The following is a 56,233-nucleotide window of genomic DNA, read 5'->3' as shown; positions in this document are numbered from 1 at the left end:
CTGGAGGACCGAACCCACGTCTGTTGAAAAAGACGGGGATGACCTGTGGCTAGGGGTGAAAGGCCAATCAAACTCGGATATAGCTGGTTCTCCGCGAAAACTATTTAGGTAGTGCGTCACGTGATTACCCCTGGGGGTAGAGCACTGGATGGGCTAGGGGGCCTCACCGGCTTACCAAACCTAACCAAACTCCGAATACCAGGGAGTACAGCGTGGCAGACAGACTGCGGGTGCTAAGGTCCGTAGTCGAGAGGGAAACAGCCCAGACCACCAGCTAAGGTCCCCAAGTTGCGGCTAAGTGGGAAAGGATGTAGGACGGCCATGACAACCAGGAGGTTGGCTTAGAAGCAGCCATCCTTTAAAGAAAGCGTAACAGCTCACTGGTCTAGATAAGCTGTCCCGCGCCGAAGATGTAACGGGGCTAAAGCCGTACACCGAAGCTGTGGATGCACCGTATGGTGCGTGGTAGCGGAGCGTTCCGTAGGCCTGTGAAGGGTGACCCGTGAGGGCGCCTGGAGGTATCGGAAGTGAGAATGCTGACATGAGTAGCGACAAACAGAGTGAGAAACTCTGTCGCCGAAAGCCCAAGGGTTCCTGCGCAAGGCTAATCCGCGCAGGGTGAGTCGGCCCCTAAGACGAGGGCGAAAGCCGTAGTCGATGGGAAGCAGGTTAATATTCCTGCACCTGTGGGAAGTGACGGATGATGTAAGTTGTCGGGGCTTATTGGATTGTTCCCGGCAGCGAAGTTGTTCCAGGAAATAACTCCCACGTACAGACCGTACCCGAAACCGACACAGGTGGGCTGGTAGAGTATACCAAGGCGCTTGAGAGAACGATACTGAAGGAACTCGGCAAATTACCCCCGTAACTTCGGGAGAAGGGGGCCCCGTTCCTGGGCAACCAGGGGCGGGGGGCACAGACCAGGGGGTGGCGACTGTTTACTAAAAACACAGGGCTCTGCGAAGCCGCAAGGCGACGTATAGGGTCTGACGCCTGCCCGGTGCCGGAAGGTTAAGAGGAGGGGTTCACGCTCTGAATCGAAGCCCCGGTAAACGGCGGCCGTAACTATAACGGTCCTAAGGTAGCGAAATTCCTTGTCGGGTAAGTTCCGACCCGCACGAATGGCGTAACGACTTCCCCACTGTCTCCAGTATCGACTCAGCGAAATTGAATTCTCCGTGAAGATGCGGAGTTCCCGCGGTCAGACGGAAAGACCCCGTGCACCTTTACTACAGCTTTGCAGTGGCACTAGGGACTGAATGTGTAGGATAGGTGGGAGCCTATGAAGCCGCGGCGCCAGCCGAGGTGGAGGCAACCTTGAAATACCACCCTTTTGGTTCTTGGTGTCTAACCGCGCTCCGTGATCCGGAGCCGGGACCCTGCATGGCGGGTAGTTTGACTGGGGCGGTCGCCTCCCAAAGAGTAACGGAGGCGCGCGATGGTGGGCTCAAACCGGTCGGAAATCGGTTGTCGAGTGCAATGGCATAAGCCCGCCTGACTGCGAGACTGACAAGTCGAGCAGAGACGAAAGTCGGCCATAGTGATCCGGTGGTCCCGAGTGGAAGGGCCATCGCTCAACGGATAAAAGGTACGCCGGGGATAACAGGCTGATAACCCCCAAGAGTCCATATCGACGGGGTTGTTTGGCACCTCGATGTCGGCTCATCACATCCTGGGGCTGGAGCAGGTCCCAAGGGTTCGGCTGTTCGCCGATTAAAGTGGTACGTGAGCTGGGTTTAGAACGTCGTGAGACAGTTCGGTCCCTATCTGCCGTGGGTGTAGGAGACTTGAGAGGATCTGTCCTCAGTACGAGAGGACCGGGATGGACGGACCTCTGGTGCACCAGTTGTGACGCCAGTCGCATCGCTGGGTAGCTATGTCCGGAAGGGATAACCGCTGAAAGCATCTAAGCGGGAAACCTCCCTCAAAACCAGGTCTCCCTTGAGAGCCGTGGAAGACCACCACGTCGATAGGCCGGGTGTGTAAGCGCAGCAATGCGCTGAGCTGACCGGTACTAATCGCTCGATCGGCTCGAAAGATCCCCGCCGCGCCCAGAACCGGGCCCGCGGCCCACGAAGCTTGCACACACATCATCAAATCAGACGATCTCGCGCTCAGAGCTTCCGGAAGCACAACTTCCGGACTGTCCCTCCGTGCGGTTTCATGACCTGGTGGCTATGGCGGACGTGAACCACCCGATCCCATCCCGAACTCGGCCGTGAAACCGTCCTGCGCCGATGGTACTTCGTCTTAAGACGCGGGAGAGTAGGTCGCTGCCAGGTCTTGTAACCGCATGGATGGACAGACAACGCTCACCACAACAAAGCGCGATCTCATCTCAATCCACACTGCCAACCGCCTACGCCCTGACGCGGGGTGGAGCAGCCCGGTAGCTCGTCAGGCTCATAACCTGAAGGTCGCAGGTTCAAATCCTGCCCCCGCAACCAAGTTTCAAGCAAACGCCGCCCCGGCCTCTCGCCGCGGGCGGCGTTGCTGCGTTCGGGGCCCCCTCAAAAACAGGGGGGCCAGCGGGGCCGGATGTCATTGGGCAGGGGCCCGGCGATCTTCTTTCCTGTCCCGTTCCGTCCTCGTCCCGAAACGGGAAAGGGGGCACCACCGCGGTTGCGAATGCGTCTCAGCTGTGGAAGACTGTGCCCCAGCCGTGTCGAAGGCCCGGTTCGGGGCTCCGGCAGATCTGGATGATCGAAGAAGGCCGTCCGCATGTTCGAGCCGCTGTGCTCCATGATGACCGGATCCCCGGCCATTACCGTCATGACCGCTGCACCGCTTGTGCCGACCCTTGATGGGCGCTCGGTGCCGAACGGCATGGCCGAAGCGCCGTAAGATTACCGACGGTTCCGCCGGGCCGCTTGCGGCCCTGGCCGGTGCGCTGGCGCCGATTTTCCATCCGATCCCATCCGTTTCCTGCCCGGTCCGATGTCGGCTGCTCCCTTTGCTGAGCGGCCGGCCGACCGCTCCGTGCCCTTGCCCTGCCTGACCGGGCAAGGGCACGGGGCCGGGCAGGGGACGCAGAGAAGGCAATTCCATGCTCGCACCCTTTCTGATCATGCTGCGCGAGGGGCTGGAGGCGGCCCTGATCGTGGGCATCATCGCCGGCTATCTGCGCCAGACCGGCCGGCGCGACCAGTTGCCTGCGGTCTGGGTGGGGATCTTCCTTGCCGCCGCCATGGCGCTGTTCACGGGCGCCGCCCTGCAGATGGTCAGCGCCGGCTTTCCGCAGAAGGCACAGGAGCTGTTCGAGGCCGTGGTCGGCATCGCTGCCGTGGTCGTGCTGGTGGCGATGGTGTTCTGGATGCGCCGGGCGGCGAAATCGATCCGCCGCGAGCTGCATGCCGGCATCGATCAGGCGCTGGCGGCAGAGGGTGGCCGTGCGGCCGGCTGGGCGCTGATCGGCATGGTGTTCTTCGCGGTGGCGCGGGAAGGGCTGGAATCGGTGTTCTTCCTGCTGGCGATCTTTCAGCAGAGCCGGGATGCTGCAGCGCCTCTGGGCGCGCTTGCCGGGATTGCGGTGTCGGCGGGGATCGGCTGGGCGATCTATCGCGGCGGGCTGCGGCTGAACCTGGCACGTTTCTTCCGCTGGACCGGGGTCGTCATCCTGTTCGTGGCGGCGGGGCTGCTGGCCGGCGCGCTGAAGGCCCTGCACGAGGCGGGGCTGTGGAACGGGCTGCAGGGCGTGGTCTACGATCTGGGCCGGGTGCTGCCGGAATCGGGGGCCGTGGGTACGGTGCTGTCGGGGCTGCTCGGCTATCGCGAGGCACCGACTTTGGGGGAGGTGCTGGTCTATGCGGCCTTCCTGGCGGTGACGCTGATCCTGTTCCTGAGGCCGGCCGCCCCCGTGGCTGCGGCACGCCCGGTCGCGCGGGAGGGGTGAGATGAGCGGACCCGAAACCTCTCGTGCCATGCAGCTGGCGGTGGCGGGTGCCGCCGTGCTCGCCCTCGCCGGTGGTGCTGCCTTCTGGTATGCGACCGAGCAGAGCCGGCAGGCGGGTCCTGATCGGGCCGCCGATCAGGTGGTCACCGTCACCGGCGGACGCTGCGATCCCCAGACCATCACCCTGCCCGGTGGCCGGCGCAGTTTCGAGATCGTGAATGCCTCGGACCGGCCGATCGAATGGGAGATCCTGGACGGGGTGATGGTGGTGGCCGAGCGCGAGAACATCGTGCCGGGCTTCCACCAGATGCTGACCGTGCAGCTCACCCCCGGCGATTACGAGATCACCTGCGGGCTGTTGTCCAGCCCGCGCGGGGTGCTGCATGTGACGGCCTCGGACGAGGCGGCGGCTGCGGCGTCGGAGGTGACGCTGCGGCAGTTCCTGGGCCCGCTCGCCGAATACCGGGTCTATCTGGTGATGCAGGGCCGGGCGGCGGTGAAGGCCGCGACGGCACTGCGCGATGCCATCGCGGCCGGTGACCTGGATGCGGCGCGCCGGGCCTGGATGGCCGCGCGGCTGCCCTGGCGCCGGATCGAGCCGCTCGCCTATCGCATTGCCGATTTGCAGGCGGTGATCGATCCGCAGGCGGCCTATCTGGCCGGGCGCGAGGCCGACCCCGGCTTCATCGGCTATCACCGCATCGAATACGGGCTCTTCACCCGGGGCAGTATCGAGGGGCTGCTGCCGGTCGCCGATCGACTGGTCGCGGATCTTGAAACCCTGAACCAGCGGCTGAAGACCACCGAGGTGACGCCGGCCCTGCTGCTGGTCCTGCCGGCCGACATGACCGGCCGGATCGTGGAGACCCGGCCGGGTGCCGCCGAGGGAGCCTTTGCCGACCAGGATCTGGACGAGCGTCATCTGGCTGAGCTTGAAGCCAGCCTCGACGGGATCGCCAAGCTGACCGGCCTGCTGGGGCAGATCGTCTCGGTTGCCGATCCCGCGCTGGAGGCGGAGCTGACCGCCGCACTCGACCGGGTGGCGGGCGATCTCGCCCGCCTGCGCAAGGCCGATGCCACGCCTGCCGCGGCAGACGAGGGACGCGCTGCCCTGACCCGTGATCTGGCCGGGCTGAAGACGACGCTGGGCAAGCTGCCCCCCGTGATCGGGATGAGTTGAGATGACTGCAGAATTGAAGCAGAAGGCCGGACCCAGCCGGCGCAGCCTGTTGATGGGGCTTGGGGTGGGCGCTGCCGCGGGCGCGCTGATCCGTCCGGCACGGCCGGCCGCCGCGGCGGTCTCCGCGCCCCGGGTGGATGACGCCCCCCGCGCCCATCCGGGCAGCATGCAGGGGCGGGTGCCGTTCTACGGCGCCCGTCAGGCGGGGATCACCACCCCGCGCCCGGCCAACGGCATCATCGCCGCCTTCGACGTGGTCGCCATGTCGCTGGACGATCTGGAGCGGATGCTGAAGGCGTTGAGCGCGCGGGCGGCCTTTCTGACCGCGGGCGGGCCGGTTGCAGACCGCGATCCGAAATTGCCGCCGGCGGATTCGGGCATTCTGGGGCCGGTGGTCACGCCGGATGATCTGACCATCACCATCGGGCTTGGTGCCTCGCTGTTCGCGCGGCCCTGGCTGGCGGGCCTGGCGCCCGCGAAGCTGACGCGGATGGTGGAATTCCCCAATGACGCGCTGGACCCGGACCTCTGCCACGGCGATCTGTCCATCCAGTTCTGCGCCAACACCCAGGACACCAATATCCACGCGCTGCGCGACATCGTGAAAAACCTGTCCGCCTTTCTGGTGCTGCGCTGGATGGTCGAAGGCTCGGTGCCGCCGGTCGCCGCCGCCGCCGACGGATCGACGCCCAGCGCCCGCAACTTCCTGGGCTTCCGTGACGGCTCGGCCAATCCGGCCTCGGGGGATGCCGCGCTGATGGACCGGGTGGTCTGGACCAGTGCCGCCGGCGAGCCCGGCTGGGCGCGGGGCGGCAGCTATCAGGCGGTGCGGATCATCCGCAACATGGTCGAGCGCTGGGACCGCACGCCGCTTGCCGAACAGGAGCGGATCTTCGGCCGCAACAAGGTGACGGGCGCGCCGCTGGATGGCGGGCCGGGGGCGACGGAGCATGACGTGCCCGATTATGCCGCCGATCCGGAGGGAGCGAAGACCCGGCTCGATTCGCATATCCGCCTTGCCAATCCGCGCACGCCGGCCAGCGCCGCCAATCTGATCCTGCGGCGGCCGTTCAACTATTCGCGCGGCGTGATGAAGAACGGTCAGCTCGATCAGGGGCTGATCTTCATTTGCTATCAGTCGGATCTTGAACAGGGCTTCATCACCGTCCAGACGCGGCTGAACGGTGAACCGCTGGAGGAATACATCAAGCCGATCGGTGGCGGGTATTTCTTCGTGCCGCCCGGTGCCACGGGTGAGGACGACTATGTCGGATCATCGCTGATCCAGGCCGCCCGGCAGGCCTGATCGCCCTGTCGAGTCACATCCCTTCAGACAGATGCAGGAGGCAGCATGGCTGCAAAGCTCTTCACCACCGGTGCTCTTGTGCTCGGCCTTGCCGCGGTGGGGGCGCCGGCCGCGCTGGCGGCGGACCCGTCGCTCGATCTCGTCGGCCCGCTCTCGGAGTACAAGATCTATGTCGCCGAGAACACCGACCAGCTCGTGACCGACACCGAAGCCCTGGTGGCTGCGATCAAGGCCGGCGATCTCGACAGGGCCAAGGCGCTGTTCGCGCCCACCCGTACCAGCTATGAGAAGATCGAGCCGATCGCCGAGCTGTTCGCCGATCTCGACGGGTCGATCGACGCTCGCGCCGACGACTACGAGAAGGGCGAAAAGGACGAGACCTTCACCGGCTTCCACCGGATCGAATACGGGCTTTGGGAAACCGGCAGCACCCGCGGCCTGGAGGGCTATGCCGACCGGCTGCTGGCGGATGTGAAAGACCTGAACAACCGGATCAACGCGCTGACCTTTCCGCCGGAGGTGGTGGTCGGCGGGGCCGCGGCGTTGATGGAAGAGGTGGCCGCGACCAAGATTTCGGGCGAGGAAGACCGCTACAGCCATACCGATCTCTGGGATTTCGACGCCAATTTCGCCGGCTCGAAAGAGATCTACGACCTGCTGCGGCCGCTGATCGCCGACAAGGATTTCGTAGCGCGCGTCGACGGCAATTTCGCCGATGCCGGCAAGGTGCTGGAGAAGTACCGAATGTCGGGTGGCGGCTTCGTCTCGTATGAGAAGCTGACCGATGCTGACCGGCGGATCCTGGCCGCAAAGGTGAACACGCTGGCCGAAGACCTGTCGACGCTGCGCGGCAAGCTGGGCCTCGCCTGACCTCACGGACGGGCATCTCTGGCGGCCCGGCGCATCCTGGTCTACACTCCGCGCCGGGCCTGCGGGCCCCCATAAAGAACCAGCCGCCGCGCCTGTGGCCGATCCGTTCCGCCCCCAGCCCGTCGCCCGGGGATCCTGGCCCGGACCTTTGTCGCTGCCGGTTTATCCTGTGTGCGGGGGCGTGTCGCCTCCACCGACGCTGCATCGATCCGGCCGCCCGATGGCGGGCCGGGTGTGGATGCACGTCCGCGACACGAAGGCATCGGAGCCCATGGATCTACCGGCCCTGTTCCGCCGGCATGCGACGGATATCGGATCATCCCTGCGCGCCCGCGGCGTTTCGGCGGATGTTGCCGCCGACATCACCCAGGACGTGTTCGTGAAGCTGCTTGCGGGCGGTGGCGGCACGACGGTGCTGCACAATCCGCGCGCCTATCTGAAACGCATCGCGCTCAACCTTCTGGTCGACCGGCACCGGCGTGAGCCGGGGGCGGCCCTGGTCGAGCTGTCGCCCGCTCTGCTGGACGAGATCGCCGACGAGGCACCGGATGCCGAGCGTGCCGCCGCGGCCCGCCAGCGGCTGGCGGTGGTGGAAGCCGCCCTTGCCGAACTGCCGCCGCGCACAAGGCGCGCCTTCGAACAGCACCGGCTGGGCGAGCGCAGCCTGGCCGAAATCGCCGCCGAGCTGGAGGTGTCGACCGCCCGGGTCTGGGCGATGGTGCGCGATGCCTATGGCCATGTGAAACGCCGGCTGGACGAGCACGCAGAATGACGACGGCGCCGCCTGATCGCGAAACGCTCTGGCAGGAGGCTTTCGACCTTCTGATCCGCCGCCAGAACGCCCCCGACAACCCGGTGACCCTGCGGCTGATCGCCGAATGGCGGGGGCGGAGCCCGGTTCATGACGGCATCTGGCGCGAGGCGCTGGAGCTGCATGCGCTGACCGGCCGGGCCGTGGGGGCGGCCGGCCGGATCCCGCAGCCTCCCGCTCGCCGGATCGGGCGGCGCGCCGTTCTGGCCGGCGGTGTGGCAATGGCGGCCGGGGTGGCGGGGCTTGCCCTGGTTCCGCGGTTGACCGCCGGGACACGGACGGATGTGGCCGCGATCCGAAGGATCGACCTGCCCGGCGGCGGCCAGGCCACGATCGGGCCGCTGACCGCCGTCACTCTGACGGCCGCACCGGGGGCCGCTCTGCGCGAAGGTCTGGCCTGTTTTGAGCCGGCGGGGACGGCCCCCTTCACCGTGACCACGGGCGGCCTGACCCTGCGGAGTGTGGCTGGGCCCGCGCGCTTCGATCTGGCCGTCGAGGGCGCGCTCAGCGTGGTGAGCGTGGGCGAGGGGCGGGTGCAGATCGGGGGCGCGGGCACCCCGCTTGCTTGTACCGCCGGCGATCGCCTGATGATCGACGGCGGCACAGGCACGGTGACCCGGGGGCGGCTCGCCCCGGGGCAGTTCGCGGCCTGGCGCACGGGACGACTGGTGGTGGAGGGGGAGCCGGTCGCGGCGGTGCTCGCCCGCATCGCCCGCTGGTATGACGGCCGGATCGTGCTGCTGGATGACGATCTGGGCGCGATGCCGATCAGCGGCGTCTATACCGCGACCGACCCGGAGGCGGCGGCGCGGGCGGTGATCCGCCCCTATGGCGGGCGGCTGCGCCGGATCGGCCCCTGGGCCATGGTGATCGACCGGGCGTGAGGGCGCGCCCATATTGCGATTGAAAATAATTCGCAAAGAAGGGGTTCAAATCCGGCGCCGGACTCCGTCTGGGCAGACAGGAGGGTGCGGTGCAATGGCATGCAAGCCAGGCCTGCGCCCGATCTGCTGCACAGAGGATCGGACGGACGTGATGATGGCTGGTCTTGGAGGACGGGGACGGCGGCTGCGCCGGGCCCTGATGATGTCGGTTGCGGTGGTGGCGGTGGCGGGTGGCCAGCTGCCCGGCCAGCCGGGCATTGCGGTTGCCCGCGCGGCGGAGCGCGGCTATGCCGTGCCTGCCGGCCCGCTTGCTCAGGCATTGCAGGTTTTCGGCCAGCAATCTGGGCTGCAGATCTCGTACATCCCCTCTCTGGCCGCCGGCCGGACCAGCCCGGGTGTCACGGGCGAGATGGATGCGATCCAGGCGCTGGTGGCGCTGCTGGAGGGCACCGGCGTCGATTTCCGCACGGGAGAGGGCGGCCTGGTCACCCTGGTGCCGGCGGCCGATCAGGGCCAGGGACAGGAGAGCCGGGCGCAGAGGCTGGACCCGGTGGTGGTGATCAGCGCGCTGACCGATGTCCGCACCATCGCGACATCGACGGTGGATCGGGAGACGATCGAGCGGCTCCAGGCCAGTTCGGTGCCGGAACTGCTCAATGACCTGCCGGGTGTCGATCTGGTCGGCTCGGCCAGGCCCGACGGGCATTCGCTCAACATCTGGGGGTTTGGCGATCAGGAGGATGTGGCGATCACGCTCGACGGTGCCGACAAGAGCTTCGAGAAATATCGCCAGGGCACGGTGTTCATCGAGCCGGAGCTGGTCAAGGAGATCACCGTCGACAAAGGCTCGTTCTCACCCCGCGGCTATGGCGCTTTCGGCGGCACGGTGGCGCTGACCACAAAATCCGCCTCGGACATGCTGCTGCCGGGGGAGAATACCGGCGGCTTCCTGAAGCTCGGCTATGGCGTCAACGGCAAGGAATGGAGCCGGACCACCGCGCTTTTCGGCCGTGACGACGACAGCGGCGCCGAACTGCTGGTCTCGGCCACCCGGCGCGACAACGACAAGTACCGAACGGCCGACGGGCAGAAGCTCAACCTGTCGGAAGGCGAATTGCTGAGCGGCCATTTCAAGGGCAGCGTCGCGCGCGAGGATCATTTCCTGGAACTGAGCGGCGCCATGTCGACCAGCGACGTGCTCGGCCCCTTCGCCGCCAAGACCGGTCAGATCGTGCCGTCGGATTATCAGATCGATCGCTACGGTTTCGAACAGGCGCTGGCCCGGCTGACCGTGCGGCGCCAGACCGACGACCGCTCGCTGTCGGGCAAATATGTCTACGACCCGGCCGATCCGCTGGTCCGCACCACCGTGCAGCTGTCGTGGTCCGAGACGAAACAGCACGATAAGCGCCAGGTCGAGGACATCTATGTCAACCTGGGCCTTGGCGGCAATGAAAGCTGGCTGTCTTACGAGAACTACGGCGCCGAGATTTATAACGAGAGCCGCTTTACGGTCGGCGGCGTGGATACGACACTCAACATCGGCGTCCAGGTGAAGCACCAGGACCGTGACAGCATGGCCTATTCCTGGACGGACCGGAACGATCCCGACCGCAATTACGGCCATCTTCAGCCCTATAACATTCCGGCCGGCACCCAGACGATCTATGCCGGCTGGATGGAATATGAGGTCGATTTCGGCAACGGGCTGACCGTCACGCCCGGCCTGCGCTACGACCATATCCGCACCGACGGCGTGCCCAATGCCGCGGCCGATTACCGCGACCCCGCCAAGGGGCACGACTATTCGGCGGTGGTGCACAAGGGCTTTTCGCCGACGCTGAACGCGCTCTATCAGGTGAACGACAATCTCGCGCTGTTCGGCGGGCTCGCCTACAAGCTGCGCGCACCGCTGGTCGACGAGATCTACGAGGTCGGCACCAACCGGTCCTCCGCGCGCCAGCTGGAGGCCGAGCGTGCTTTCGAAAAGCGGATAGGCGCGGTGCTGACCTTCGGCGATGTCCTGGAGCCGAAGGACAAGGTGCTGACCCGGGTCCAGATCTATCGCAACGACGTGTCGGACAACATCATGCGGGTGTTCGGCTCGCCCAATGTCGGCCGCTACCCCGATCGGGTGCCGAGCCATCACAATCTGCGCGGCTTTTATACCCAGGGCGTGGAGCTGGAAGCCTTCTACGACAGCCCGCTCTACATCGCCGGCTTGAGCCTCGCCTATGCCGAAGGCGAGCATGAGGGATCGGTGCGCGACATCTATGGCGCCGATCAGCCGGTCTACGACATCGCGCCGTTCAAGCTGGTCGCCCAGTTCGGTCGCAAGATCCCGGAATACGACCTGCTGGTCGGCTGGAAGGGGCTGTTCGTCGCCGGCCAGGACGACATCCCGGATGATGCGCTGATCCCCTATAGCCCCTATCCGGCCAGCGCCGGCTATGGTGTCCACGACGTCTATGTCAGCTGGACGCCGCGCGATGGCCTGTTCGGCGGGGCGACCGCACGGCTGACGGTGCAGAACCTGTTCGACAAGGACTACAAGGCCTATTTCAACGGCTTCTCGGCCAAGGGGCGCAGCGTGAAGGCGGCGGTGGCCTACACCTTCTGATCCGCCAGCCGGGCCGAGACCCGGCGGACGGTCAGCACCAGTACCGGGCAGATCAGGCCGCAATAGCACCCCATGCCGGCGATCAGCCAGGGCAGGGGAATCCCGGCATCGACCAGCAGCCCGGCAAGGCCTGGGCCGGCGGCGGCGGCCAGCACCATGGCCGCCACCACCACCCCCCGCACGGCGCCCAGATGGCGGGTGCCGTAGACCTCGGGCCAGAGGCTGCCGAAAAGGGTGAGCGAGATGCCGTCGGTGATGCCGTAGAGCAGCATGAAGGCGAAGGCAGACCAGGGCGCATCGACGACGGCCAGGACAAGGCAGGCGGCACCGAAGGGCAGCAGATAGACCGGCAGCAGGCGCCGCGCGCCGGCCCGGTCGATCAGATGGCCCGACAGCAGGACATTGCCGATCGCGATCACGGCATAAAGGGTGAAGGCCGAGGCGAAGACCTCGGGCGCCCAGCCGCGGGCGGCGGCAAGGCTGGTCTGGTGGAAGAAGATGGTGTTGCTGATGAAGGCGGGCGGCAGCATGCCGGCCAGCAGCAGATAGAAACAGGGATCGCGCAGCACCTCGGCCCGCGACCAGTGGCGGATCGGGGGCGCCGCCGCGGCCGGATCCGCCGCCGCCGGCTGCCGGTCGCGGGCGGCAAGCCGGGCCAGCACCGGCCAGAGCAGCAGAACAAGGCCGGCCGCGACGATCCAGCCGAGGCGCCAGCCGATGGCGCCCGCCAGCACCACCTGACCCAGCGGCAGCAGCGCCTGACCGGTGTTGAGGCCAAGCGCTGCAATCGAGACCGCGCGGCCGCGCCCGGCCGCGAACCAGCGGCCGATGGTGGTATAGGCCAGATGCACCATCATCCCCTGCCCGCAGAAGCGGAGCAGCAGCAGGCCCGGGATCAGCTGGAGAAGGTGAGTTGCCGTGCCGGTCAGCACGGCACCGGCCGCGAAGGCGGGCAGGGTGAAGGCCAGCACGCGCGTCACCGGCATCCGGTCGACCAGCCCGCCGGTCAGCGCCAGCAGCAGGGCACCGCCCAGGGTGACGGCGGTGTAGATCAGCCCGAAATCGCCCGCCGAGAGGCTGAACGCCGCCCGGATGTCGTTCCCCGACAGCGCCACGAAAAAGGTCTGCCCGAAGGACGAGGCGAACATCGCGAGATAGCCGGTCGCATACCAGCGGGCATCGGCGCGAAGCGGGGCCAGGATCGGCGGAAGGTTCGGGGCGAGGTTCGGCGGAAGGGGCACGCGGCTGGGTCCGGGGCGGCGGCAGGGACGGGAACCCGCAGCCTGCACCATCCCTGCGACAAAGGCGATGGGTGATCCGTCAGCCGTCAGCCGCCGGTTGCGCGGTTCTCCTGCGCCCAGCCGCGTGGCGCGCGGCCGTGGACGCGCTTGAAGGCCGTGCTGAAGGCGCTTTCCGAGGCATAACCCAGCCGTTCGGCCAGGGCACCGATCGTGGTGCCGCCCCGGCGCAGCGCCGCCCGGGCCAGGCGCATCCGCCAGTGGAGAAGATGGTCGATCGGCGTGGTGCCGGTCGCCTCGGCGAAGCGCCGGGCAAAGCCCGATCGCGACATGGCGGCAAGCCGCGCCAGCTCTGCCACCGTCCAGTCGCGGCCGGGAGCGGCATGCATGGCGGCAAGGGCCGCCCCGATCTTCGGATCTGCAAGCGCCGCGAGCAGCCAGCCTCCCTCTTCCGTCGCGCGGCCGGCATGGGCGCGCAGCATGTCGATCAGCAGCACCTCGGCCAGGCGCCGGGCCACAAGATCCACCCCCAGATCCCCGGCCAGAAGTTCGGCTTCCAGCCGTGCCAGGGTCGCCCGCACCCCGGCCGCGCGGGGATCGGCCATGTCGATCTTAAGGAAGGGCGGCAGGATCCCGTGCAGCAGCTCGCCATCCGGGCGATCGATGGTGAAGCTGCCGCCGATCAGCACCACTTCGTCCCCGCCGCAGGTGACGCTGCCGCGCGCGGCGGCGGCGAACAGCGCCGATCCGTCCGCCGGCGGCAGCTCCGGATCGCTCGCGACCGTATAGCCGGGGGGAAGGGCCAGCAGGAAGGCATCGCCCGCCTGCAACTGCACCGGTTCGCCGCCATCGAGGGTCAGCCAGCATCGGCCGCGCAGTACGGCGTTGAACTTGACCAGCGGGCGGGGCCGGAAGGCCAGCGACCAGTCGCCGCCGGCTTCCAGCCGCACGAAAGCGGCCCCGCGCACGTCGAGCAGGCCGAGGATGCCGGAGAGGGGGTCGGTCGACATTGGACGATCTCGCCGAAACTCTGGATCCTGTCTCATAGCAACACCGAAAGCTGCCGGCTAGCGTCTCGGAAGCTGATCGATGACGGAGGCGATGCGATGACGGAGGCGATGCGATGACGGATGGGATCGAGGGCAAGGTGGTGGTGGTGACCGGTGCCGGCAGCGGCATCGGCGCGGCGACGGCCCGCCGGCTGGCGGCAGGCGGCGCGAAGCTGGTGCTGGCCGGGCGGGGGGCCGCGCGGCTGGAACAGGTGGCCGCGTCGATTGCCGCCGATGGCGGCACGGTCGTCTGGATGGCGGCGGATGTCGCGACGCGCGCCGGGCCGGCGGGTCTGGTCGATCTGGCGCAGGAACGTTTCGGGCGGCTGGACGTGCTGGTCTCCAATGCCGGTGTCGCGCCGATCGGTCCCTTCGACGATCTGGCGGTCGACGACTGGGACCGGATGATCGACATCAATCTGCGCGGTGTGCTCTATGGCATCGCGGCGGCACTGCCGGTGTTCCGCCGCCAGACATCCGGCCATTTCGTGACGGTGATCTCCACCGCCGGGCTGCGCATCGTGCCGGGCATGGGGGTCTATGCGGCAACCAAGAACGCGGTCCGCACGGTAATGGAGGGGCTGCGCCAGGAATCGCGCGGTGATTTCCGCGTCACCGGCATTTCGCCCGGCTTCGTGCGCACCGATCTTGCGGCATCGATGTCCGATCCCGGCGTGATGGCGGGCATGCAGGCCCGGATGGCGGAGATCGGCCTGGATGCCGATGCCGTCGCCCGCAGCATCGCCTTCGCGATCGCCGAGCCCGACGGGGTCGATATCGGCGATCTGGTGATCCGGCCGACCGTTCAGGACTGAGCCCATGACCCGTCCGGGTCATGGTGCCGGCCCGCACGCCCTTCCAGACTGAGCCCGGTTGCAATGATCGGACGGAGGGCGCGGAGCCATGCGGGTCATCATCGTGGGCGGGGGCATTGCCGGGTTGGGTGCGGCCTGGCGGTTGAGGGCCGAGGGGCACCAGGTGGTGCTGCTTGAAAAGGCGGCCGAGCCGGGCGGGCGCTGCCGGTCGGTGTTCTGGCAGGGCGCCTGGGTTCCGACCGGGGCCTTCGCCTTTCTGGGCGCCGAGACCAATCTCGCCGATCTGTCGCGTGAACTGGGGCTGCATGCACCGGAAGACCTGCTGGACCTGACGGCCGCCCATCGCTGGAACGTACTGATCCGCCGCCGCGAGGTGGCGGATTTCGGCGCCTTCGACATGATGAGCGCCGCCCGGCATCCGGCGATCCCCTTTGCCGAGAAGGCCCGGCTGTTGGTGGCCCTGCCGCAGCTGGCCCGGCGGATGCTGGCGGCCGATCCGCGCGACCTGACCAGCGTGGTGGCCCTGGACGACGTCAATGCCTGCGAGCATTTCCGGCGTCTCTCACCTGCCTTCGTCGACTATTTCCTCGAACCCTGCATGGGCATGTTCTGCGGCTATGGCGCTGAGGATTTCTCCCTGGCCTGGACGGCCTGGAGTTCGGCCGGGCGGCTGTCCTGGGCCGGCAACCATATGTGGAGCTATCGCGAGCGTGGCGTCGGCCGGTTGACCTGGGCGTTGGGCCGGGCCTTTGCGGCCGATCCCGGCACCGACTATCGCACCGGCTGCACCGTGCACGAGGTGCGCCATGATGCGGACGGCGTGCAGGTTGCGTACAGCCGGGCGGACGAGGCGCCGGAGGTCATCCGCGCCGATGCCGTGATCATGGCGGTGCCCGGCCATCTGGTCTCCGGGCTGATGCCGGATCTGGATGCCGGGCGGCGCGGCTTCTTCGAGGCGATCGACTATGCCGGCCACCACATCGTCTATTACCTGCTGGACCGGCCCAAGGGCGATCTGCTCGACACCTATGTTCTGCCGGCGGCCGACGGCTTCCATCGCACCGGCAATATGCGCTTCACCGATCGCGGCGACGGCACCACCCTGGCGCATGCCCAGTGGAAGGATGCCGGCTGCCGGCAGCATGCCGATGCCACCGATGACGACCTGATCGCGATCACCTGGGGCGATATGGTCGAGGCGGTGCCGGGGCTGGCCGGCACGCGGCTGATCGATGCCTTCGTTTCGCGCCAGCCGGCCGCGATCTGCAAGCGGCCCAAGGGCTTCGTGACCCGGCTCAAGGCCTTCCGGGATCTGGGACCGCTGCCGCGGGTGGCGTTCTGCGGCGACTATCTGACCAACAGCACCGTCGGCCAGGCCCACTGGTCGGGGCTGCAGGCGGCGGCGGAGATCATGGCGCGCGGCTGAGCATCCAGGCGGAGAGGGTGGTGCGGTTGGCGACGCCTGCCTTCCTGAAGATCGCCCGCAGATGGTTTTTCACCGTCTCCGGGCTGAGGCCGAGCTGGCGGGCGATCATCTTGTTGGTGGCGCCATCCGCCACCAGCCGGGCGATTTCGGCCTCTCGTGCGGTGAATGGCTGTGCGGCGGCGGGCATGCGGCGATGGGCCAGCGCATGGCTCATCTCCAGCGCCGGCACCAGGGCTGTGGCGAGGTTGCGGTCTTCGATCGAGAAGTCGGGGGCGTCCTGGTTGCGCACCAGGCTGAGCGCCCCGGCGATCCGTCCGCCGCGGCGGATGGCGAGGGTCAGCACATGGCGCGCGCCCGTGGGCCGGAGCAGGGTTTCGAAATAGGGCGCACGTTCCAGCGCGCGTCCGGGCACCAGATCCGACAGGCGGATGACCGGCGCCGTACCGGGGCGGCAGCCATCCAGCCAGGCGCGGATGGGATCCTGTGCGAGGACCTGCCGGCGATAGGTCTGCGCGCACCAGCCGGGCCAGGCGATGAACCGGCTCTCTCCACCATCGGCGTCCCGCAGGGACAGCACCGCGCGCGGGGCATCGAACAGAGCTGCCAGCGACCGCGTGCCGGCGGTCGCAAAACCCTGGGGATCATCGGCACGCCCCAGGGCGGCGAGTGCCCGGCCCAGCCGGTCGGCATCGATCTCCATGGCGGCCTCCCCATCCATTGGGTCCATCGGCAGGCGCCGGTTGCAGCATCATCCTGCATCCCGTGCACCTTCCGTCCGCGACCCGTCGCGACTAGAGTGACGCAGATCCCGACGCTTACGGAAGGTGGTATGCGGCATGACCCCCGACTTCTGGCACGGCAAGTGGCAGCGCAACGAGATCGGCTTCCATGAAGGCCGCCCCAACCATTTCCTGGTGAGGCATGCCGACCGTCTGGCGGCGGGGGCGGGCAGCCGGGTCTTTCTGCCGCTCTGCGGCAAGACCCGCGACATTGCCTGGCTGATGGGGCGGGGCGCCCGGGTCGCCGGTGCCGAGTTGAACCGCAGCGCGATCGAGCAGCTTTTCGCCGAGCTGGAGCTTGCCCCCGAGGTGACGGCGGCGGGGCCGCTGGAGCGCTTCTCCGCCGCCGGTATCGACATCTTCGTGGGCGACGTCTTCGCGCTCACCCCGGCGCATCTGGGGCCGGTGGATGCGATCTATGACCGTGCGGCGCTGGTCGCCCTGCCGGGAGATGTCCGGTGGCACTATGCCGGCCATCTGCGTGGCCTGACCGGCGGCGCACGGCAGCTGCTGATCAGCTATGAATACGACCAGTCCCTCGCCAAGGGCCCCCCCTTTTCGGTGCAGGCCGACGAGGTTCACGCGCTCTACGGCGCGGACTACCACGTTCAGGAGCTTGAGACCGCGCCGGTCGAGCGCGGTCTCAAGGGCTTGAGCGAGGTGGTCGAACGGATCTGGCAGCTGGTGCCGCGCCAGGGGTGAGGGCGGGTCAGGGATGAGGCCGGGTCACGGCTTCGGGCGGAACACCCCGTTTTCGTCGCGTACCAGCGGTGCCGGCTGGCGCGGCAGCGGCGCGCCCGGCGCCTCGGCGATCGTCACCCCCTCCGGCCAGTCCGCCGGGGCGATGGCGACATAGCGGGCGAAGCCGCCGGAACCGCCTTCGGGCTTTGCGAAACCGATGGTGACCAGGGCGCCCGCCTCGGGCACCTTGTCGAGATTGGCGACGCCTTCGGCCTGCACGAAATCATTGTGCAGCAGCCAGTGTTCGCCCTCCAGCGTCGGCGTGGTGTCGGTGTCGAGCGGCTCGTGACCGTGGAACAGGATCTTCCGTTCCAGGTGCAGGAATTTGAGCGCATCGAGCCCGACCCCGGGGAAGGGCTTCTGGTTGAAGCGCGCTGTGTCGCTCCATTTTTTGTACCAGTCGGAGCGCACGAACACGACCGAGCCTTCGGGAATGCGGCCGTGCTTCGCCTCCCAGGCCTCGATATCGGCGATCTGGAGGTGATAGCCTTCATCGGCCGCCACCTTGCCGCTGATGTCGATCACCACCAGCGGCCGCACGGCATAGGTCGGCGGCAGATCGCTGATCGTGGCACCCAGCGGATTCCAGTGCGAGGGCGGGTCGAGCTGCGTGCCGTACTGGTCGGTGGTCAGGTCATAGGCCGAGGCGACGAAACCGTGCTTATCGTAGGTGAATTCCTCCCCCTTTGCGACATAGCCCGGAATGTCCTGGCCGGCTACCGCCGGCCTGAACTTCGCGTTGGAGAAACCCGGCCAGACCGGCTGCACCGGCGCGAAGGCATGGGTGAGGTCGATGTATTTCGCCGATTTCAGGCTCTCGTCATAGACCTTCCACAGCGAACCCTCCCCGGCGAGCGCGCTGCCGCCCGCGGCGAGGAAGGTTGCGGCGGCCAGCGCCAGCCGTGTCACGAACCGCGTCGTCATCCTGCTCTCCTCTGCGTAAAAGATACCGGGGGATGCAGCTATCCTCGGGCATGTCGCGCGTCGGTGTCGAGAGGCAGGCGCGATCAGGCGGCGCGGGTGGTGCGCGCGTCGTTGAACAGGTGTCGGCCCAGGGCATGGGCGGTGTCGAGATGGGCGGCGGCCGTCTCTCCGGGATCGGTGTCGACCATCAGCTCGGTGGTCGCCACCGGCGCGCCGCAATAGTCGAAGATGCCGTGGTCGATCTGGGTGCGCATGGCGCCGAAATAGCCGTGGCGGGCATAGGTCCGCAGATCGGCACCGCCCAGCGCCACCAGATGCACCGGCAGCCGGCCCAGCAGCTTGCGGATCCCGTCGCCCGGCCGGTCGTCATAGGCCCAGCCATTGCTGAACACCCGGTCGATCCAGCCCTTGAGGAGACCGGGCATCGACCACCAGTAGACGGGATAAACCAGGATCAGGGCATCGGCCTGATCGATCCGCCGCTGTTCGGCGAGGATATCGTCGGGGATCGCCGTCCGGCCGCGATGGGCGGCGAGATCGGCGTCGGAAAAGCGTGGATCGAAGCCTTCGGCCGCCAGATCGGCGCGGGTGGCGGTATGTCCGGCCGCGACCACGCCGTCGGCGATGCGGGCGGCAACGGCATGGGTCAGGGAGCCGGGATCGGGATGCGAGAGGACGATGAGCGCATGCATGGGGCGTGCTCTCCGGTGCAGATGGATGGGGGCCGAGGGGGATGGATTGCAGATCGCGGGCTGCTGTTATATACTTTTAGTAAGTTACTTTTGGTACATAGGCCATGTCAAGCGTCCCGACCGACCGCTCTTCCACACCCCGCCGCCGCCTCAGCCGCGAGGACCGGCTGCGCCAGCTGCTCGACATGTCGTGGAGGGTGATCCGCGACGAGGGCACGGATGCTCTGACCCTTGGCCGGCTGGCCGAGCGGGCGGGTGTCACCAAGCCGGTGGTCTATGATCATTTCGGCACCCGCGAGGGCTTGCTGACCGCGCTCTATCGCGATTTCGACGCCCGCCAGACCGCCACGATGACCGCAGCGCTGGAGGCGGGCGCCCCCACGGCTGCGGATCGGGCGCGGATCATCGCCGCCTGCTATGTCGATTGCGTGGCGGCCCAGGGGCGCGAGATCCCAGGCGTGCTCGCCGCCCTTGCCGGATCACCCGAGCTGGCGGCGCTGAAGCGGGACTATCAGCGCACCTTTCTGGAAACCTGTCGGCAGTTGCTCGGTCCCTTCGCGCCGGACGGAGATCTGTCCGCCGCCGGGCTCTGGGCGATGCTGGGGGCGGCGGACGCCCTGTCGGATGCGGCCGTCGCGGGCGATCTGACCCCGGAGGAGGCGCAGACGGAACTCAGGCGCATCCTGCTCGCGCTCATCGCAAGGGGAACGGGTGGCGATCAGCCCTCATAGCTGTCGCGGGCGGCGCGGATGGCCGCGTGATTGTCGTCCGCCCAGACCACCAGCGCCCGCATCGGCACCATGAACGACCGGCCGAGATCGGTCAGCTCGTACTCCACCCGGGGCGGCACTTCGGCATAGACGGTTCGGCGCACGAAACCGTCCTGTTCCAGGCGCCTCAGCGTGCGCGACAGCATCTGCTTCGAGATGTCGCCGATCTGGCGGCCCAGCTCGTTGAACCGCTTCGTGCCCTCCCACAGGGCGGAGAGCACCAGCATGCTCCACTGGTCGCCGATCCGGTCGAGCACGTCGCGGATCGGGCAGGGCTCGTCTGCGGGGCGGTCCCAGGGGCCCGGCGGGTCGTCGCGCGGGGTCTTTTCGGCGGTCTGCATTGCCATGTCGCCTCTCCCGGAAGGACGCAAAGGTCACGCCGCAGTGACCAGATGACGCGAAGATGACTTCTTGCGCGGGATCAGGGTGTAGCATACCTCGGATCCACGGTCCACTTTCCGGACCGGGTCTTGAATGAAGACCACCCTCCATATCCGAGCGGAAGGATCCCTCAATCATGGCGAAGATCGCCCTCATCGGCGCCTCGGGCAATGCCGGCGCGCGCATCCTGAAGGAGCTGTCGGATCGCGGCCACCTGGTGACCGGCATCGCGCGGCACCCTGAGAAGATCGCCGCCCTGCCGGGCGTGACCGCAGTTGCGGGCGACGTCTTCGACGTCAACGGACTGGCGGACATCCTGAAAGGTCATGACGCGGTGATCAGCTCGGTTCATTTCCTGGCGAGCGACCCGGAGAAGCTGATTGCCGCCGTGCGCGCCTCGGGTGTCGTGCGCTATCTGGTGGTCGGCGGTGCCGGCAGCCTGGAGGTGGCGCCGGGCAAGCGCCTGGTCGATCAGCCCGACTTCCCCGCCGCCTATCATGCCGAGGCCAGCAAGGGCGCCGAATTCCTCGACATTCTGCGTGGCATCGACGACCTGGACTGGACCTTCCTGTCGCCGGCGGCCATGTTCGTGCCCGGCGAGCGCACCGGCACTTTCCGTCTCGGCACCGACCAGCTGCTGGTGGGCGAGGGCGGCAGCAGCATCTCGTTCGAGGATTACGCCGTGGCGCTGGTCGACGAGATCGAGACGCCGAAGCACATCCGCCAGCGCTTCACCGTAGGCTACTGACATGGCCGGCGCGGTGTCCGTCACCTGGCTGTTCGATCCGCTCTGCGGCTGGTGCTACGGTGCCGCGCCCGCCATCCGCCGCCTGGCCGGCCAGGCCGGTATTGCGCTGGACCCGCTCCCCGTGGGGCTGTTCGCTGGCAGCGGCGCCTTTCCCATGAATGACGGCTTCGGAGCCCATGCCTGGGCTGCGGATCAGCGCATCGCCCGGCTCTCGGGCCAGCCCTTCACCGAGAGCTATCGCCGCCAGGTGCTGGGGGCGACGGGTGGCCGGGTCGATTCGGGGCCGGCCACTCTGGCCCTGACCGCCGTGCGTCTTGCGGCACCGGCCGGCGAGAGCCTGACGCAGGAGCTGGCGGCGCTGGAGGCGATCCAGCGAGCCCGCTATGTCGACGGTCTCGACAATGCCGATCGCGGGGTCATTGCCGGTGTCCTGGACGGGCTGGGCATGGCCACGGCGGCCGCGCGGTTCCAGGCACCGGATCCTGCATTGCTGGCGGCAGACCGGGCGCGGATCGCGGCCGGCCGCGAGGCGACGCGCCGAATGGGTGTGCACGGCGTTCCGGCACTGATCCTGGACAAAGGGGCCGGCGCGCGGCTGCTCGATGCCGGTCAGCTGTTCGGCCCCGTCGATGCGCTTGTGGCGGCGATCGCGGCGGCCTGACCGGCCGCCAGATCCCGCAGGGTCTCCACCGCCGCGCGCAGGCCCCGGGTCAGGCGCTTGTCGCGGCGGATCACCACCGCCAGACGACGGTGCAGGCGGGGGGACAGCGGCCGGACGGTGATGCCGGGCAGGGTGCCGCCCGGCACCGCCATGCCCGGCAGAACCGAACAGCCGAGCCCGGCGCCGACCATGGCCTTGATCGCCTCGACGCTGCCGAGCGACATCACCGGCCGGAGCGGCACCGCCGCACCGGCGAACCAGTCGTCGACGATCCGGCGGGTGTTGCCCCCGGGTTCGAACAGCAGCAGCGGCAGGCCCGCCAGGCTGGATGCGGTCACCCGTGCCGGCAGGGCCATCTCGGCCGGGGCGATGGCGACGAAATCATCCTCCAGCACCGGCGTGATCTCGAGCATCCGCCCCGCGGCCGGCAGGGTGACCAGGCCCAGATCGATCAGATTGTCTTCGATCGCCTTGACGATATCGGCGGTGTTGCCGGTGGTGACCGTGATCTCGGTGCCGGGAAAACGGCGGCGCAGTTCTCCCAGCAGCGGCGGCAGCAGGAAGATGCAGGCGGTGGCGCCGGTGCCGAGCCGCACGCGCCCCGCATCGCCGGCGGCGTGATGCGACACGGCCTCGATCGCGGCACCGACCGCGGCGTCGATCTTCGGCGCATGGGCCAGCAATTCGGCCCCCGCCGCCGTCGGCCGGGCCTTGCGGCCCACCCGCTCGATCAGCGTGGTGCCGAGCCGGCGCTCCAGCTGCCGGATCTGCAGGCTGACCGCCGGCTGGCTCAGGCCCAGCCGTTCGGCGGCGGCAGTGAAGCTGCCGCAGTCGATCACGGTCAGGAAGGTGCCCAGATAGTCGAGATCCAGCCGGTTCATTCGATAAGAATTCCTCATGCTCTGCATGATTTCCAGAAGCTTCTTTGATGCACGGGCACAGGCCATGATGGCGGGGCACGGAGCGGGGCGCGCGGATGGCGCCCGGCCCGGAACCCGAAAGACCCAGGTCATGGATATCGGCAGAATGACGACCGAGGGCGCCGCAGCCGCGGCCCCCGCAAGGGTGGTCGTGCGCGATGCGACCCCCGCCGACATGGCCGCGATTGCGGCCATCTACGCCCATCACGTCCGGACCGGCCGGGCGAGTTTCGAGGAAGAGCCGCCCTCGGTCGCCGAGATCACCGAGCGCTGGCAGGGCGTTGTCGCACGCGATCTGCCCTATCTGGTCGCGCTGCTGGGCGACCGGGTGGCGGGCTATGCCTATGCCACCGCCTATCGGCCGCGATCGGCCTATCGGTTCACGGTCGAGGATTCGGTTTATGTGGCGCCCGATCTGGGCGGGCGGGGTATCGGCACCGCCCTGCTGGGGGCGTTGATCGGGCGTTGCGAGGCCGGGCCGTGGCGGCAGATGCTGGCGGTGATCGGCGATTCGGCCAATGCCGGCTCGATCGCGCTTCACCGCCGCATGGGCTTTCGGATCGTCGGCACCTTCGAATCGGTCGGGTTCAAATTCGGCGGCTGGCTGAATTCGGTGCTGATGCAGCGCCCGCTGGGCGAAGGGGATGCGACCCTGCCCGGCGATGCCGGCCGATGATCGCCCGGGGCATCGTCCTGCGTCTGGCTCTGGCCCAGCTCGTCGCCTGGGGGGTGAGCTATTATCTGATCGGCGTGTTCGGCACGGCGATCGCCGCCGATCTGGGTTGGGGCGCGGCCGAGGTGCATGGCGGTTTCGCGCTGGGCCTGGCGGTCACCGGCCTTGCCGCCCCTTTCGCCGGCCGGCTGGTCGACCGGCATGGCGGGCGGTGGGTGATGATCGCAGGCGCGGTCGCCATGGCCGCGGGCTGCCTGCTGCTGGCGGCGGCCCGTGGGCCGGTGCTCTATGTCGCGGCCTGGATCTGCCTGGGCCTCGCCATGTCCTTCACGCTTTATGACGCCGCTTTCGCGACCCTCGCCCGCATCGGCGGCCGGCAGGCGGGGCCGGCCATGTCGGCCGTCACCTTGCTGGGCGGCCTGTCGTCCAGCCTTTTCTGGCCGCTGGGCCAGGGGCTGATGCAGGCGCTGGGCTGGCGGGGTGCGGTGGTCGTCTATGCCGTGCTGGCGCTCGCCACCCTGCCGCTGCATCTGGGGCTGCCGGCCGGGCATGGGCCTCGCCCGGCCATCCTGCGGCCGGTGCCGGCCGCGCGCACACCCCCGACTGCGCGCAGGCCCCTGGCTCCGGCCATGCTTTATGCGCTGATCATGGCGGTGGCGGCCTTTCTGGCGGCCGGCATGGCCGCTCATATGATCGCGATCCTGGCCGGGTTGGGGCTCGGGGCCCAGGCGGCGGTCTGGGTCGCCGCCGCCCGTGGTGTCGGCCAGTCGGCGGCCCGGCTGTGCGAGGTGACGACGGGGGGGCGCAGCGATGCGAAGCGGCTGAACCTGATCGCCTGCCTGCTGCTGCCGCCCGCTTTCGCCGCCTGCCTCGCGGGCGGCGGTTCGGTCGTGGCGGCGCTCGGCTTCTCGCTCGCCTATGGTGCCGGCAACGGGCTGTTGACCATCACCCGCGGGACCCTGCCGCTGGTGCTGTTCGATCCCCGCCGCTACGGGCTGACGGTGGGCCGGCTGATCGCACCGGGCTTCGCCGCCTCGGCCGTGGCCCCCGTCGCCTATGCTGCGGTCATGGCGCGCTGGGGGGCTGAGGGCGCCCTGGTTCTGTCGCTGGGCCTCGGCATCATCGCGGGTCTGGCGGCGCTGCTGCTGTTCAGCGGCGTGCCTCGGCCCGGAAAAGGCCGGCAAGCCAGGCTGTGAAGGCCTGGACGCGCGGCGCGGGCTGGCGTCCCTCGGGATGCATCAGATGGACCGGCGTGGGTGTCGGCGGAAAATTCTCCAACACTTCGACAAGCCGGCCGGCTGCTATGTCGGAAGCGACATGATAGCGCGGCACCTGGATGAGTCCCAACCCCAGCCGCGCGGCCTCGGTGAGGGTCTCGGCGCCGTCCACTGTCAGCCGGGCCGGCAAGGTGATCTCAACCACTTCGCCGTCACGGGTGAACTCCAGCGGCAAAAGGCCGCCAGTCGCACTGGAATAGAAGCCGATCGTCATATGGCCGTCTAGCGCCTGAAGATCCCGCGGCCGTCCATGGCGGGACAGGTAATCCGGACTTGCCACCGTTACCTCGTCGAGCAGTGCCACCCGTCGGGCGATCAGCCGGCCGTCGCGTGGCGTACCAACCCTCAGCACGCAATCAATGCCCTCGCGCACCAGATCAACCAGCCGGTCGCCCTCTGTCACACGGAGCTCGATACCGGGGTGACGTTCCAGGAATGCAGGTAGATGTGGCAGCACGACATGCCGCCAGAGGGTACCGTGAACATCGGCCCGCAGAGGGCCGCGCAACCCTGCATCCGCAACTGACGCCTCCGCATCCTCCAGATCGGCGATCAGCGCCAGGCAACGCTGATGGAAGGCTTCGCCATCCGGTGTCGGGCGCACCTGGCGGGTGGTGCGTTCCAGCAGGCGCACGCCCAGCCGCGCCTCCAGCGCCTTCACTGCATCCGTGACAGTGGAGCGGGGCAAGCCCAGATCCTCGGCTGCCCGGGTGAAGCTGCGCCGCTCCACCACACGGCTGAAGACCCGCATCGTCTCAAACCGATCCATCTGATCATTCGCCTTATCCGGATGATGATACCGAATCATGGCCGATTATCCGGGAGGAGCCCAGGTGCATCTTGTGCGGTACCCAGGGCCACTCAGACCCAGGGCCACTCAGGCAGGAGACGACAGATGAGCGGACAGGATCAGACGGCGCCGCGGGTTGCGATCGTGACCGGTGCTTCGCGCGGCATCGGTGCCGCGATCGCCCGGCGTCTGGCCGGGGACGGGCTGGCGGTGGTGGTGAATTATGCCGGCAATGCCGGGGCCGCCGAAGAGGTGGTGGCCGGCATCATCGATGCCGGCGGGCGGGCGGTGGCCTGCCGTGCCGACATCGCCCGCACCGAGGACGTGACCGGCCTGTTCGATGCGGCGATCACGGCGTTCGGCCGGGTCGACGTGGTGGTCAACAATGCCGGTGTCATGACGCTGGGCCCGATCGCCGGGATGACCGACGAGGTCTTCGACCGGATGATCGCGATCAATCTGCGCGGCAGTTTCAACGTGATGCGCGAGGCGGCAGGGCGCCTGGGCGAGGGCGGGCGGATCGTCAACCTGTCGTCCAGCGTGGTCGGCCTGCTGCAGCCGGGTTATGGCCCTTATGCCGGCACCAAGGCCGCCGTCGAGGCGATGACCATGGTCCTGGCGCGGGAACTGCGCGGCCGCGGCATCACGGTCAACGCGGTCGCCCCCGGACCCACCGCCACCGATCTGTTCCTGGACGGCAAGTCGCCGGAGCTGGTCGACCGTCTGGCGAAGCTGTCGCCGCTGGAACGGCTGGGCACGCCCGGCGACATCGCCGCCGCGGTCGCCTTCCTGGCCGGCCCCGACGGCGCCTGGATCGACGGCCAGACCCTCAGGGCCAATGGCGGGGTGGTCTGAGGGGCTGATCCGGTCGGGCGGCTCAGATCGATTTGAGATGGGTGACCGTACGCCCGCCGCCGGCCGTGCCGGTGTTGACCGTGGTCGCCGGTTCCAGCAGCACCACCTCGCAGGGCTCGTCCAGCGCCACCGGGCAGTGCTCCACACCATGGGGCACGATGATGAACTGGCCGGCCGCCACCTCTTCGTCGCGGTCACGGAATTTCATCAGCAGCCGGCCGCGGGTCACCAGGAACAGCTCGTCCTCGACCTCGTGGCGGTGCCAGACGAAGGCGCCGGACAGCTTGACCAGCTTCAGATGCATGTCGTTGATCCGCCCGCCGATGCGCGGGCTCCAGCAATCGTCGAACCCGGCGAAGGCGCGGGCGAGGTCGACGGTGCCGGCGGCGGAGATCCGCCCCTCGGCTTCGGCCAGCGCCTTCAGCGCGGCGCCGAGCTGGGCTGAAAGCTCGGGGGCCGCCCCGGCGAAACTACCCTCGATCGCGGCGGTGCCGATGGTGAAGCCGGCGGCACCAGCCGCGACCACGGCTGTCACCGCTGCCGGGCTGTCGATCGATCCGGCCACGATCACCGGCTTCGGCGTGATGGCGGCCACCACTTTCGCGATCAGCCCCGCTGCATCGCCCGGCCGGCGCCAGGCCAGCAGATCTACGCCCGAAACGCCATCCATGGCGGACAGCCGGGCGGCATCGGCCACGATCTCGTCATCGCTGCCCGATAGCATGCTGGGATGGCCGGACACCGCGCCGGCAAAGGGCATATAGCGCAGGCCGTGGCCGGCGATCACCGGCAGCACCGCGTCCGAATGCCGGCCGCCGAGCAGCAGGTCGACGCCCAGATCGACCGCCAGCCGTGCCGCCGCCGCCTCGGCGGCGGGATCGAGCGAGACCATCTCCAGCACGCTTTCGGCGCCCGCGGCCTTGATGCGGGCATGAAGTGCCGCCAGACCGTTGCGGTCCAGCCCGACATCCTTGAAGCCGATCCGGCGGATGCCGAGCGCGGCCGCGGTCTCGACCAGGGTTTCGGCCCCGGCAACGGTGGCATCGTTGCGGGTTGCCATGAAGATCAGGCGGTCGGACATGGGGTCAGGCTCCGGTTGGGCTGTCGGCCGGGTCGCGGAAGGCGGGGGGCGAGGACAGGCGGCGGGCGCAGGCGATGGCGGCCAGCAGTGGCGCCGGATCGGCGATGCCGCGGCCGGCGATGTCGAAGGCCGTGCCATGATCGGGGCTGGTGCGGATCAGGTCCAGCCCCAGCGTGACGTTGACCGCGGCATCCAGCCCGTCGAGCTTGGCCGGGATCATCGCCTGATCGTGATACTGGGCGACCACAACGTCGAAGCGGCCGCGGCGGGCCTGAAGGAAGACGGTATCCGCCGGCCAGGGGCCCGAGGCATCGATGCCCTCGGCGCGTGCGGCCGCGATGGCCGGTACCAGGATCCGGGCCTCGGCATCGCCGAACCGTCCGCCATCGCCGGCATGGGGGTTGAGGGCGGCGACCGCCACCCGCGGGGCCGGAATGCCGAAGGCGCGTGCCCCCTGATCGGCGGCCCGGATCGCCGCGAGTTCGGTGTCGTGATCGAGCTTGGCCACCGCCTCGGCCAGCGCCATGTGCAGGGTTGCCGGCACCACCCGCAGATCCGGGCCAGCCAGCATCATCGCCGCAGGCCCCCGGCCGGCATGGGCCGCCAGCAATTCGGTGTGGCCCGGCCAGGACAGCCCGGCCAGGGCGAGCGCCGCCTTGTTGATCGGCGCGGTGACGATCGCGGAACCGCGTCCCGCCTGCACCAGCCGCACCGCTGCCCGCACGGCATTGACCGCTGCCTGCGCCGCCGCGGCATCGATCCGGCCAAAGCCCGGAGGCGGATCGATCCGGCCGCTTTCCACCAGCCTGATCACCCCCGGACCCGCCGTCCCGGCCAGGGGATCGGTGACGATATCGATCCGCATATCTGGGGCCACGAGCCCGACCGCCCGCGCCATCACCCGGGCGTCCCCCACCACCACGACCGGCAGCGGCCGGGCGGCACCCGCCAGCGCCTTCACGATGATTTCGGGGCCGATGCCTGCCGGATCACCCATGGTGACCAGAACCGGTGCCGTCTCTGTCATCTCTCTCGCCCCTTCGCGGCTGCTGCGGTGTCGGCCTCAGTCTAGCGGCGGGGCGGGCTAGGAAAAGCGATGGGTTCCGACCATAACTGGTGACAAAAGCTGACGGGTTTTGCTGTGGAAATGCGCTCGTCGGGCCTAAGCTTGCATCGCAAGCAACGGTGAGAAGCCCAGGCAAAAATGAAACGATCCGAAATCCCCTCGCTCGACGATCTGCGCGCCTTCGAAGCGGTGGTGCGGCTGGGGGGTGTGCGCGCGGCGGCGGAAGAGCTGGTGCTGACCCATGGCGCGGTCAGCCGGCGGATCGGCAAGCTGGCCCGGGATCTGGGCGTGCGGCTGGTGGAGCCCGAGGGGCGCGGCATCCGGCCCACGCCTGAAGGGGCGGTGCTGGCCGCGGCGGCGCATGCAGCACTCGATCAGGTGGGCGATGCGCTGGCGCGGATCCGCGGGGCGGCCGAGGGGCCGGTGGTGCTGTCCTGCGAACGCTCGATCGCCATGCGCTGGCTGATTCCGCGGCTCGGCCGGTTCGAGGCGGATCATCCGGATCTGCGGGTACATTTGTCGGTCGGTGGCGGCCGGCCGGATCTTGGCACCGGTGGCGCGGGGCTGGCCGTCAGGCGGCTGGATTTCCCGGTCGAGCCGGGCTGGCTCGTCGAGCCGGTGGTCGAAGAAGCGATGGGGCCGGTGGCGACGGCGGCTCAACTGGCGGCTTTCAGGAATGGAGATTATGTGGCGCTGGGGTCCACCACCCGGCCGCGGGGCTGGGCCGACTGGCTGGCCCTGCATCCGGCGGTGCCGCAGCCGCGCGAGATCCGGCTGTTCGACCATCATGTGCTGGCGGCCGAAAGCGCCATCGCAGGGCTTGGGGTTGCGCTCTGCCCGCTGCTGGTGGTGGCCGACGACCTTGCAGCCGGGCGTCTGACGGCACCCGAAGGGTTCGCCGCCGACGGCTCCCGCTACGGATTGATCCGGCGCGGGACGCGGGGGGTGCCGTCGGCGGCGGTGGCCCGGCTCGGAGACTGGCTGAAATCCGAGCTGGACCAGACCGTGCGCGAGGCTCAGGCGGCGAGCAGCTCCGCTTCGGCAAAGTCGTAATTCGCCAGATTGTCCAGGAAGTTGGTCACGTAATCCGGGCGCCGGTTGCGGAAGTCCAGATAGTAGCTGTGCTCCCAGACATCGAGGCCGAGCAAAGTGCGGCCGTCTGCGGCCGAGAGCGGGTTGGCGGCATTCGGGCTCTTCGACACGCCGAGCCTGCCGTCGGGCTTCAGCACCAGCCAGGCCCAGCCCGAGCCGAACTGGCTGATCGCGGCAGCGCGGAAGGCCTCCTTGAAGGCATCGAGGCTGCCGAAATCCTCCGTGATCTTCGCACCCAGCCGGTCGGGCATGCGGCCGCCGGCCGGGGCCAGGCTCTGCCAGAAGATGATGTGGTTCCAGTGCTGGCCGGCATTGTTGAACACCGGCGCCATGTCCGCGCGCCCGGCCGAGAGATGGATGATCTCTTCCAGCGACTTGCCCTGCAGGCTTTCATCCTTGGCGACGAAACCGTTGAGGGCCGTGACATAGGCCTGGTGATGCTTGCCGTGATGGAGTTCCAGCGTCTCCTGGCTCATGCCGCGGGCGGCGAGGGCCGTGGTGCTGTAAGGCAGGGAGGGAAGCTCGAAGGCCATGGGATCCGGTCCTTTGGTGTGTCGCAATTAAGATTGCGACTCATTATCAATATCAGGTCGGATTGTCCGTGGCGCTTGGGAATATGTCAAGCGATGGCTTGTGATATCGCCGGCTCAGCCGGCGGGCCCGGCCGCATCCGGCGCGGCACCGGGGCGGGGCTCGATCCGGCTGTGCAGCAGTTCCAGCATTTCGGCCTGGTGGCGGGAAATGGTTTCGAGGTGCTCGATGCGCAGCTGATCGATCTTTTCGTGCAGCCGCATGATCTCGAGTTCTGCCTTGAGGTTGACCTCGTAGTCATGGGCGGCGGCGATGCGGTCCTTCGCCGCCTGGCGGTTCTGGCTCATCATGATGATCGGCGCCTGGACGGCGGCCAGCATCGACAGCATCAGGTTCAGAAAGATGAAGGGGTAGGGGTCGAAGGCCAGATGCCAGAGCTGAAGCAGCCCGGCATTGAGCACCATCCACGCGACCAGCACGCCGGTGAAGCTCAGGATGAAGCCCCAGGATCCGCCGATCGCGGCCACCCGATCAGCCAGCCTTTCCCAGCGGCCGGATTGTTCATCGGCGAGGTCTGAAACATCGCGGGAGAGATGAGTGTGCCGGGCGATGCCGGCCAGCACCCGGCGCTCTTCGGGTTCCAGGGCATCGGGGGTGCTGCCGAAATGGCGGCGGGCCAGTTCGGCAATGTCGATGGATTTCAGCGGATGGGGGGTCTTCATCGGTCGGCGTCTCCGGGGTCACGCACCGGCCGGCCTGTCTGTCGGGTCGGGAACCGGTGCATGATGAGACTGCCGGGTGCCGCGGGCGCCGCCAAGCGGCAAAACAATGCCGCCGACGGCGAGGCCGTGGGTCAGGCGCTGCGGCGCAGCGGTCCTGCGCTGTCCGGGGCCAATCGGGCGGTGAAATGACGCAGCACCCTGGGCTCGTGCACGAAACCGAGTCCGTTGAGGTCGTGGGCGCGGTCTTTCACCCGGATCAGGGCGTCGGCCACATAATCCATATGGTCGTTGGTATAGACCCGGCGCGGGATGGTGAGCCGCAGCAGTTCCAGCTTCGACGGCTTCTGCTGCCCGGTTTCCGGGTCGCGCCCCAGCAGCAGCGATCCGATCTCCACCCCGCGCACGCCGCCTTCGACATAGAGCGCGTTGGCGAGCGCCTGGGCCGGGAAGCGGGCAGCCGGGATATGCGGCAGCATGCGCGCGGCATCGACGAACACCGCATGACCGCCGGTCGGCGCCTGGATCGGCACCCCGCCTTCGATCAGCCGCTGACCCAGATGGGCGACCTGGGCGATGCGATAGTCCAGGAAGGCCTCGTCCACCGCTTCGTCCAGGCCGACCGCGAGCGCGTCCATATCGCGTCCGGACATGCCGCCATAGGTGATGAAGCCTTCCATCGGCACGCAGAGCGCCTGAACGCCGGCGAAGAGGTCCGCGTCGTCGCGGACTGCGCACAGCCCGCCCATATTGACCATCGGATCCTTCTTGGCCGACATGGTCAGCACGTCGCCTTCGGCATAGATCGCCGCCACGATCTCGGTCAGCGCCGCATCGCGCCAGGCCGGGTCGCGGCGCTTGATGAACCAGGCGTTCTCGGCGAAGCGGGCGCTGTCGATCACCACCGGGATGCCATGGGCGCGGGCGAGCGCGGCGGCGGCGCGGATATTGTCCATCGCCACCGGCTGGCCGCCGGCGCTGTTGCAGGTGATGGTGATGATCACGCCGGCGACGTTCTCAGGCCCGGCCGCATCGATTTCGGCCGCCAGGCGGTCGAGATCGAAATTGCCCTTCCAGTCGAAGGGCCGGCCGGTGTCGTAGGCGGCTGGCGTCAGCACATCGACCGCGCGCCCGCCCGCGAGTTCGACATGGGCGGCGGTGGTGTCGAAATGATGGTTGGACAGGAAAACCGGCCGCGCGGCGGGGTTGCCCGACCGCGCGCGGGCCCGGGCGATCAGCACCGGGAACAGAATCTGCTCGGCGCCGCGGCCCTGATGGGTCGGCACCACATGGCGATAGCCGAACAGCCGCTGCACCGCGGCTTCCAGGCGATAGAAACTGCGGCTGCCGGCATAGGCCTCGTCGCCGGTCATCATCGCGGCCCATTGGGCATCGCTCATCGCACCGGTGCCGCTGTCGGTCAGCAGGTCGATGTAGACGTCCTCGGCGCGCAGCAGGAACAGGTTGTGGCCGGCCTCTTCCAGGGCGGCGATGCGGTCTTCGCGGGTGGTCTGGCGGATGCGCTCGACCATCTTGATGCGGAAGGGTTCGGGAATGCGGGTCATCTGATCGCGATGTCCTGACAAGCCGCCCGCCGCGGCATCACGCAGGATGCGACGGGCGGTGGGGCGCCCGCACGGCCACGACATCCGGCTGCGGCTGCATCCGGTTCGGGCGGTGGGGCGTAAAGCTGTCGGAGAAAAGGGCGGCCCGGCCCTGAAACGGGCGGCCGCGGGCGCGATCAGGCCCGCGGGAAATCATAGGCGAGGACGATGTCCTGATTGTACCAGGCCTTGGCGCGGTCCGCCCGGCGGGCCGCGCATGACGGCGCGCCCGTCCGCGAACCGTTGCCGGTTCGACGGGAGCACCGTCTCCACGAAACCATCACCATCGGCATGGCGACCTTCCCAATCCGGGGGCACTGCTATCGCAAAAGGTGGCGGTGGAATGCGATCTCTGTCAAGGGGCAGGACAGCATGTTAAAACCGTGAAGCGCTGCCGTGAGACACAAGGACCATGACATATGGCGACGGCGACCGGTCCGGATCGCGGAATACGTCGCCCTCGTCGGCTGGGCCGGCCGGGGCTCAGAACCCTTCTCACCGTCACGATGGCCGGGCTCGCCCTGACCACGGTGGTTTTGCTCGCCCTTGTGGTGGCAGAGGTGGCCGGACGGCGGCAGGCGGCGGAGATCGGCGACAGTCTGGACGAGCTTGCCTTCCAGATGAGCGACAAGCTCGACCGCGCGATGTTCGAACGCTGGCGGGACATCCGGATCATCGCCGCGCGGCCGGTGCTGCGGGGCGACGACACTGCCGCCAAGCGGGTCGCGCTTGAAATTCTGCAGCAGACCTATCCCGATTACGCCTGGATCGGCTTTACCGATGTGCAGGGCAGGGTTCTTGCCTCGACCGGCCGGCTGCTGGAAGGGGAAGACGTCTCGGCCCGGCCCTGGTTCGTGGGCGCCCTCAAAGGGCCCTTCGCCGGCGACGTTCACAAGGCCCTGCTTCTGGAACGGCTGCTGACCAACCCCGATCCGGGCACGCCGCTGCGTTTCGTCGACGTCTCGATGCCGGTGATGGCCGAGGGCGGGCTGATCGGCGTCGTCGGCGCCCACCTGTCGTGGAGCTGGGCCGACGACATCCGCCGGTCGCTGATCGCGCCGGGGGAGAGCCGCAGCGGCACCGACATTCTGGTCGTCGACAAGGATGGTGCCGTTCTGCTCGGCCCTCGTGCGCTCGAGGGGCAGAAACTCGATCTGCCGGGTCTGACTGCCGGGAGCAGGGATCCGGGGCCCTGGGTGGAAACCTGGCCCGATGGCGACCGCGCCTATCTGACGGCCCTGCATCGCAGCCAGGGGTTTCGCGACTATCCGGGCCTTGGCTGGACGGTGGTGGTGCGCCAGCCGGTCGATCAGGCCCTGGCTCCGGTCCGCGATCTGCGCCGCCTGATTCTGTGGGGTGCGGTCGCGATCGCGGCCACCGCCTGCGGCTTTGCGCTGTGGCTGGCGGCCCGCATCGCCTCGCCGCTCGACCGGTTGAGCCGGGCGGCCCGGCGGGTGGGAGAGACCAGCAGCCCCGACGAGGTGCCGCTCGACGGCGGCTATCGCGAGGTCCGGGACCTGGCCTGGTCGCTGCAACGGATGATCGCCGCGCTGACGCAGAAACAGGAGGAGCTGGTCCGCGCCAATCTCGGGCTGGAGGCGCGGGTGGCCGAGCGCACCGCCGAGCTGACCGCCGAGATCGCCGAGCGCCGGAAGGTGGAGCAGGACCGCGAGGATCTGATCCAGCGCCTGAAGCGGATGGCCGAGACCGATTTCCTGACCGGGGTGATGAACCGGCGGTCCTTCTTCGACATCGCGGGTCGTGAACTCGCCGCCGCCCGACGCTATGTCCGCGCGCTGGCCGTCATCGTGCTCGACATCGATCACTTCAAGCGGATCAACGACCGCTATGGCCACGGCACCGGCGACGAGATCCTGAAGGGCGTGGCGAAACGGCTTGCCGATGAAATGCGTGCCGGCGGCATTCTGGCCCGGTTCGGCGGCGAGGAATTCGTCATCCTGCTGCAGGAAGCCGATCAGGACGCCGCCTTGGCCACGGCGGAGCGGTTGCGCACGGCGCTGGCCGACAGGAGTTTCGGCCTGATCGACGGCAGCTGCCTGACGGTCACCGCCAGCCTGGGCCTCGCGACCGCCGATTCCGAGACCGGCAGCATCGACGATCTGATCACCCGCGCCGATGCGGCACTCTACCGGGCCAAGGACGCCGGCCGGAATCGCGTTGAGGCGGGTTGAACCCGGTGTCGTGTCATCGGCGCATTGCGTCGACTGCGCCGACGGTTCACCATACCGGACAACGACCGGCCGGCCGGCGCATGGGGTGCCGGCGCGTGCCGGCACCGGAGGAACCGCAAGCCATGACCGCCGACGACACCGCCTTCACCTTGACCGCGCCCGACGGCCACGAGATCCGGGTCCGGGCCTGGCTGCCCGAGGGCACGCCCCGGGGCGTGGTGCAGCTTGCCCATGGCATGGGGGAGCATATCGGCCGCTATGACCGGCTTGCCCGCCGGCTGACCGCCGCCGGTCACGCGGTCTATGCCGCCAATCATCGCGGCCACGGGCCGGCGGCGGCCGAGGCCGGCACGCTCGGCGATTTCGGGGCGGCCGGTTTTGCGGCGCTGGTCGACGATCTGGCGGTGATCGCCGCCGATCTGGGGCGGCGCCATCCGGGGCTGAAGCGGGTGCTGGTGGGCCACAGCATGGGCTCGTTTGCCGCCCAGGCCTTCATGACCCGGCATCCGGGGGCGGTGGACGGCGTGGCGCTGTCGGGCACCACCGCGGTCGACATGCTGGGCCAGGCCGCCGCCTCGGGCAGTTTCCGGCTGGAAGACCTGAACCAGACCATCCCCGATGCCCGCACCCCCTTCGACTGGCTGAGCCGCGACCCGGCCGAGGTCGATGCCTATATCGCCGATCCCTTGTGCGGCTTCACCGTGGCCGAGGCCTCGTTCGGCTCCATTTTCGAGGTCTGCGGCCCGATCTGGCAGCCCGAGGCGACCGCGCGGCTGGTGCGGGACATGCCGCTGCTGCTGTTCATCGGCGATCGCGACCCGGTCGGCGGCGACATGGTCTGGTTTGATACGCTGGTCGGCCGCTATCGGGCGGCGGGCCTGGCCGATGTCTCGGTCCATGTCTTCGGCGGCGCCCGTCACGAAACCCTGAACGAGACCAATCGAGACGAGGTGATGACGGTGCTGGGCGCCTGGATCGACCGGGTCACCGCCGCCTGAGCCATCAGTCCCGACGCCATCAGCTCCGACGGGTGCGGCGATAGTCGTTGGGGTCGATGCCGTGGCGCTGGAGCTTGTCGTAGAAGGTCTTGCGCGGCAGGCCCAGCGCCTGGATCACGGCCTTGACCTCGCCGTCATGCAGCGCCAGCGCGGCGCGGATCGCCCCCGCTTCGAACCGGTCCACGCGGCGGGGCAGGGGCAGATCCGGGTCGTCGCCCGGCCCGGCCGCGCCCGCGGGCAGGGGCCCTGAGCCCGGTGCAGTTTCGGCCGAGAGCCCCAGCGCCACCCGTTCGGCGAAATGGGCCAGTTCGCGGACATTGCCCGGCCAGTCATGGGCGGCGAGATGGCGACGGACGGCATCGTCCGGCGCCGGCACCGGCCGGCCGAAGCGGGCGGCCGCGCGCTCCAGGAAATGGGCGAACAGCAGCGGCACATCGCCCCGCCGCTCACGCAGCGGCGGAATGCGGATCGTCACCACGTTCAGCCGGTAATAGAGGTCGTCGCGGAACCGCCCCTCGGCCGCTTCCTGCAACAGGTCGACCTTGGTGGCGCCGATCACCCGAAGATCGACCGGCCGGATGTCGTTGGTGCCCAGCGGCTCGACCGTGCGGGTCTCCAGCACCCGCAGCAGCTTAACCTGCAGGCTCTTCGGCATGCTCTCGATCTCGTCGAGGAACAGCGTGCCGCCATCGGCATGTTCGATCCGCCCGACCCGGCGGCGCTGGGCACCGGTGAAGGCGCCGGGTTCATGGCCGAACAGCTCGCTCTCGATCACCGTCTCGGGCAGGGCACCGCAATTCAGCGCCACCAGCCGGGCGGTCCGCCGCCGGCTGCCGGCATGCAGCGCGCGGGCCACGACCTCCTTGCCCGATCCGGTTTCGCCCAACACCAGCACGTCGACATCGGCGGCGGCGACCGCCTGCACGGTCTCGCGCAGCCGCTCCATCTCGGGCGTGCGGCCGATCAGCCCCAGCGCCGCCTCGGCGTCCAGGGCGGCCTTCAGCCGGCGGTTCTCCATCACCAGCCGGCGCAGCCGCGTGGCCCGGGTCACCGCGTCCACCAGCGCCTCGGCCGGATAGGGTTTGGACAGGAAGTCCTGGGCGCCGCGGCGCATCGCCTCCACCGCCATCGGTATGTCGCCATGGCCGGTCACGAAGATCACCGGCAGGTCCGGATCCTGTGCCCGCAGCCGGTCGAACAAGGTGAGCCCGTCGATACCCGGCATGCGCATGTCGGTGACCACCACCCCCGGAAACTCGCGGTCGACCAGCGCCAGCGCGGCCTCGGCCGAGGCTGCGGTCAGCACGTCGAACCCGGCCAGGTCCAGGGTCTGGGCATTGGCGATCCGGACATCGTCCTCGTCGTCGACGAAGACCACCTGTGGCAGCTCGCGGGTCATCTGGCCTCCGGCAGATCGATGATGAAGGTGGCGCCGCCCGTCGCCGCGGGCGGCTCTGCGGCCAGCGTGCCGCCCATGTCGCGCACCAGATCGGCCGAGATCACCAGCCCCAGCCCCAGCCCGTCGGGTTTGGTGGTGCGGAAGGGCAGGAACAGGGCCTCGCGGATATCGGGCGGCAGCCCCGGCCCGTTGTCCGAGACCAGGATCCTGAGCCGCGCCGTGCCGTCCCCGGCAATGGTGCGCGCGACCGTGATGGCGATCCGCGGTGTCGGTTGCCCCTCGACCGCGTCGATCGCATTGCCGATCAGGTTGACCAGAACCTGTTCCAGCCGCACCCGCTCCGCCACCACCCGCGCCGCGCCGGTCTCTGACGGGATGTCGCAGACCAGGTCGATGCCGGTGACCCGGATCCGGTGGCCCAGCAGCAGCAGGGCGCCGTCGATCGCCTCCGTCACCAGCACGGGTCTGGGGGCGGTGCCGGCCTTGCGGGCGAAGCCGCGCAGCTGGCCGGTGATCGTGCCGATGCGCGTGGTCAGCTCGCCGATGCGGGACAGATTGGCCAGGGCGGCATCGGCCCGGTCGCGGTCCAGGAAGGCGCGGGCATTGTCGGCGAAGGCGCGGATCGCTGCCACCGGCTGGTTGACCTCGTGGGCGACGCTGGCGGCGATCCGGCCCAGCACCGCCAGCCGCCCGGCCTGGATCAGATCGTCCTGCAGGCGCCGTGCGGCGGCCTCGGCCTGGCGGCGTTCCTCCATTTCGGCTTCGAGTGCCGCATAGGCGCGGGCCAGATCGGCGGTGCGGTCGGCAACCGCCGCCTCCAGCCTCTGCCGTTCCAGGGTGGCGCGGGCGGCCCGGCCTTGCAGCTGCTGGCGGCGATACAGCCCGGCGGCCGCCAGGGCCGCAAGCAGGGCGATGCCGGTGCCGGCGAGCGCGCGCGCATCGGCCACCGCCCGCAGCATCGCCTGGTCGGCCGGGGTCATCAGATGCAGGGTCCAGCCGATTTCGGGCATGGTCAGGCTCTGATGCAGCAAAACGGCATCATCGACGCGCAGCAGCGTCTGATCGCCGGCCGCGGGCGCGAAAGGCAGCGGGTCGAGCGGTGCATCGCCGTATTGCAGCCCGGCACGGATCGCGGCCCGCATCTCTTCGGGCAGCGGCGTCAGGCTGCGGAAGCGCCAGCCGGCGACCCCGCTGACCAGAACCACGCCGCGGGCATCGGTGGCGAAGATCCGTTCGGGGGCGCCGGCCCAGATCGCCTCCAGCCGGTCGAATTCGATCTTCACCACCATCACGCCCAGCCCATGGCGCGGAACGGACCCCCGATCGTCGTCGATCCGCCGGGCCAGATACATGCCCGGTCGGTGGCTGACCGTGCCCATGGCGAAATGCTCGGCGGCGCCTTCGGCCATGGCCACGGCGTAATAGGGCCGGAAGCCGTAATCATTGCCCACGAAGCTGACCGGCGTCGCCCAGTTGCTGGCTGCCAGCGTCAGGCCGTCATCGTCGATCAGGTAGATCACCGCGGCACGGGTGGCGCGGGCCAGCGCCTCGAGCTTGCGGTTCAGCCGGTCGCGGGCGTCGGTATCATCCGGTGCCCGCAGCACTGCAAGCGCATCGGGATCGCGCGCCAGCACCACCGGCAGGGCGCGCTGCTTGTCGATCTCGGCGCCCAGCGTCTCGGCGTTCAGCGACAGCGAAACCCGCCCGGCCTGGCCCAGATCGGCCAGAACCTCGTCCCGCGCGATCCGCCCGGCCTGCCAGACCACAAGCCCGCCGATCACCAGCCACAGGCAGACGAATACCGCCCAGACCCGGATCCGTCTCAGGCGGATCAGGCTGGCATCGGCGGGCCCGGCGGTGGTGGTGCCCGGGGGTGTGAGGGCGGCGCGGTCGGTCATGGCATCAGTGTCCGACGAATCGCACCCGGGCGCAAATCCACACATTGTGCGGCAGTTCGCCAAAATCCCCGCCCCTTTGGGCGAATATCCGCACGCTTCGCGCAAAGTCCGATGGCGCATGCGGGGTATTCCATCAGGGAATTCAAGGATTTGATCGTCATGGTGCCAGCTGGCACGCCGATTGCCAACAGCGGCCTCCGGGCCCGCCGGCAGGGGATGGCGGGCCGGATTCCAAGATCGGCCGGCGCCGCACGCCGGCGACAATCCGGAGGAGGACGCCGGCGATGGCACAGGGTCTCGCAGGGCAGGGCGCGCAGGCAGGCGCGGCCCGGCCGAAAAAAATTTATCAGCACCTCTATGTCCAGGTCCTGATCGCGGTGGCGGCGGGCATCGTACTCGGCCATTTCTATCCGCAGCTGGGCGCGGATCTGAAGCCGCTCGGCGACGCCTTCATCAAGCTGGTCAAGATGATCATCGCCCCGGTCATCTTCCTGACCGTGGTCACCGGCATCGCCGGCATGAGCGATCTTGAGAAGGTCGGCCGGGTCGGCGCCAAGGCGATGATCTATTTCCTGGTCTTCTCGACGCTGGCCCTGATCGTGGGGCTGGTGATCGCCAATGTCGTCCAGCCGGGTGCCGGCATGCATATCGACCCGGCAAGCCTGGATGCCGCCGCGGTCAAGGCCTATGCCGACAAGGCCCATGACCAGACGCTCATCGGCTTCCTGATGGGTATCATCCCGGCCACCGCCTTCAGCGCCTTCGCCTCGGGCGATATTCTGCAGGTGTTGTTCTTCTCGGTGCTGTTCGGCGTCGGCCTGTCGATGATCGGCGAGCACGGCGCGCCGGTGCTCACCTTCCTGAAGATCACCACCCAGGTCGTCTTCAACATCGTCCATATCGTGATGAAGGTCGCACCCATCGGTGCCTTCGGCGCCATGGCTTTCACCATCGGCAAATACGGCATCGGCTCCATCGCCAACCTGGCGATGCTGGTCGGCACCTTCTACATCACCGCCCTCTTCTTCGTGCTGGTCGTGCTGGGGGCGGTCGCCCGTGCCAACGGCTTCTCGATCCTGCGCCTGATCCGCTACATCAAGGCGGAGCTGCTGCTGGTGCTGGGCACCAGTTCCTCGGAATCGGCGCTGCCCTCGCTGATGGAAAAGATGGAAAAGGCCGGCTGTTCCAAGCCCGTCGTCGGTCTGGTCGTGCCGACCGGCTATTCCTTCAATCTGGACGGCACCAACATCTACATGACCATGGCGGCGCTGTTCATCGCCCAGGCGACCGACACGCCGCTGGGGCTGGGCGATCAGATCCTGCTGCTGCTGGTGGCGATGTTGAGTTCCAAGGGCGCCGCCGGCGTCACCGGATCGGGCTTCATCACGCTGGCGGCGACGCTGGCGGTGGTACCCAGCGTGCCGGTCGCCGGCATGGCGCTGATCCTGGGCGTCGACCGCTTCATGTCGGAATGCCGCTCGCTGACCAATTTCGTCGGCAACGCCATGGCCGCGATCGTGGTCGCGCGCTGGGAAGGGGAGCTGGACCGCGACCGCCTGGCAGCCACGCTCGATGCCGGCCGGCCGCTGGATGATGCGCCCGAGGTGGTCCCTGCCCATGTGCCGGTCCCTGCCCATGTGCCGGCCTCGGGGCTGGCCCGTCCGCTGGTGGGCGCGCCGATTGCGGGGCCTGCCGAGTAACGGCAGCCTCGCCATACCCTGCCCCGGGGGAAGGGGGCAAGCGGCCCCGCCGGGGCGCCATCCGTCGGGGGACGTGGACGGCGCCGGGCGGGGCCGCAGCTTTTGGTGGGGGTGTCCGGTGTCCTGAAGGCTCAGGGCAGCTTCTGGGCGGTCTTTGCCGCGTCGCGATCGCGGCAGCGCTTCACCCAGTCCGCGACATTGGGCACGCCCGACAGATCCATGCGTGCCGCCGCCAGCCAGTGGACGATGGCCGAGACATTGAGGTCGGCCACGGTGAAGCGGCCGCCGACCAGCCAGCCGTCGCCCCTGGCCAGGGCCTTGTCGAGCACGGCGAGCGGTCGGGCGAGGCTGGCTTCCGCCGCCTCGGCGCGGGCGGCATCGCGGGCTTCGCCGCGCAGCACCAGGCGGTGCAGCAGCACGGTCAGCGACAGCGCCTCGAGATCGGTCACCGCCCAGAAACTCCACTGGGCCATCAGCCCGGCTTCGGCGGCATTGCCGGCGGCAAGCGGCCCGCCGTGTTTCGCGGCCAGATAGAGGTTGATCGCCATGGATTCGGTGATGACAACGCCGTCATCCTCGATCACCGGGATCCGGAGATTGGGGTTGAGGCGGGCAATGTCGGGATCGCTCGCCGCGTCGGCGATCTTGACCGGGATGTGCTCGTAGGCGATGCCGAGTTCCTCGGCCATCCAGAGATTGCGCGAGGTGCGCGACGCGCTCATCCCGTAGATCTTCAACGTCATGACCCGTGTTTCCTCCGTCGGTCGGGTCCCCCGGCCTTGCGCGGGGGTATCGTGGACGGCAGGACGTTAGCACGAGCCGCGGGCCGCGCGCATCGGCGCAGGTGGCCCGCAGGCCGGGGCCGGTCAATAGGGCTGGTATTCCCTGAGCCGTGCCCGGCGCAGCAGCAGCTCGACCAGGGTCGCGCGCAGCCGGCTGGTGAAGGCCTCCAGATGGCCGCGGCAGAGGTGCTCGGCCTCGTCGTTCTCCACCGCGATCGCCAGGCGCCGGCCGATGAGGGCCAGTTGATCCAGGCCGAGCAGGGCGGCCTGGCCCGCGATCGTCCGCGCATCGTCGGCCAGCACCACAGGGTCGGCGTCGTGGGTCATCCGGCGGATACGGTCGGTGGCGGTGGCCATGAAGCCGTCGAGCATCTGGGCCACACGATCCTGCCCCATCTGACGCTGCAGCCTGTCGATCGCCGCCATTTCGTCGCCCACCGCCTCGACCGGTCCATCGGGATGCGGCGCGGCGGCCTGCGGCGGCACCGGTGGCGGGGCCCGGCGGACGCGGGTATGGCGCTGCAGCATCTCGGCCAGTTCGGACAGCTGGACCGGCTTGGCCATATAGTCGTTCATGCCGGCCTCGCGGCATTGTTCCATGGCCGAATCGAAAGCATTGGCGGTCAGCGCCACGATCGGCACCCCGGCCAGCGTCGGGTCGGTCAGGCCGCGGATGGCGCGCGCCGCCTCCAGCCCGTTCATCACCGGCATGCGCATGTCCATCAGCACCAGATCGATGCCGCCGCGGGCGGCGATGGCCAGCGCTTCGGCGCCGTCTTCCGCCTTCTCCACGATGCAGCCCAGGCGCTTGAGCATGGCGGCCAGAACCTCGCGGTTCATCTCCACATCGTCCGCCACCAGCACCCGCGGGCCGCGCCCTCCGGTGGCGGGCGGCGGGGGTGGTGCGGCTTCAGGGCGGTCCAGCGCTGCGGCCGCCCTGCTGGTCTTGAGGGCGGTTTCCGGCAAGGCGACCTCGAAGCGGAACAGGGCGCCGCGGGTGACGCTGTCGTCCAGTTCCAGCCGGCCGCCCATGGCGGCGGCCAGCCGCGCCGAAATCGCAAGGCCCAGCCCGGTGCCCGCCGTGGCACTCGCGGCCTCGTCCAGCTGCGAGAAATCCTTGAACAGCAGATGCCGGCGCTCGGGCGGGATGCCCGGACCGTCATCCTGCACCTCGAAACACAGCCACCCGTCCTCCCCCCGGCGGGCCCGCAGGATGACCCGGCCATGGGGGGTGAATTTGACCGCGTTCGACAGCAGGTTCAGCAGCACCTGCTGCAGACGCATCGCGTCGGCGCGGATGGCGTGCGGCAGATCGGCCGCGGCATCGGTGATCAGAACCAGGCCCTTGGCCGTCGCCTGCGGGGCGACGACATCGCTGACCACGGTCAGCAGGCCGCGCAGATCCACCCCGTCGCGCGGCTGCAATTCCAGTTTGCCGGCCTCGATCTTCGAAAAGTCGAGCACGTCGTTGATCACACCCAGCAGATGCCGGCCGGCGCTCGCGATCATCTGCACCCGCTGGCGCGGCCCCGGGCCCACCCCGGGATCGCCCAGCAGCAGCTGGGCCGCCCCCAGAACCCCGTTCAGCGGCGTGCGCAGTTCATGGCTCATGGTCGCCAGGAAGCGCGATTTCGCGAAACTGGCCCGCTCTGCCGCCTCACGCGCGTTTTCCAGCTCGGCCGCGTGGCGCTCGCCGTCTTCGACCACCATGCTCCACAGCATCGCGAAATTGCTGCCGACATAGAACATGCCGGCCAGTGCCAGAAAGCCGCTCTGGACCCAGGTGCTGGCCAGCACGCTGTCGATGTCCGGGCCCGCCAGCGTCGCCAGACCCCGCGCCAGGGTCAGACCGCCGAAAATCGCGAAGACGATCCCGGCGGCGTGCAGCGACGGCCGCGCCCGGCCCCGGATGTCGTTGCGGATCGCGACCACCGCGCACATCATCAGCAGCAGCCCGGATCCGGTGGAATAGGAGACGATGCGCGCCTTCAGGTCGGGGCTGGCGATGGTGAAGGCGAGCACCAGCCCCATCGTGACCGCGATCACCGCGATGGCGGGCGGCATCAGGCCACGCCGCCCGGTCAGGCGTTCGAAGCTTGTGAGGTAGAGCGCCGAAGAGACGAGCAGCAGGCCGTTTGCGGCCAGTGTGGTCGACAGATCGCCGGTCGCGAGGTTGAAGGCCAGCACCAGCGAGGCGATCGCCCGCGCCGCATTGCCCGCGGTCCACCACAGAACATGGGCCGGACCGCGCCGTGCCGCGCTGACCGCGGCGAAGCCGATGGTCAGGGTCACGGTGATCCAGGCGTTGTAGATCGCCAGTGTGGCGATGTCCATCTTCCGCCCCCTTCGGCGTGTACGTCCTTCAGATCCTACACTGTCCCGAAAAGGGGTAAACAAATCGCGTATATCGCGAGTCGTCAGACAGAAAATCGACCGGATGCCAGCCGGCGCTCATCGGCCCCGAAGGCGTGCAGGCCGGCCGCACGGAGGGTGACCCCGACCCTGTCGCCGGCGGGCGGCGCCGGCTGATGATGGCGGACCACGATTTCGTCGCCGTCATCGACCCGCAAATGCAGGATCCGGCTGTCGCCCAGCTCTTCGATCATCCGAACCCGGCCGGTCGTCACCGCATCGGGGGCGTCGGCGGCGGTGATCGCCAGATCCTCGGGCCGGATGCCGATCCAGGCGGTGCCCTGGGGCAGATCCCCCGCCGCGGCCAGTGCCCGGCCGGCGGCGCTGGCGGGGGAAACGACGTTCATCTGCGGGCTGCCCAGGAAGCGGGCGACGAACAGCGTGTCGGGGCGGGTGTAAAGATCATGCGGCGGGCCCGCCTGCTCGATCCGGCCGCGGTTCAGCACCACCAGCCGGTCGGCCAGCGTCATCGCCTCCACCTGATCATGGGTGACGTGGATGATGGTGGCGCCCAGATCGGCATGCATGGCGGCAAGCTCCACCCGGGTGCCGGCCCGCAATGCGGCGTCCAGATTGGACAGCGGCTCGTCGAACAGGAAGACCTTGGGGTCGCGCACGATGGCGCGGGCGATCGCCACCCGCTGGCGCTGGCCACCCGACAGCTGGGCCGGCCTGCGGTCCATCAGCTCGCCGATCTTCAGCATGTCTGCGGCCCTGGCGATCCGCGCGCGGATGTCGGCGTCCGAGGCCCCGGCGATCTTCAGGCCGAAGCCGATATTGCGGCGGACGGTCATATGCGGGTAGAGCGCATAGGACTGGAAGACCATCGAAACGCCGCGCTTCGCCGGCGGCAGCTGATCGACCCTGCTGCCGTCGATCAGGATCTCGCCCGCGCTCGGTGCGTCCAGCCCGGCGATCAGGCGCAGCAGGGTGGATTTGCCGCAGCCCGAGGGGCCGACCACCACGGTGAAGCTGCCGTGCGGCACGGCGAGGTCCAGCCCGCGCAGCACATGGGCCGCGCCATAGCGGCGGCCGAGGCCGCGCAGTTCCAGCATGGGGGGCAGATCGTCGGTCATGAGCGCGCGTCAGCCTTTCACGGCGCCCGCCGTCAACCCGGCCACCAGACGGCGCTGGAAGACCAGCACCAGCGCCACCAGCGGCAGGGTGACCGTGACCGAGGCGGCCATGATCATCCCCCAGGGCAGTTCGTGCTGGCTGCCGCCGGTCAGCAGCGCGATCGCGACCGGCACCGTGCGCATGTCGTCGGTGAGGGTGAAGGTGAGGGCGAAGAGGAATTCGTTCCAGGCGATGATGAAGGCGATCAGCCCGGTGGTGACGATGGCCGGCCACATCAGCGGCAGGAAGATGCGGATCAGGATGGTGAAGGGGCCGGCCCCGTCCATGATCGCGGCTTCCTCGATCTCGACCGGCAACTCGCGGATGAAGGTGGTCAGCACCCAGACCGTGAAGGGCAGGGTGAACAGCAGATAGGCGAGCGCCAGGCCCCAGAGCGAATTGTAGAGGCCGAGCCCGCGGATCAGCGTGAACATGCCCGAGAGCACGGCCACCTGCGGGAACATCGAAACCGCGAGCACCGCCAGCAGGATCAGCCGCCGGCCGCGAAAGCGGATACGCCCCAGCGCATGGGCGGCGGTGAGGCCGAGTGCGGCCGAGGCGGTCACCACCAGCACCGCCACCAGCACCGAGTTCAGGATGCTGCGGCCGAAGGCGCCGGTGGCGAACAGGGCCCGGTAGTTGCCCAATTCGATCGCCTCCGGCCACCAGCGGATCCGGAAGATGCCACTGCCGCTTTCCATCGAGGTCAGCACGGCATAATAGAGCGGGAACAGCGACCAGAGCAGCAGCAGGACGACCGAGAGGCCGAGACCGATGGCGGCAAGCGGCGTGCGGCGGGTCATACGCCGGCCCCTCCGTGCCGGCCGCCGGCCGCCGATCGGTCGGGGCGGAGCACCGCCAGCCACAGGATCGTGACCAACCCCACCACCAGGAAGAGCAGGGTAGAGGCGGCCGAGCCATAGCCCATGTCCTGGAACTGGACCAGCTGCTGGCGGGCATGGACCGACAGCGTCATCGTCGCCTCGGCATTGCCGGTCATGACATAGACCAGATCGAACACCCGGAGCGCATCGAGCAGGCGGAAGACCACCGCCACCGCCAGCGCCGGGCGGATCAGCGGCAGGGTGATGAAAATGAAGACTTTCCAGGCGGGGATCCCGTCGACCCGGGCCGCCTCGTAACAGTCGCGCGGCACGGTCTGCAGGGCGGCCAGCATCAGCAGGGCGACGAAGGGCGTGGTTTTCCAGACGTCGACCAGGATCACCGCCGGCAGGGCGGTCGAGGCATCGGCAAGCCAGGCCACCGGCCGGTCGATCACGCCCAGCGCCATCAGCCCGGCATTCACGATGCCGAACTGGTCGTGGAGCATCCAGGCCCACATCTTGGCCGAGACCACGGTGGGGATCGCCCAGGGCACCAGAACGGCGGCGCGCACCCAGCCGCGGCCGGGGAAGTCCGCGTTCAGCACCAGGGCCATGGCGATGCCCAGCACCGTTTCCAGCGTCACCGAGGCGGCGGCGAAGATCAGCGTATTGGCAAGCGCCCGCCACCAGGTCGGATCGGCCAGGATGCCGTACCAGGCGCCGTCATAGGCTTCCAGATAGTTGGCGAAGCCGACCAGGCCGTAATCGCCGGGCGCCGTCAGGCTGGCATCGGTGAAGCCGAACCAGATGGTCCGGGCCAGCGGCCAGACCGCGACCAGCGCCAGCACCGCCATCATCGGCGACAGGAAGATCGCCGCGGTGCGGGCGGAACCGCGGCCGGCGTTGCCCGTGGTCGCGCTCACCAGCGTCCGCCGCGCGACAGGCGGCCGAGATCGCGATCGAGGCGGGTGAGGGCGGCTTCAGGCGTCATCCGCCCGGCCAGCGCATCCTGGGTGCGCTGCCAGACGGCGGCCGAGAGCCGGTTATAGGCATCGCCCGTGGCCCGGGACGGGCGGGCGACCGCGGTCTCGAAGGTCTGGTAGAGCTGGCCGAAGAACGGGTTGGCGGCCAGAACCTCGTCATCCTTGTAAAGGGCGGGGATGGTCGGGTTATAGGCGGCTTCGACCGCGCGGCGCTTCTGCTCGGCGGCGCCGGTCAGGAACCGCACCAGATCGGCCGCCTCGGCCGGGTGCTTCGAATAGCGCGAGACCGCCAGATGCCAGCCGCCCAGCGTGCCGGTGGTCTTGCCCTCGGGGGCCCCCGGCGGCAGGGCGGTGACGCCGACCTTGTCCTTCACGGGGCTGTCGGCGCTTTGCGCCAGGGCCCAGGCATAGGGCCAGTTGCGCATGAACACCGCCTTGCCCGACTGGAACACGCCGCGCGCGGCCTCTTCGTCATAAGTGAGCACGCCTTCGGGTGAGATTGTCCCCACCCAGGATGCGGCTTCTGTCAGGGCGGCCAGGGCCTTGGGGTTGTTCACCGTCACCCGGCCGTCGGCATCGACGATGGTGCCGCCGCCATAAGCGTCGATCCATTCCAGCGCATTGCAGGTGAGGCCTTCATAGGCCCGGCCCTGCCAGACATAGCCCCAGAGATCGGCCTGCCCGGCCGCGCGTTCCTTCTGCTGGATGTCGGCGGCGATGCGGGTGAGATCCGACCAGCTCTCGGGCGGCTGGTGACCATATCTGTCCAGCAGATCCTTGCGGTAGTAGAGCACGCCGGCATCGGTCCACCAGGGCATGGCGACCAGCCGGCCGTCGACGGTGTCGTTCTCGATCAGGGCCGGGAAATGCTGCGCGGGGGCATCGCCCATATACTCAGACAGATCGACCAGATGCGGCGCCAGCATGCCGGGCCAGACCACGTCGATCTGCAGCACGTCGATATCGTCGGCGCCGGCGCCCAGGATCTGCTGATAGAGCGCGAAGCGTTCATTCGAGGAATTGGGGGTCGAGACGATGTCGACCGTATTGCCGGTCGTCTTCTCCCAGGCGGCGACCCCGTCGCGGCAGAGCGACAGCTCGACACCGATCGCGCCGCAGGAAATGGTGAGCGAGACACCCTCGGCCCGGGCGTCCCCGCCGGTGCCGGCAAGAGCCGCGACACTCAGCAGCATGCCCGCCGCAACCGTGATGCGGCGCATGTCCCGCCGCGTCGTCATGACCATCGGTCCAGATCCGCTTCTGAATTCGCCGGTGTGCCCGTGCCGGCCTCGTCATCCTCCGAAACATCCATCGCGACCACGTGATGTCGCGCTCAACTCAGCGCACGACCAGCGGGGGCCGGGTCTTCACCCCCGTCTGGCGGACGGGGGTGAAGACCCGGAAATCTCACGCAGGCGATCCCTTTTGTTCTATCCCGATCGGGCGGAAAGTCCACCCATGATCTTCCTCCAGCGCGACTGTCTGGCCGCCCGGGCGCCCCGGAGAGCGGCGGACGATCACGCCATCCATTCCTGCGGGGGCATGTCGATCACGATGGTTTCTTGACAGGGATAATCGGCGGGCGTTCGATGAAACGTCGTCAGGTGATCATGTGGTAAAATCTTTGGCGACACGCCTGTCTGCGCGAAGTCGCGTCGCGCTGCAATTCATCGATCTGCGAATGAGCATCGGAAGGATTCAGCATCTCATCAATGTATTGATGAGGAATTTCCCCCATTGGTTGCCCAATGGGGGATGATCCTTCACAGAGAAACCTTACGGTAAGTCTGTTACCGTGGCTTCCCTACCGATTTGCCAAGCACAGTTGGCCTCGAGGACGCAGGGAAGTCAAGCGAGATCTTGGAGGGGGCATGATCAACGAACGCCTGACGTTCGGAATCGATCTTGGCATCGGATCATGTGGCTGGGCGGTGCTTCGCCATGCGGATGCCGCCGGAGAGCCGGGGGTGATCGAGGGGCTGGGAAGCTGGTGCTTCGATGTGCCCGAGACGAGCAAGGAGCGTATCCCGACCAATCAGGTCCGGCGCAGCAATCGCCTGCTCCGCCGGGTCATCCGGCGGCGGCGCAATCGCATGGCAGAGATCAGGCGTCTGTTTCATGCCCAGGGCCTGCTGCCTTCGGCGGATGAGGACGCCCTGAAGCGTCCGCGTCTCGACCCCTGGGAATTGCGGGCCCGAGGGCTCGATCAATGCCTGAGTGCCGAAGAATTCGCGGTGGCGCTCGGTCATATCGCCAGGCATCGTGGCTTCCGCTCCTCCGCCAAGCGCAAGGCCGCGAATACCAGTGGGGAAGATAGCAAGATGCTGTCGGCCCTTCTGGTGACGAGGGAGCGTACTGCCCGCTATCGCACCGTCGGCGAGATGTTCGCCCGCGATCCGGAATACAGTGCACGGCGCCGGAACCGTGACGGCATTTTCGACCGGACCGTCGCGCGGGACGATCTGATCCACGAGGTCGGCAAGCTGTTCGAAGCGCAGAGGGCGCGCGGCAGCGCTTTCGCCTCGCCCGATCTGGAGGCGGATTTCAACGCGATCGCCTTTCGTCAGGCGGAGATGCAGGACAGTGAACGTCTTGTGGGGAATTGCCCGTTCGAGCGGGATGAAAAGCGCGCCGCCAGATGGGCGCCCTCGTTCGAACGTTTCCGTCTGCTGACCCGGCTGATCAATTTGCGGATCGCGACGGCCGAAGGGGAGCGCAGGTTCACCCCGGAAGATCTGGCCCGCGTCTCGGCCGAACTCGGCGCGACGGCAAAACTCCCGGTCAGCCGCGTGCGCGCCTTGATCGGGCTTCTGCCTGACGAGCGTTTCACCACGATTCGGGTTGAGGACGAGGATCGCGATATCGTTGCCCGAACCGGCGAAGCCGCACCCGGTACCTGGCGGCTGCGCAAGACCCTGGGCGAGGCGCTGTGGGCGGAGATGCAGGCCCGACCCGATCAGCTGGACGCCATTGCGCATGTCCTGAGTTTCTTCGAAGCCACGGCGAAGATCCGGTCGGAACTCGACCGGCTGGGACTGCCCGCGGCCGTGATCGAGGCCCTGGACCGGGGGCTCGAAGACGGGGCGTTCGCGAAGTTCAAGGGGGCCGGACACATCTCCGCCAAGGCCTGCCGCAATCTGCTGCCCCATCTGCAACAGGGCCATCGCTACGATCAGGCCTGTCGGCTTGCAGGCTATGACCATGCTGCATCGACCCTGTCGCACACGGCTCAGGTGGTGAGCAAGGCCGGGTTCAACGCGCTGGTGACGGAGCTGGGCGAGAGCATCGCCAATCCCATCGCCCGCAAGGCGCTGACCGAGGGGCTGAAGCAGATCCGCGCGATGTGTGCCCGCTGGGGCCTGCCCGGCGCCATCCATATAGAACTGGCGCGAGAGGTCGGCAACAGTATCGAAAAGCGCCGAGAACTGGAGAGCCAACGGGAGACGACGACCAAGCGCCGCCAGACCGAGCGGGATGAAATCCGCGGGCTGCTGGCTCTGGAGGACGTCGACGACGACACCCTGCTCCGCTACCGTTTGTGGAAGGAACAGGGCGGCAAATGCCTGTACACCGGCAAGGACATTCATGTCCGGCAGTTGATCGCCACCGACAACAGCGTGCAGGTGGACCACATCCTGCCCTGGTCCCGGTTCGGCGATGACAGCTTCAACAACAAGACCTTGTGCCTTGCGAGCGCGAATCAGCGCAAGCGCGGGCAGACACCCTGGGAATGGTTCAGCCTGACCGGGACGCCCGAGGCCTGGGAGGTCTTCGCGAGCCGGGTTGAAACCTCGAAGGATCTGCGTGGCTTCAAGAAGCGCAACCTGCTTCTGAAGAATGCCGACGAGGTCGCTCAGCGCTTCCGCAGCCGCAATCTGAACGACACCCGCTATGCGGCGCGGCTGCTGGCGGAGGCTGCGAAGCTGTTCTATCCGGCCGGTGACCGGCAGGAGAAAGACGGGCGCCGCCGGGTTCTGACCCGCCCCGGACCGCTGACCGCGGCGCTGCGCCATGCCTGGGGGCTGGAGAGCCTGAAGAAGGCCGACGGCAAGCGGGTGAGCGACGACCGCCACCATGCCCTGGATGCACTTGCCGTGGCGGCGATCAGTGAAAGGGAGGTTCAGCGCCTCACCCGGTCTTTCCAGGAGTGGGAGCAGCAGGGGCTCGCCCGCCCGCTGCGCCATGTGGCGCCACCCTGGCCCGGCTTCCGCGGCGACGTTCTGGCGGCCTATGCGCAGGCATTCGTCGCCCGCCCTGAGCGTCGTCGGGCGCGGGGCAAGGGGCATGATGCGAGTATCCGTCAGGTTGTCGGAGAGGGCCCGGAGGCGCAGGTGTTCGAGCGCCGGGGTCTGGCGGATCTCAAGGAAGCGGATCTCGACCGGGTCAAGGATCCTGAGCGCAATCAGGCGATCATCGAGGCCGTGCGCGCCTGGATCCTCGCCGGCCGGCCGGCCGATGCACCGCCGCGGTCACCGCGCGGCGACGTCATCGTCAAGCTGCGGACGGCGCCGGCCAAAAAGATCAAGCCGGCGGTGCCGGTGCGGGGCGGAACCGCCGACCGCGGCGACATGGTGCGTATCGACGTCTTCACTAGGCCGAACCGCAAGGGCCGGGACGAATGGTATCTGGTGCCGATCTATCCCCATCAGGTGATGAACCGGAAGGCCTGGCCGCATCCGCCGATGCGGTCTGTTGTGGCCTACAAGGACGAGGCCGGCTGGACCGAGATCGGGGCGGAGCACTCGTTCCGCTTCAGTCTGTATCCGCGCAGCTACGTCCAGCTGGTGAAGTCGAATGGTGACGTCATAGAAGGATATCTTGTCTCAATGGATCGGTCGACAGGCGCTTTCCGCGTCTTTGTTCATAATAATCCCGCGGAAATGGCGAAAGGAATCGGAGCGAAAACATTGTTGAATCTCAGGAAATTTAATGTGGATCGCTTTGGGGTGCGTACTGAAGTGAAAAGTGAGGTCAGAACATGGCATGGAGAGGTGTGCACATCTCCCGTCCCGCCCGATTGAGCTTTCGGGACGGGCAACTGATCGTTGCCCAGGAGGATGGCGAGGTTTTTCTGGCGATCGAGGACATTGCCTGGCTGGTGTCTCGACACGCCGCAGACCAGCGTCACCGGCGCGCTGCTCTCCGCCCTGGCGGGGCGGGGGGTGGCGATGATCGTGCCGGATGCGAAGCATCATCCGGCGGGCGTGCTGTTGCCCTTCCACCAGCATCACGCACAGGCCCATGTGGCGCATATGCAGGTGGGCATCGGCCTGCCGCTGAAAAAGCGGCTGTGGCAGGCCCTGGTGGTCGCCAAGATCGGCAATCAGGCCGTGCTGCTGGATCGCCTGGACCGGCCCCGGGCCAAGGCTCTCTCAGCCATGGCGGGTCGGGTCGGGTCGGGCGATCCCGACAACATCGAAGCGCAGGCGGCGCGCGTCTACTGGCCGGAACTGTTCCGCGATTTCACACGGGGCAATGAAGTTGACCGGCGCAACGCCCTGTTGAACTACGGCTATGCGGTGGTCCGGGCGGCACTTGCCCGGGCCTGCACGGCATCCGGGCTGTTGCCGGCCTTCGGCGTCCATCATGCATCCCGAACCAATTCCTTCAATCTGGTCGACGACCTGATAGAGCCGTTCCGGCCCTTCGTCGATCGGGCGGTGCACGATCTGGCGCGGGATGAGGCCAGCGGGGAGCTGACCGTCGACGACCGTAGGGCGATGGCGGGCATTCTCAACCATTCGGTGGCGATCGGGGCGGATCGCATGACGCTGCTGGCAGCGACGGAAGTGGCCGCCACCTCGATGGTACGGGCTATGGAGAACAGCAGTGCAGCCCTGCTTCAGATGCCAGGCTGGCCCGGCGAAGGATGAGGGCGCGCCATGAAAGCCGAGGATGTCCGTTTCATGTGGTTGATGGTATTCTTCGACCTGCCGGTCAGAACCCGCGAGCAGCGCCGCAGGGCCACCCGCTTCAGGAAAGCGCTGAAGGATGACGGCTTCCTGATGCTGCAGTTTTCCGTCTATGCACGGGTCTGCCGCGGGCAGGACGCGGTCGACAAGCATATCAGGCGCGTCCGCGTCAGCCTGCCGCGGGAGGGCAGCGTGCGAACGCTTCAGATCACGGACAAGCAGTATGCGCGTATGGAAGTCATGCTCGGCCTCGCCTCAAAAACCGAGCGCCTCGGCACCAATCAGATGGTCCTGCTGTGATTTCGGCGCGGCATTCCCGGCGGAAATCACAGCAGGATCAATCTGTTGCGAGCGAGGTAACCTACCACTGGCAAATCGGTAGGGAAACCACGGCGAGCGTCGGGTCGCCGATGTACTTGGCTGTAACCTACCACTGGCAAATCGGTAGGGAAACCACGGCCAGGGGGTAGCGGTCGGCGTCGGACAGCGAAACCTACCACTGGCAAATCGGTAGGGAAACCACGGCACGATCACTCAGCTGGTCCACGCAGCGGGGAACCTACCACTGGCAAATCGGTAGGGAAACCACGGCCGGAAGCTTGGGGGCCTTGACGCTCAAATCAACCTACCACTGGCAAATCGGTAGGGAAACCACGGCCACGTCAAGGAACTCTGCGATGGCTCGCTCAACCTACCACTGGCAAATCGGTAGGGAAACCACGGCGTCCTTACTGGTCACATCCGCCCCGGCTCCAACCTACCACTGGCAAATCGGTAGGGAAACCACGGCCCATTGCGGGCAGTCGAAGAGGCGCCGCAGCGGTGGGCGCCTCTTCGGGCTGTGTTCGGATCAGGCGTAATGCCGCCCATAGCGGTTGGCGAGCAGGGCGTCGGCGTCGATGTGGTCGTGGCGGACCAGGCCCCTGCGGGGCAGGCGGCCTTCGGCCAGGAGGTCGATGACGGCGGCGACGCCGGCAGCGGTGGTCAGGCGGATGGCCGACATGTGCATGCCGTCGACCTCGCGGGCGCCGACTTCGCGGCTCCACGAGCGGCGGGTCAGGCGGCCGTCGGCGATGCCGTCGACCGAGACCGAGAGCACCACCACATCCTGGTCCGTGGTCGGCACGGCGGCTTCCAGAACCTGTTCCAGCAGCTCCCGCCGGTCGCGCAGCTTCAGATCTTCGAGCAGAAGCTTCATGATCGCGCGATGACCGGGATAGCGCAGGGTCTTGTAATCGAGCGTGCGGACCTTGCCTTCGAACGCATCGGCCAGCATGCCGAGCCCGCCCGAGGTGTTGAAGGCCTCGTAAGTGGTGCCGTGGAGGATGACGGTTTCTTCGCCTTCCAGCGGCAGGACTTCGCGGCGCTCGCCGTTCCAGATCGCTTCGCAGGGGTTGCAGTATTCATTGACCACGCCGGCGGTCGACCAGGTCATGGCATAGCCCAGCGGGCCGGTGGGATGGGCGGGCAGCGCGCCCACGCGGATGCGTGCGGCGTCGACGGCCTCGAAGCCATGGGCCAGACCGTGGGCCATCACGCAGACCACGCCCGGGGCCAGGCCGCACTGGGGAACCAGCGCGGTTTCGGCCTTGGCCGCCAGGGCCGCGACCGCGCGGGTGGAGCGGACGTCTTCGGTGAGGTCGAAATAGTGCAGGCGGTTACGCACCGCCGCCTCGGCGATCTGCGGGCAGAGATGGTAGGGGCCGGCGGCCAGCACCGCGTCATGGCCCTGCATCACGGCATCCAGGGCGGCCGGATCGGCGGCATCGGCCTCCACCCGCCGGATGCGCGACGACAGCTGGCCGGCCTCCACGCCGAAGCTGCGGTCGGCGAGGGTGATCTCGTGGGCGCCGCCGGCGGCCATCATATGGGCGACGGCGGTGCCGATGCGGCCGGCGCCGAGGATCAGGATGCGCATGGATCTGGTCTCCCTTGGGGGTCTGTTGGCTGGGTCCCTGGGATGATCATTGCGGCTGGGAAGAGGCGGGTGCCACTTGACGAAACGGCTATTTTCGGGCCGTTAATAGCCGAATCGGCTAATACGGGTCAGAAAGGGTCGGATGCGATGGCGGAGCCGGAACTGGATGCGGTGAACCGGGCGCTGATCGCGGCGCTGAAAGTGGACGCGCGTATGCCGATCGCGGCGCTGGCCCGGATTGTCGGTCTGTCGCGCACGGCGCTGCGTCACCGGCTGGCGGTGCTGGAGACCACGGGGGTGATCCGCGGCTATCGGGTGGAGCTGGGCGAGCGGCTGGTGCCGAAGGTCCGGGCCCATGTGATGATCGAGCTGCGCCCCAAGCTGGGGCGGCAGGTCATCCAGCAGCTGAAGGCCTGCCCGGAGGTGAATTCGCTGCACGCGGTCTCGGGCCCCTTCGACCTGCTGGCCGAAGTGGGCTGCGAGGATCTGGACCGGCTGAACGCCCTGATCGACCGGATCGCCGCGTTCCACGGGGTGGAGCGCACGCGATCGGCGATCGTACTGGAAGATTGTTTCGAGAGGTAAGCCGGCGATGCGGCCTCAGGCTCCACCGAAGGCCGGCGGATAGGTGAGGGTGCCCCGGCCGTCGCCCAGAATGTCGGGGGTAAGCTCCAGTGCCATCAGATGGGGACCCGACCAGGGGCATCGGAAGCCTGCGGCGCGCTCGGCGCTGAAGCCGAAGCGGGTGTAGAAGGCGGGGTCGCCCAGAACGAAGACCGCTTCGGCACCACCGGCGCGCAGCCGCGACAGGCCGAAGCGGATCAGCATGGCGGCGATGCCGAGCCTGCGGTGGTCGGGCAGAACCGAGACCGGCGCCAGGAAGCGGCCGCGGATCGGATCATCCCGGTCGTCGCGACCGTCGAGGCGGATGCCAAGCGGGCCGAACAGGATCTGGCCGAGCAGCTGCCCGGCGCCATCCTCGGCGACCAGCGACAGGGAAACGTCGCCTGCGGCAGCAAGTTTGCGAACCAGATCGGCCTCGTCGGTGCGGCCGAAGGCGGTGGTGATCAACTGAGCCAGGGCATCGGCATCGGCCGGTTCCGTGCGGCGCATCCGGAAACCCTCCGGCAGCCCGCCGGCGGTCATGCGGCAAAGGCCTGAAGATCGGGCGGCAGATGGCCGGTCTTGACATAAAGCCGGCAGCCGCCGTCGGTGCGGCGGGTAGCCACCCGCCCCGGCGGCCGGCGCAGCCAGCTGCCGGCCGGCAGAACCCCGTGGGCGCCATCGATCAGCGTGCCGGAAACCACCAGAACCTCCTCTCCCCCCGGCCGCCTGCCGCCGGGCAGTTCGGCACCGGGCGCGAGATCGAGCATGGTGACCCGTTCGGGGCCGAAGCCGTGCAGCAGGCGCTCCGTCACCCCGGCGGCGCCGGCGAGGGCGGTGCCGGCCACCGTGTCGACCGGCAGGGCCAGCTGCAGACGGTCGCCCGGCAGGAACTGGCGGAGCTTCACGAACAGGATGCACCCCTCGGGCGCCCGAGGCGCATGGGACGTGCCGGGCGGGTTGCGCAGATAGGTCCCGGCGGGATAGTCGCCGTGCTCGTCGCCGAACACGCCGCTCAACACCAGGATTTCTTCGCCGCCCCCGTGAACATGGGGCGAAAAGCCGGCGCCCCGGTCATAGCGCACCAGGCTGGTCGCGCGG

At 68.3% G+C, this 56,233-nt stretch carries 49 protein-coding genes, 1 tRNA gene, 2 rRNA genes and 1 CRISPR repeat array (2 of these 53 cut by a window edge); of the genes, 28 read left to right on the top strand and 24 right to left on the bottom strand.

The window, feature by feature from the left end; all coding sequences use genetic code 11:
* From TMO_RS26575 to TMO_RS26530, 11 genes are all read left to right on the top strand, one after another.
* Nucleotides 1-2,039 (top strand): 23S ribosomal RNA (locus TMO_RS26575); it begins 706 nt to the left of the window's first position.
* A 128-nt stretch (nt 2,040-2,167) separates the two neighbouring features.
* Nucleotides 2,168-2,282: ribosomal RNA gene (gene rrf, locus TMO_RS26570) — 5S ribosomal RNA — on the top strand.
* Nucleotides 2,283-2,370: 88 nt separating this feature from the next.
* Nucleotides 2,371-2,447 (top strand) — tRNA-Met (locus tag TMO_RS26565).
* 274 nt (nt 2,448-2,721) lie between these two features.
* Entirely contained in the window at nt 2,722-2,844 is a 123-nt protein-coding gene (locus tag TMO_RS32720) for a hypothetical protein (RefSeq protein ID WP_267021083.1), read from the top strand.
* A 202-nt stretch (nt 2,845-3,046) separates the two neighbouring features.
* On the top strand, nt 3,047-3,892 hold the full coding sequence (efeU, locus tag TMO_RS26560) for an iron uptake transporter permease EfeU (RefSeq protein WP_014748158.1): 846 nt from the start codon (nt 3,047-3,049) through the stop codon (nt 3,890-3,892).
* A 1-nt stretch (nt 3,893) separates the two neighbouring features.
* On the top strand, nt 3,894-5,072 hold the full coding sequence (gene efeO, locus TMO_RS26555) for an iron uptake system protein EfeO (RefSeq protein WP_014748157.1): 1,179 nt from the start codon (nt 3,894-3,896) through the stop codon (nt 5,070-5,072).
* A 1-nt stretch (nt 5,073) separates the two neighbouring features.
* Nucleotides 5,074-6,378, top strand: a complete 1,305-nt coding sequence (gene efeB / locus TMO_RS26550) for an iron uptake transporter deferrochelatase/peroxidase subunit (RefSeq protein ID WP_014748156.1) — start codon at nt 5,074-5,076, stop codon at nt 6,376-6,378.
* Between the two features lie 45 nt (nt 6,379-6,423).
* Nucleotides 6,424-7,248 carry an iron uptake system protein EfeO gene (efeO, locus tag TMO_RS26545; RefSeq protein WP_014748155.1) on the top strand — a complete coding sequence of 275 codons (825 nt, stop codon included), beginning with the start codon at nt 6,424-6,426 and terminating at the stop codon, nt 7,246-7,248.
* A 271-nt stretch (nt 7,249-7,519) separates the two neighbouring features.
* Entirely contained in the window at nt 7,520-8,020 is a 501-nt protein-coding gene (locus TMO_RS26540; protein ID WP_014748154.1) for an RNA polymerase sigma factor, read from the top strand.
* Complete coding sequence (locus TMO_RS26535; RefSeq protein ID WP_014748153.1) at nt 8,017-8,943, top strand: FecR family protein; 927 nt, start codon at nt 8,017-8,019, stop codon at nt 8,941-8,943. The genes TMO_RS26540 and TMO_RS26535 overlap by 4 nt, the downstream gene beginning before the upstream one ends.
* A 151-nt stretch (nt 8,944-9,094) precedes the next feature.
* Nucleotides 9,095-11,563 carry a TonB-dependent receptor gene (locus tag TMO_RS26530; protein ID WP_187297877.1) on the top strand — a complete coding sequence of 823 codons (2,469 nt, stop codon included), beginning with the start codon at nt 9,095-9,097 and terminating at the stop codon, nt 11,561-11,563.
* Here the strand turns inward: TMO_RS26530 and TMO_RS26525 are convergent.
* Both TMO_RS26525 and TMO_RS26520 read right to left on the bottom strand, forming a co-directional pair.
* On the bottom strand, nt 11,551-12,804 hold the full coding sequence (locus tag TMO_RS26525; RefSeq protein ID WP_014748151.1) for an MFS transporter: 1,254 nt from the start codon (nt 12,802-12,804) through the stop codon (nt 11,551-11,553). The genes TMO_RS26530 and TMO_RS26525 overlap by 13 nt on opposite strands.
* An 86-nt stretch (nt 12,805-12,890) precedes the next feature.
* The gene (locus TMO_RS26520) at nt 12,891-13,811 is read right to left on the bottom strand and encodes an AraC family transcriptional regulator (protein ID WP_014748150.1); all 921 of its coding nucleotides are present in this window, start codon (nt 13,809-13,811) and stop codon (nt 12,891-12,893) included.
* 113 nt (nt 13,812-13,924) lie between these two features.
* On the opposite strand from TMO_RS26520, the gene TMO_RS26515 reads away from it, so the two are divergent.
* The gene (locus TMO_RS26515; RefSeq protein ID WP_014748149.1) at nt 13,925-14,665 is read left to right on the top strand and encodes an SDR family oxidoreductase; all 741 of its coding nucleotides are present in this window, start codon (nt 13,925-13,927) and stop codon (nt 14,663-14,665) included.
* Nucleotides 14,666-14,753: 88 nt separating this feature from the next.
* Nucleotides 14,754-16,091: an FAD-dependent oxidoreductase gene (locus tag TMO_RS26510; protein WP_014748148.1), complete on the top strand. Its 1,338-nt coding sequence runs from the start codon at nt 14,754-14,756 to the stop codon at nt 16,089-16,091.
* Here the strand turns inward: TMO_RS26510 and TMO_RS26505 are convergent.
* Nucleotides 16,075-16,791: a helix-turn-helix transcriptional regulator gene (locus TMO_RS26505; RefSeq protein ID WP_014748147.1), complete on the bottom strand. Its 717-nt coding sequence runs from the start codon at nt 16,789-16,791 to the stop codon at nt 16,075-16,077. The genes TMO_RS26510 and TMO_RS26505 overlap by 17 nt on opposite strands.
* A gap of 136 nt (nt 16,792-16,927) precedes the next feature.
* Here TMO_RS26505 and tmpT point away from each other — a divergent pair, with 136 nt between their 5' ends.
* Complete coding sequence (gene tmpT / locus TMO_RS26500; protein WP_014748146.1) at nt 16,928-17,572, top strand: thiopurine S-methyltransferase; 645 nt, start codon at nt 16,928-16,930, stop codon at nt 17,570-17,572.
* Between the two features lie 24 nt (nt 17,573-17,596).
* Here tmpT and TMO_RS26495 read toward each other — a convergent pair whose 3' ends face one another.
* Both TMO_RS26495 and TMO_RS26490 read right to left on the bottom strand, forming a co-directional pair.
* Nucleotides 17,597-18,535, bottom strand: a complete 939-nt coding sequence (locus TMO_RS26495) for a cyclase family protein (RefSeq protein ID WP_014748145.1) — start codon at nt 18,533-18,535, stop codon at nt 17,597-17,599.
* A gap of 83 nt (nt 18,536-18,618) precedes the next feature.
* Nucleotides 18,619-19,227, bottom strand: coding sequence for an NAD(P)H-dependent oxidoreductase (locus TMO_RS26490; RefSeq protein WP_014748144.1), 609 nt, complete (start codon nt 19,225-19,227; stop codon nt 18,619-18,621).
* A gap of 104 nt (nt 19,228-19,331) precedes the next feature.
* Here TMO_RS26490 and TMO_RS26485 point away from each other — a divergent pair, with 104 nt between their 5' ends.
* Nucleotides 19,332-19,958: a TetR/AcrR family transcriptional regulator gene (locus tag TMO_RS26485; protein ID WP_014748143.1), complete on the top strand. Its 627-nt coding sequence runs from the start codon at nt 19,332-19,334 to the stop codon at nt 19,956-19,958.
* Here the strand turns inward: TMO_RS26485 and TMO_RS26480 are convergent.
* Nucleotides 19,946-20,338 (bottom strand): winged helix-turn-helix transcriptional regulator, encoded by a 393-nt coding sequence (locus TMO_RS26480; RefSeq protein ID WP_051045629.1) that lies wholly within the window; start codon nt 20,336-20,338, stop codon nt 19,946-19,948. The two genes, TMO_RS26485 and TMO_RS26480, sit on opposite strands and share 13 nt — an antisense overlap.
* 176 nt (nt 20,339-20,514) lie before the next feature.
* Between TMO_RS26480 and TMO_RS26475 the strand changes: the two genes are divergently transcribed.
* Together TMO_RS26475 and TMO_RS26470 are read left to right on the top strand one after the other, a co-directional pair.
* Nucleotides 20,515-21,126, top strand: coding sequence for an NAD(P)-dependent oxidoreductase (locus tag TMO_RS26475; RefSeq protein ID WP_014748141.1), 612 nt, complete (start codon nt 20,515-20,517; stop codon nt 21,124-21,126).
* A gap of 1 nt (nt 21,127) precedes the next feature.
* Nucleotides 21,128-21,787, top strand: coding sequence for a DsbA family protein (locus TMO_RS26470; RefSeq protein WP_041607624.1), 660 nt, complete (start codon nt 21,128-21,130; stop codon nt 21,785-21,787).
* Here the strand turns inward: TMO_RS26470 and TMO_RS26465 are convergent.
* A complete protein-coding gene (locus TMO_RS26465; protein ID WP_051045628.1) occupies nt 21,736-22,668 on the bottom strand; it encodes a LysR family transcriptional regulator in 933 nt (310 codons plus the stop codon). The genes TMO_RS26470 and TMO_RS26465 overlap by 52 nt on opposite strands.
* A 145-nt stretch (nt 22,669-22,813) precedes the next feature.
* Here TMO_RS26465 and TMO_RS26460 point away from each other — a divergent pair, with 145 nt between their 5' ends.
* On the top strand, nt 22,814-23,383 hold the full coding sequence (locus tag TMO_RS26460) for a GNAT family N-acetyltransferase (protein WP_041607913.1): 570 nt from the start codon (nt 22,814-22,816) through the stop codon (nt 23,381-23,383).
* Nucleotides 23,380-24,576, top strand: a complete 1,197-nt coding sequence (locus TMO_RS26455; protein ID WP_014748138.1) for an MFS transporter — start codon at nt 23,380-23,382, stop codon at nt 24,574-24,576. The genes TMO_RS26460 and TMO_RS26455 overlap by 4 nt, the downstream gene beginning before the upstream one ends.
* Here TMO_RS26455 and TMO_RS26450 read toward each other — a convergent pair.
* Entirely contained in the window at nt 24,530-25,426 is an 897-nt protein-coding gene (locus TMO_RS26450; RefSeq protein ID WP_041607911.1) for a LysR family transcriptional regulator, read from the bottom strand. The two genes, TMO_RS26455 and TMO_RS26450, sit on opposite strands and share 47 nt — an antisense overlap.
* A 126-nt stretch (nt 25,427-25,552) precedes the next feature.
* Here TMO_RS26450 and TMO_RS26445 point away from each other — a divergent pair, with 126 nt between their 5' ends.
* Nucleotides 25,553-26,302, top strand: coding sequence for an SDR family oxidoreductase (locus TMO_RS26445; RefSeq protein ID WP_014748136.1), 750 nt, complete (start codon nt 25,553-25,555; stop codon nt 26,300-26,302).
* Between the two features lie 22 nt (nt 26,303-26,324).
* Here TMO_RS26445 and TMO_RS26440 read toward each other — a convergent pair whose 3' ends face one another.
* Together TMO_RS26440 and pdxA are read right to left on the bottom strand one after the other, a co-directional pair.
* Entirely contained in the window at nt 26,325-27,383 is a 1,059-nt protein-coding gene (locus tag TMO_RS26440) for a cupin domain-containing protein (RefSeq protein ID WP_014748135.1), read from the bottom strand.
* 4 nt (nt 27,384-27,387) lie between these two features.
* A complete protein-coding gene (gene pdxA / locus TMO_RS26435) occupies nt 27,388-28,410 on the bottom strand; it encodes a 4-hydroxythreonine-4-phosphate dehydrogenase PdxA (protein ID WP_014748134.1) in 1,023 nt (340 codons plus the stop codon).
* Nucleotides 28,411-28,587: 177 nt separating this feature from the next.
* Between pdxA and TMO_RS26430 the strand changes: the two genes are divergently transcribed.
* Complete coding sequence (locus TMO_RS26430; protein ID WP_014748133.1) at nt 28,588-29,502, top strand: LysR family transcriptional regulator; 915 nt, start codon at nt 28,588-28,590, stop codon at nt 29,500-29,502.
* Here the strand turns inward: TMO_RS26430 and TMO_RS26425 are convergent.
* The 3 genes from TMO_RS26425 to TMO_RS26415 form a co-directional block, all read right to left on the bottom strand.
* Nucleotides 29,466-30,074 (bottom strand): superoxide dismutase, encoded by a 609-nt coding sequence (locus TMO_RS26425; RefSeq protein ID WP_014748132.1) that lies wholly within the window; start codon nt 30,072-30,074, stop codon nt 29,466-29,468. The genes TMO_RS26430 and TMO_RS26425 overlap by 37 nt on opposite strands.
* A 114-nt stretch (nt 30,075-30,188) precedes the next feature.
* On the bottom strand, nt 30,189-30,794 hold the full coding sequence (locus TMO_RS26420) for a DUF1003 domain-containing protein (protein ID WP_014748131.1): 606 nt from the start codon (nt 30,792-30,794) through the stop codon (nt 30,189-30,191).
* A gap of 131 nt (nt 30,795-30,925) precedes the next feature.
* Entirely contained in the window at nt 30,926-32,356 is a 1,431-nt protein-coding gene (locus TMO_RS26415) for a tryptophanase (RefSeq protein ID WP_041607622.1), read from the bottom strand.
* A gap of 458 nt (nt 32,357-32,814) precedes the next feature.
* Between TMO_RS26415 and TMO_RS30030 the strand changes: the two genes are divergently transcribed.
* Nucleotides 32,815-34,587, top strand: a complete 1,773-nt coding sequence (locus TMO_RS30030) for a diguanylate cyclase (protein ID WP_014748129.1) — start codon at nt 32,815-32,817, stop codon at nt 34,585-34,587.
* Between the two features lie 122 nt (nt 34,588-34,709).
* On the top strand, nt 34,710-35,585 hold the full coding sequence (locus tag TMO_RS26405) for an alpha/beta fold hydrolase (protein WP_014748128.1): 876 nt from the start codon (nt 34,710-34,712) through the stop codon (nt 35,583-35,585).
* A 19-nt stretch (nt 35,586-35,604) separates the two neighbouring features.
* On the opposite strand, the gene TMO_RS26400 is transcribed toward TMO_RS26405, so the two are convergent.
* Together TMO_RS26400 and TMO_RS26395 are read right to left on the bottom strand one after the other, a co-directional pair.
* Nucleotides 35,605-36,984 (bottom strand): sigma-54-dependent transcriptional regulator, encoded by a 1,380-nt coding sequence (locus TMO_RS26400; protein ID WP_014748127.1) that lies wholly within the window; start codon nt 36,982-36,984, stop codon nt 35,605-35,607.
* On the bottom strand, nt 36,981-38,882 hold the full coding sequence (locus tag TMO_RS26395) for an ATP-binding protein (protein WP_014748126.1): 1,902 nt from the start codon (nt 38,880-38,882) through the stop codon (nt 36,981-36,983). The genes TMO_RS26400 and TMO_RS26395 overlap by 4 nt, the downstream gene beginning before the upstream one ends.
* Before the next feature lie 284 nt (nt 38,883-39,166).
* Here TMO_RS26395 and TMO_RS26390 point away from each other — a divergent pair, with 284 nt between their 5' ends.
* A complete protein-coding gene (locus TMO_RS26390; RefSeq protein ID WP_014748125.1) occupies nt 39,167-40,582 on the top strand; it encodes a dicarboxylate/amino acid:cation symporter in 1,416 nt (471 codons plus the stop codon).
* A gap of 131 nt (nt 40,583-40,713) precedes the next feature.
* Here the strand turns inward: TMO_RS26390 and TMO_RS26385 are convergent, their stop codons facing one another.
* The 6 genes from TMO_RS26385 to TMO_RS26360 all read right to left on the bottom strand — a co-directional run bounded on the left by TMO_RS26385 (nt 40,714) and on the right by TMO_RS26360 (nt 47,943).
* Nucleotides 40,714-41,325 carry a glutathione S-transferase family protein gene (locus TMO_RS26385; RefSeq protein WP_014748124.1) on the bottom strand — a complete coding sequence of 204 codons (612 nt, stop codon included), beginning with the start codon at nt 41,323-41,325 and terminating at the stop codon, nt 40,714-40,716.
* A 123-nt stretch (nt 41,326-41,448) separates the two neighbouring features.
* On the bottom strand, nt 41,449-43,698 hold the full coding sequence (locus tag TMO_RS30025; RefSeq protein ID WP_014748123.1) for an ATP-binding protein: 2,250 nt from the start codon (nt 43,696-43,698) through the stop codon (nt 41,449-41,451).
* Nucleotides 43,699-43,781: 83 nt separating this feature from the next.
* Entirely contained in the window at nt 43,782-44,852 is a 1,071-nt protein-coding gene (locus tag TMO_RS26375; RefSeq protein WP_014748122.1) for an ABC transporter ATP-binding protein, read from the bottom strand.
* A 9-nt stretch (nt 44,853-44,861) separates the two neighbouring features.
* The gene (locus tag TMO_RS26370; protein ID WP_014748121.1) at nt 44,862-45,695 is read right to left on the bottom strand and encodes a carbohydrate ABC transporter permease; all 834 of its coding nucleotides are present in this window, start codon (nt 45,693-45,695) and stop codon (nt 44,862-44,864) included.
* A complete protein-coding gene (locus TMO_RS26365) occupies nt 45,692-46,639 on the bottom strand; it encodes a carbohydrate ABC transporter permease (RefSeq protein ID WP_014748120.1) in 948 nt (315 codons plus the stop codon). The genes TMO_RS26370 and TMO_RS26365 overlap by 4 nt, the downstream gene beginning before the upstream one ends.
* Nucleotides 46,636-47,943, bottom strand: a complete 1,308-nt coding sequence (locus TMO_RS26360) for an ABC transporter substrate-binding protein (protein ID WP_014748119.1) — start codon at nt 47,941-47,943, stop codon at nt 46,636-46,638. The genes TMO_RS26365 and TMO_RS26360 overlap by 4 nt, the downstream gene beginning before the upstream one ends.
* 504 nt (nt 47,944-48,447) lie before the next feature.
* Here TMO_RS26360 and cas9 point away from each other — a divergent pair.
* The 3 genes from cas9 to cas2 are packed head-to-tail and all read left to right on the top strand — an operon-like array spanning nt 48,448 to nt 52,911.
* Nucleotides 48,448-51,720: a type II CRISPR RNA-guided endonuclease Cas9 gene (gene cas9 / locus TMO_RS26355; protein WP_228382370.1), complete on the top strand. Its 3,273-nt coding sequence runs from the start codon at nt 48,448-48,450 to the stop codon at nt 51,718-51,720.
* A 36-nt stretch (nt 51,721-51,756) separates the two neighbouring features.
* Nucleotides 51,757-52,572: a type II CRISPR-associated endonuclease Cas1 gene (gene cas1 / locus TMO_RS26350; protein WP_014748116.1), complete on the top strand. Its 816-nt coding sequence runs from the start codon at nt 51,757-51,759 to the stop codon at nt 52,570-52,572.
* A gap of 9 nt (nt 52,573-52,581) precedes the next feature.
* Nucleotides 52,582-52,911, top strand: coding sequence for a CRISPR-associated endonuclease Cas2 (cas2, locus tag TMO_RS26345; protein WP_014748115.1), 330 nt, complete (start codon nt 52,582-52,584; stop codon nt 52,909-52,911).
* Between the two features lie 58 nt (nt 52,912-52,969).
* Nucleotides 52,970-53,401: direct repeats of the CRISPR family, unit length 36 nt; unit sequence AACCTACCACTGGCAAATCGGTAGGGAAACCACGGC.
* A gap of 60 nt (nt 53,402-53,461) precedes the next feature.
* On the opposite strand, the gene TMO_RS26340 is transcribed toward cas2, so the two are convergent.
* Nucleotides 53,462-54,529: a saccharopine dehydrogenase family protein gene (locus TMO_RS26340; RefSeq protein ID WP_014748114.1), complete on the bottom strand. Its 1,068-nt coding sequence runs from the start codon at nt 54,527-54,529 to the stop codon at nt 53,462-53,464.
* 147 nt (nt 54,530-54,676) lie between these two features.
* On the opposite strand from TMO_RS26340, the gene TMO_RS26335 reads away from it, so the two are divergent.
* Nucleotides 54,677-55,114 carry an Lrp/AsnC family transcriptional regulator gene (locus TMO_RS26335; protein ID WP_014748113.1) on the top strand — a complete coding sequence of 146 codons (438 nt, stop codon included), beginning with the start codon at nt 54,677-54,679 and terminating at the stop codon, nt 55,112-55,114.
* Nucleotides 55,115-55,129: 15 nt separating this feature from the next.
* Here TMO_RS26335 and TMO_RS26330 read toward each other — a convergent pair whose 3' ends face one another.
* Both TMO_RS26330 and TMO_RS26325 read right to left on the bottom strand, forming a co-directional pair.
* Entirely contained in the window at nt 55,130-55,642 is a 513-nt protein-coding gene (locus TMO_RS26330; RefSeq protein ID WP_014748112.1) for a GNAT family N-acetyltransferase, read from the bottom strand.
* 29 nt (nt 55,643-55,671) lie between these two features.
* Nucleotides 55,672-56,233: the 3' portion of a cupin domain-containing protein gene (locus TMO_RS26325; RefSeq protein WP_014748111.1), read on the bottom strand. The gene runs 122 nt beyond the window's last position; only the last 562 of its 684 coding nucleotides appear in the window; the start codon falls outside the window, past its right edge; the stop codon is at nt 55,672-55,674.

Source organism: Tistrella mobilis KA081020-065, assembly GCF_000264455.2.
GTDB lineage: Bacteria > Pseudomonadota > Alphaproteobacteria > Tistrellales > Tistrellaceae > Tistrella > Tistrella mobilis.
Note: the sequence above shows the minus strand (reverse complement) of the source record. Positions and strands in the feature narration are given on the sequence as shown.

Coding starts and splice junctions, on each gene's coding strand:
- TMO_RS26495 (WP_014748145.1), bottom strand. CDS start 18,535: ATGACGACGCGGTTCGTGACACGGCTGGCGCTGGCCGCCGCAACCTTC.
- TMO_RS26335 (WP_014748113.1), top strand. CDS start 54,677: ATGGCGGAGCCGGAACTGGATGCGGTGAACCGGGCGCTGATCGCGGCG.
- TMO_RS30030 (WP_014748129.1), top strand. CDS start 32,815: ATGGCGACGGCGACCGGTCCGGATCGCGGAATACGTCGCCCTCGTCGG.
- TMO_RS26405 (WP_014748128.1), top strand. CDS start 34,710: ATGACCGCCGACGACACCGCCTTCACCTTGACCGCGCCCGACGGCCAC.
- TMO_RS26375 (WP_014748122.1), bottom strand. CDS start 44,852: ATGACCGACGATCTGCCCCCCATGCTGGAACTGCGCGGCCTCGGCCGC.
- efeO (WP_014748155.1), top strand. CDS start 6,424: ATGGCTGCAAAGCTCTTCACCACCGGTGCTCTTGTGCTCGGCCTTGCC.
- TMO_RS26400 (WP_014748127.1), bottom strand. CDS start 36,984: ATGACCCGCGAGCTGCCACAGGTGGTCTTCGTCGACGACGAGGACGAT.
- TMO_RS26480 (WP_051045629.1), bottom strand. CDS start 20,338: ATGCAGACCGCCGAAAAGACCCCGCGCGACGACCCGCCGGGCCCCTGG.
- tmpT (WP_014748146.1), top strand. CDS start 16,928: ATGACCCCCGACTTCTGGCACGGCAAGTGGCAGCGCAACGAGATCGGC.
- TMO_RS26535 (WP_014748153.1), top strand. CDS start 8,017: ATGACGACGGCGCCGCCTGATCGCGAAACGCTCTGGCAGGAGGCTTTC.
- TMO_RS26370 (WP_014748121.1), bottom strand. CDS start 45,695: ATGACCCGCCGCACGCCGCTTGCCGCCATCGGTCTCGGCCTCTCGGTC.
- TMO_RS26465 (WP_051045628.1), bottom strand. CDS start 22,668: ATGAACCGGCTGGATCTCGACTATCTGGGCACCTTCCTGACCGTGATC.
- cas2 (WP_014748115.1), top strand. CDS start 52,582: ATGAAAGCCGAGGATGTCCGTTTCATGTGGTTGATGGTATTCTTCGAC.
- pdxA (WP_014748134.1), bottom strand. CDS start 28,410: ATGACAGAGACGGCACCGGTTCTGGTCACCATGGGTGATCCGGCAGGC.
- TMO_RS26450 (WP_041607911.1), bottom strand. CDS start 25,426: ATGGATCGGTTTGAGACGATGCGGGTCTTCAGCCGTGTGGTGGAGCGG.
- TMO_RS26430 (WP_014748133.1), top strand. CDS start 28,588: ATGAAACGATCCGAAATCCCCTCGCTCGACGATCTGCGCGCCTTCGAA.
- TMO_RS26510 (WP_014748148.1), top strand. CDS start 14,754: ATGCGGGTCATCATCGTGGGCGGGGGCATTGCCGGGTTGGGTGCGGCC.
- TMO_RS26360 (WP_014748119.1), bottom strand. CDS start 47,943: ATGGTCATGACGACGCGGCGGGACATGCGCCGCATCACGGTTGCGGCG.
- TMO_RS26540 (WP_014748154.1), top strand. CDS start 7,520: ATGGATCTACCGGCCCTGTTCCGCCGGCATGCGACGGATATCGGATCA.
- TMO_RS30025 (WP_014748123.1), bottom strand. CDS start 43,698: ATGGACATCGCCACACTGGCGATCTACAACGCCTGGATCACCGTGACC.
- cas1 (WP_014748116.1), top strand. CDS start 51,757: ATGGCGAGGTTTTTCTGGCGATCGAGGACATTGCCTGGCTGGTGTCTC.
- TMO_RS26460 (WP_041607913.1), top strand. CDS start 22,814: ATGACGACCGAGGGCGCCGCAGCCGCGGCCCCCGCAAGGGTGGTCGTG.
- efeB (WP_014748156.1), top strand. CDS start 5,074: ATGACTGCAGAATTGAAGCAGAAGGCCGGACCCAGCCGGCGCAGCCTG.
- TMO_RS26505 (WP_014748147.1), bottom strand. CDS start 16,791: ATGGAGATCGATGCCGACCGGCTGGGCCGGGCACTCGCCGCCCTGGGG.
- TMO_RS26385 (WP_014748124.1), bottom strand. CDS start 41,325: ATGACGTTGAAGATCTACGGGATGAGCGCGTCGCGCACCTCGCGCAAT.
- TMO_RS26530 (WP_187297877.1), top strand. CDS start 9,095: ATGATGGCTGGTCTTGGAGGACGGGGACGGCGGCTGCGCCGGGCCCTG.
- cas9 (WP_228382370.1), top strand. CDS start 48,448: ATGGGGGATGATCCTTCACAGAGAAACCTTACGGTAAGTCTGTTACCG.
- TMO_RS26470 (WP_041607624.1), top strand. CDS start 21,128: ATGGCCGGCGCGGTGTCCGTCACCTGGCTGTTCGATCCGCTCTGCGGC.
- TMO_RS26515 (WP_014748149.1), top strand. CDS start 13,925: ATGACGGATGGGATCGAGGGCAAGGTGGTGGTGGTGACCGGTGCCGGC.
- TMO_RS26330 (WP_014748112.1), bottom strand. CDS start 55,642: ATGCGCCGCACGGAACCGGCCGATGCCGATGCCCTGGCTCAGTTGATC.
- TMO_RS26425 (WP_014748132.1), bottom strand. CDS start 30,074: ATGGCCTTCGAGCTTCCCTCCCTGCCTTACAGCACCACGGCCCTCGCC.
- TMO_RS26415 (WP_041607622.1), bottom strand. CDS start 32,356: ATGACCCGCATTCCCGAACCCTTCCGCATCAAGATGGTCGAGCGCATC.
- TMO_RS26420 (WP_014748131.1), bottom strand. CDS start 30,794: ATGAAGACCCCCCATCCGCTGAAATCCATCGACATTGCCGAACTGGCC.
- efeU (WP_014748158.1), top strand. CDS start 3,047: ATGCTCGCACCCTTTCTGATCATGCTGCGCGAGGGGCTGGAGGCGGCC.
- TMO_RS26475 (WP_014748141.1), top strand. CDS start 20,515: ATGGCGAAGATCGCCCTCATCGGCGCCTCGGGCAATGCCGGCGCGCGC.
- TMO_RS26440 (WP_014748135.1), bottom strand. CDS start 27,383: ATGTCCGACCGCCTGATCTTCATGGCAACCCGCAACGATGCCACCGTT.
- TMO_RS26485 (WP_014748143.1), top strand. CDS start 19,332: ATGTCAAGCGTCCCGACCGACCGCTCTTCCACACCCCGCCGCCGCCTC.
- efeO (WP_014748157.1), top strand. CDS start 3,894: ATGAGCGGACCCGAAACCTCTCGTGCCATGCAGCTGGCGGTGGCGGGT.
- TMO_RS26340 (WP_014748114.1), bottom strand. CDS start 54,529: ATGCGCATCCTGATCCTCGGCGCCGGCCGCATCGGCACCGCCGTCGCC.
- TMO_RS26445 (WP_014748136.1), top strand. CDS start 25,553: ATGAGCGGACAGGATCAGACGGCGCCGCGGGTTGCGATCGTGACCGGT.
- TMO_RS32720 (WP_267021083.1), top strand. CDS start 2,722: ATGTTCGAGCCGCTGTGCTCCATGATGACCGGATCCCCGGCCATTACC.
- TMO_RS26520 (WP_014748150.1), bottom strand. CDS start 13,811: ATGTCGACCGACCCCCTCTCCGGCATCCTCGGCCTGCTCGACGTGCGC.
- TMO_RS26390 (WP_014748125.1), top strand. CDS start 39,167: ATGGCACAGGGTCTCGCAGGGCAGGGCGCGCAGGCAGGCGCGGCCCGG.
- TMO_RS26395 (WP_014748126.1), bottom strand. CDS start 38,882: ATGACCGACCGCGCCGCCCTCACACCCCCGGGCACCACCACCGCCGGG.
- TMO_RS26455 (WP_014748138.1), top strand. CDS start 23,380: ATGATCGCCCGGGGCATCGTCCTGCGTCTGGCTCTGGCCCAGCTCGTC.
- TMO_RS26490 (WP_014748144.1), bottom strand. CDS start 19,227: ATGCATGCGCTCATCGTCCTCTCGCATCCCGATCCCGGCTCCCTGACC.